General features: G+C 60.6%; 55 protein-coding genes and 2 pseudogenes (1 of these 57 only partly in view). 30 read left to right on the forward strand and 27 right to left on the reverse strand.

The window, feature by feature from the left end; genetic code table 11:
• Entirely contained in the window at positions 1–2,010 is a 2,010-nt protein-coding gene (gene rep / locus DKB71_RS00005; RefSeq protein WP_274073705.1) for a DNA helicase Rep, read from the forward strand.
• Positions 2,011–2,067: 57 nt separating this feature from the next.
• Entirely contained in the window at positions 2,068–2,640 is a 573-nt protein-coding gene (locus DKB71_RS00010; RefSeq protein WP_095052388.1) for a xanthine phosphoribosyltransferase, read from the forward strand.
• 131 nt (positions 2,641–2,771) lie between these two features.
• Here the strand turns inward: DKB71_RS00010 and DKB71_RS00015 are convergent, their stop codons facing one another.
• The 5 genes from DKB71_RS00015 to dadA form a co-directional block, all read right to left on the reverse strand.
• A complete protein-coding gene (locus tag DKB71_RS00015) occupies positions 2,772–4,694 on the reverse strand; it encodes an acetyl-CoA hydrolase/transferase C-terminal domain-containing protein (protein WP_408599312.1) in 1,923 nt (640 codons plus the stop codon).
• 212 nt (positions 4,695–4,906) lie between these two features.
• Positions 4,907–5,320 carry a c-type cytochrome gene (locus DKB71_RS00020; RefSeq protein ID WP_323607408.1) on the reverse strand — a complete coding sequence of 138 codons (414 nt, stop codon included), beginning with the start codon at positions 5,318–5,320 and terminating at the stop codon, positions 4,907–4,909.
• Between the two features lie 182 nt (positions 5,321–5,502).
• A complete protein-coding gene (locus tag DKB71_RS00025; RefSeq protein WP_007947433.1) occupies positions 5,503–6,051 on the reverse strand; it encodes a cupin domain-containing protein in 549 nt (182 codons plus the stop codon).
• A gap of 128 nt (positions 6,052–6,179) precedes the next feature.
• Positions 6,180–7,253, reverse strand: a complete 1,074-nt coding sequence (alr, locus tag DKB71_RS00030) for an alanine racemase (RefSeq protein WP_274073707.1) — start codon at positions 7,251–7,253, stop codon at positions 6,180–6,182.
• Positions 7,254–7,395: 142 nt separating this feature from the next.
• On the reverse strand, positions 7,396–8,700 hold the full coding sequence (gene dadA, locus DKB71_RS00035) for a D-amino acid dehydrogenase (RefSeq protein ID WP_274073708.1): 1,305 nt from the start codon (positions 8,698–8,700) through the stop codon (positions 7,396–7,398).
• Between the two features lie 157 nt (positions 8,701–8,857).
• Here dadA and DKB71_RS00040 point away from each other — a divergent pair, with 157 nt between their 5' ends.
• Positions 8,858–9,346 (forward strand): Lrp/AsnC ligand binding domain-containing protein, encoded by a 489-nt coding sequence (locus tag DKB71_RS00040; protein ID WP_003177284.1) that lies wholly within the window; start codon positions 8,858–8,860, stop codon positions 9,344–9,346.
• A 7-nt stretch (positions 9,347–9,353) separates the two neighbouring features.
• Here the strand turns inward: DKB71_RS00040 and DKB71_RS00045 are convergent, their stop codons facing one another.
• Positions 9,354–9,707, reverse strand: coding sequence for a YkgJ family cysteine cluster protein (locus tag DKB71_RS00045; RefSeq protein ID WP_274073709.1), 354 nt, complete (start codon positions 9,705–9,707; stop codon positions 9,354–9,356).
• Between the two features lie 146 nt (positions 9,708–9,853).
• On the opposite strand from DKB71_RS00045, the gene DKB71_RS00050 reads away from it, so the two are divergent.
• The gene (locus DKB71_RS00050) at positions 9,854–11,167 is read left to right on the forward strand and encodes an NAD(P)/FAD-dependent oxidoreductase (RefSeq protein WP_408599313.1); all 1,314 of its coding nucleotides are present in this window, start codon (positions 9,854–9,856) and stop codon (positions 11,165–11,167) included.
• A 144-nt stretch (positions 11,168–11,311) separates the two neighbouring features.
• Here DKB71_RS00050 and DKB71_RS00055 read toward each other — a convergent pair whose 3' ends face one another.
• Complete coding sequence (locus DKB71_RS00055) at positions 11,312–11,557, reverse strand: DUF1127 domain-containing protein (RefSeq protein ID WP_274073712.1); 246 nt, start codon at positions 11,555–11,557, stop codon at positions 11,312–11,314.
• A 179-nt stretch (positions 11,558–11,736) separates the two neighbouring features.
• Here DKB71_RS00055 and DKB71_RS00060 point away from each other — a divergent pair, with 179 nt between their 5' ends.
• Together DKB71_RS00060 and DKB71_RS00065 are read left to right on the forward strand one after the other, a co-directional pair.
• Positions 11,737–13,170 (forward strand): PLP-dependent aminotransferase family protein, encoded by a 1,434-nt coding sequence (locus DKB71_RS00060; RefSeq protein WP_408599314.1) that lies wholly within the window; start codon positions 11,737–11,739, stop codon positions 13,168–13,170.
• A gap of 60 nt (positions 13,171–13,230) precedes the next feature.
• A complete protein-coding gene (locus tag DKB71_RS00065) occupies positions 13,231–14,799 on the forward strand; it encodes a phospholipase D family protein (RefSeq protein ID WP_408599315.1) in 1,569 nt (522 codons plus the stop codon).
• A gap of 79 nt (positions 14,800–14,878) precedes the next feature.
• Here DKB71_RS00065 and DKB71_RS00070 read toward each other — a convergent pair whose 3' ends face one another.
• Positions 14,879–16,021 (reverse strand): MFS transporter, encoded by a 1,143-nt coding sequence (locus DKB71_RS00070; protein WP_408599316.1) that lies wholly within the window; start codon positions 16,019–16,021, stop codon positions 14,879–14,881.
• Between the two features lie 161 nt (positions 16,022–16,182).
• Entirely contained in the window at positions 16,183–17,676 is a 1,494-nt protein-coding gene (locus tag DKB71_RS00075; RefSeq protein ID WP_408599317.1) for an aldehyde dehydrogenase, read from the reverse strand.
• A 234-nt stretch (positions 17,677–17,910) separates the two neighbouring features.
• On the opposite strand from DKB71_RS00075, the gene DKB71_RS00080 reads away from it, so the two are divergent.
• Positions 17,911–18,273, forward strand: a complete 363-nt coding sequence (locus tag DKB71_RS00080) for a cupin domain-containing protein (RefSeq protein WP_008054608.1) — start codon at positions 17,911–17,913, stop codon at positions 18,271–18,273.
• Positions 18,274–18,435: 162 nt separating this feature from the next.
• On the opposite strand, the gene rpmG is transcribed toward DKB71_RS00080, so the two are convergent.
• The gene (rpmG, locus tag DKB71_RS00085) at positions 18,436–18,591 is read right to left on the reverse strand and encodes a 50S ribosomal protein L33 (protein ID WP_007894709.1); all 156 of its coding nucleotides are present in this window, start codon (positions 18,589–18,591) and stop codon (positions 18,436–18,438) included.
• A gap of 11 nt (positions 18,592–18,602) precedes the next feature.
• Positions 18,603–18,836, reverse strand: a complete 234-nt coding sequence (rpmB, locus tag DKB71_RS00090; protein ID WP_003176907.1) for a 50S ribosomal protein L28 — start codon at positions 18,834–18,836, stop codon at positions 18,603–18,605.
• A gap of 447 nt (positions 18,837–19,283) precedes the next feature.
• Here rpmB and DKB71_RS00095 point away from each other — a divergent pair, with 447 nt between their 5' ends.
• Entirely contained in the window at positions 19,284–20,870 is a 1,587-nt protein-coding gene (locus tag DKB71_RS00095) for an ABC transporter substrate-binding protein (protein WP_408599318.1), read from the forward strand.
• Between the two features lie 137 nt (positions 20,871–21,007).
• Here DKB71_RS00095 and radC read toward each other — a convergent pair.
• Positions 21,008–21,677 (reverse strand): annotated as a pseudogene (radC, locus tag DKB71_RS00100) (DNA repair protein RadC).
• A gap of 135 nt (positions 21,678–21,812) precedes the next feature.
• On the opposite strand from radC, the gene coaBC reads away from it, so the two are divergent.
• The 4 genes and pseudogenes from coaBC to argB all read left to right on the forward strand — a co-directional run bounded on the left by coaBC (position 21,813) and on the right by argB (position 25,985).
• Positions 21,813–23,021, forward strand: coding sequence for a bifunctional phosphopantothenoylcysteine decarboxylase/phosphopantothenate--cysteine ligase CoaBC (gene coaBC / locus DKB71_RS00105; RefSeq protein WP_408599319.1), 1,209 nt, complete (start codon positions 21,813–21,815; stop codon positions 23,019–23,021).
• Positions 23,022–23,026: 5 nt separating this feature from the next.
• Positions 23,027–23,482 carry a dUTP diphosphatase gene (gene dut, locus DKB71_RS00110; protein ID WP_047535088.1) on the forward strand — a complete coding sequence of 152 codons (456 nt, stop codon included), beginning with the start codon at positions 23,027–23,029 and terminating at the stop codon, positions 23,480–23,482.
• Positions 23,483–23,658: 176 nt separating this feature from the next.
• Positions 23,659–25,062: pseudogene (locus DKB71_RS00115) on the forward strand (phosphomannomutase/phosphoglucomutase); the annotation flags it as partial.
• A gap of 17 nt (positions 25,063–25,079) precedes the next feature.
• Complete coding sequence (gene argB, locus DKB71_RS00120; RefSeq protein ID WP_008047078.1) at positions 25,080–25,985, forward strand: acetylglutamate kinase; 906 nt, start codon at positions 25,080–25,082, stop codon at positions 25,983–25,985.
• A gap of 70 nt (positions 25,986–26,055) precedes the next feature.
• Here argB and pyrE read toward each other — a convergent pair whose 3' ends face one another.
• Positions 26,056–26,700: an orotate phosphoribosyltransferase gene (gene pyrE, locus DKB71_RS00125; protein ID WP_007975175.1), complete on the reverse strand. Its 645-nt coding sequence runs from the start codon at positions 26,698–26,700 to the stop codon at positions 26,056–26,058.
• 82 nt (positions 26,701–26,782) lie between these two features.
• On the opposite strand from pyrE, the gene DKB71_RS00130 reads away from it, so the two are divergent.
• A complete protein-coding gene (locus tag DKB71_RS00130; RefSeq protein WP_008062840.1) occupies positions 26,783–27,562 on the forward strand; it encodes an exodeoxyribonuclease III in 780 nt (259 codons plus the stop codon).
• A 72-nt stretch (positions 27,563–27,634) separates the two neighbouring features.
• Here the strand turns inward: DKB71_RS00130 and gltS are convergent, their stop codons facing one another.
• The 3 genes from gltS to rph all read right to left on the reverse strand — a co-directional run bounded on the left by gltS (position 27,635) and on the right by rph (position 30,252).
• A complete protein-coding gene (gltS, locus tag DKB71_RS00135; RefSeq protein ID WP_408599320.1) occupies positions 27,635–28,840 on the reverse strand; it encodes a sodium/glutamate symporter in 1,206 nt (401 codons plus the stop codon).
• Between the two features lie 292 nt (positions 28,841–29,132).
• The gene (locus tag DKB71_RS00140; protein ID WP_274073720.1) at positions 29,133–29,501 is read right to left on the reverse strand and encodes a DUF4870 domain-containing protein; all 369 of its coding nucleotides are present in this window, start codon (positions 29,499–29,501) and stop codon (positions 29,133–29,135) included.
• Positions 29,502–29,529: 28 nt separating this feature from the next.
• Positions 29,530–30,252 carry a ribonuclease PH gene (rph, locus tag DKB71_RS00145; protein ID WP_047535109.1) on the reverse strand — a complete coding sequence of 241 codons (723 nt, stop codon included), beginning with the start codon at positions 30,250–30,252 and terminating at the stop codon, positions 29,530–29,532.
• A gap of 267 nt (positions 30,253–30,519) precedes the next feature.
• On the opposite strand from rph, the gene DKB71_RS00150 reads away from it, so the two are divergent.
• From DKB71_RS00150 to DKB71_RS00175, 6 genes are all read left to right on the forward strand, one after another.
• Positions 30,520–31,383: a YicC/YloC family endoribonuclease gene (locus tag DKB71_RS00150; protein ID WP_323625722.1), complete on the forward strand. Its 864-nt coding sequence runs from the start codon at positions 30,520–30,522 to the stop codon at positions 31,381–31,383.
• A gap of 12 nt (positions 31,384–31,395) precedes the next feature.
• Complete coding sequence (gmk, locus tag DKB71_RS00155; protein ID WP_274073722.1) at positions 31,396–32,016, forward strand: guanylate kinase; 621 nt, start codon at positions 31,396–31,398, stop codon at positions 32,014–32,016.
• A gap of 167 nt (positions 32,017–32,183) precedes the next feature.
• The gene (gene rpoZ / locus DKB71_RS00160; protein ID WP_007921129.1) at positions 32,184–32,447 is read left to right on the forward strand and encodes a DNA-directed RNA polymerase subunit omega; all 264 of its coding nucleotides are present in this window, start codon (positions 32,184–32,186) and stop codon (positions 32,445–32,447) included.
• Between the two features lie 57 nt (positions 32,448–32,504).
• Entirely contained in the window at positions 32,505–34,610 is a 2,106-nt protein-coding gene (gene spoT, locus DKB71_RS00165; protein ID WP_008062824.1) for a bifunctional GTP diphosphokinase/guanosine-3',5'-bis pyrophosphate 3'-pyrophosphohydrolase, read from the forward strand.
• A 25-nt stretch (positions 34,611–34,635) separates the two neighbouring features.
• Complete coding sequence (locus DKB71_RS00170; RefSeq protein ID WP_003229509.1) at positions 34,636–35,016, forward strand: RidA family protein; 381 nt, start codon at positions 34,636–34,638, stop codon at positions 35,014–35,016.
• A 72-nt stretch (positions 35,017–35,088) separates the two neighbouring features.
• The gene (locus DKB71_RS00175) at positions 35,089–35,829 is read left to right on the forward strand and encodes a hypothetical protein (protein ID WP_274073723.1); all 741 of its coding nucleotides are present in this window, start codon (positions 35,089–35,091) and stop codon (positions 35,827–35,829) included.
• A 127-nt stretch (positions 35,830–35,956) separates the two neighbouring features.
• Here DKB71_RS00175 and DKB71_RS00180 read toward each other — a convergent pair whose 3' ends face one another.
• Positions 35,957–36,814, reverse strand: coding sequence for an SDR family oxidoreductase (locus DKB71_RS00180; protein WP_323607398.1), 858 nt, complete (start codon positions 36,812–36,814; stop codon positions 35,957–35,959).
• Between the two features lie 189 nt (positions 36,815–37,003).
• Here DKB71_RS00180 and exbB point away from each other — a divergent pair, with 189 nt between their 5' ends.
• The 6 genes from exbB to DKB71_RS00210 all read left to right on the forward strand — a co-directional run bounded on the left by exbB (position 37,004) and on the right by DKB71_RS00210 (position 43,845).
• On the forward strand, positions 37,004–37,978 hold the full coding sequence (gene exbB / locus DKB71_RS00185; RefSeq protein ID WP_406591641.1) for a tonB-system energizer ExbB: 975 nt from the start codon (positions 37,004–37,006) through the stop codon (positions 37,976–37,978).
• A gap of 6 nt (positions 37,979–37,984) precedes the next feature.
• Positions 37,985–38,413, forward strand: coding sequence for a TonB system transport protein ExbD (gene exbD / locus DKB71_RS00190; RefSeq protein ID WP_008064483.1), 429 nt, complete (start codon positions 37,985–37,987; stop codon positions 38,411–38,413).
• Positions 38,410–39,159, forward strand: a complete 750-nt coding sequence (locus tag DKB71_RS00195) for an energy transducer TonB (protein WP_274073726.1) — start codon at positions 38,410–38,412, stop codon at positions 39,157–39,159. The genes exbD and DKB71_RS00195 overlap by 4 nt, the downstream gene beginning before the upstream one ends.
• 193 nt (positions 39,160–39,352) lie before the next feature.
• Positions 39,353–40,282, forward strand: coding sequence for a hydrogen peroxide-inducible genes activator (locus DKB71_RS00200; RefSeq protein ID WP_274073727.1), 930 nt, complete (start codon positions 39,353–39,355; stop codon positions 40,280–40,282).
• Positions 40,283–40,290: 8 nt separating this feature from the next.
• The gene (gene recG, locus DKB71_RS00205; protein ID WP_408599321.1) at positions 40,291–42,366 is read left to right on the forward strand and encodes an ATP-dependent DNA helicase RecG; all 2,076 of its coding nucleotides are present in this window, start codon (positions 40,291–40,293) and stop codon (positions 42,364–42,366) included.
• A gap of 78 nt (positions 42,367–42,444) precedes the next feature.
• Positions 42,445–43,845, forward strand: coding sequence for an aminoacyl-tRNA deacylase and HDOD domain-containing protein (locus DKB71_RS00210; protein ID WP_408599322.1), 1,401 nt, complete (start codon positions 42,445–42,447; stop codon positions 43,843–43,845).
• Positions 43,846–43,888: 43 nt separating this feature from the next.
• Here DKB71_RS00210 and DKB71_RS00215 read toward each other — a convergent pair whose 3' ends face one another.
• The 5 genes from DKB71_RS00215 to DKB71_RS00235 form a co-directional block, all read right to left on the reverse strand.
• On the reverse strand, positions 43,889–44,269 hold the full coding sequence (locus DKB71_RS00215; RefSeq protein WP_274073730.1) for a helicase: 381 nt from the start codon (positions 44,267–44,269) through the stop codon (positions 43,889–43,891).
• Positions 44,270–44,415: 146 nt separating this feature from the next.
• Positions 44,416–44,790 carry a DUF6124 family protein gene (locus DKB71_RS00220; RefSeq protein ID WP_274073731.1) on the reverse strand — a complete coding sequence of 125 codons (375 nt, stop codon included), beginning with the start codon at positions 44,788–44,790 and terminating at the stop codon, positions 44,416–44,418.
• 425 nt (positions 44,791–45,215) lie between these two features.
• Complete coding sequence (locus tag DKB71_RS00225; RefSeq protein ID WP_003213368.1) at positions 45,216–45,491, reverse strand: HU family DNA-binding protein; 276 nt, start codon at positions 45,489–45,491, stop codon at positions 45,216–45,218.
• A 194-nt stretch (positions 45,492–45,685) separates the two neighbouring features.
• Positions 45,686–46,834, reverse strand: coding sequence for an NAD(P)/FAD-dependent oxidoreductase (locus DKB71_RS00230; RefSeq protein WP_408599323.1), 1,149 nt, complete (start codon positions 46,832–46,834; stop codon positions 45,686–45,688).
• Positions 46,835–46,854: 20 nt separating this feature from the next.
• Entirely contained in the window at positions 46,855–47,022 is a 168-nt protein-coding gene (locus DKB71_RS00235; RefSeq protein WP_003437744.1) for a rubredoxin, read from the reverse strand.
• Positions 47,023–47,221: 199 nt separating this feature from the next.
• On the opposite strand from DKB71_RS00235, the gene DKB71_RS00240 reads away from it, so the two are divergent.
• Both DKB71_RS00240 and ubiA read left to right on the forward strand, forming a co-directional pair.
• Entirely contained in the window at positions 47,222–47,773 is a 552-nt protein-coding gene (locus DKB71_RS00240; protein ID WP_408599324.1) for a chorismate--pyruvate lyase family protein, read from the forward strand.
• Positions 47,773–48,663, forward strand: a complete 891-nt coding sequence (gene ubiA, locus DKB71_RS00245) for a 4-hydroxybenzoate octaprenyltransferase (protein ID WP_408599325.1) — start codon at positions 47,773–47,775, stop codon at positions 48,661–48,663. The genes DKB71_RS00240 and ubiA overlap by 1 nt, the downstream gene beginning before the upstream one ends.
• A 71-nt stretch (positions 48,664–48,734) precedes the next feature.
• Here ubiA and DKB71_RS00250 read toward each other — a convergent pair whose 3' ends face one another.
• A complete protein-coding gene (locus tag DKB71_RS00250) occupies positions 48,735–49,121 on the reverse strand; it encodes a hypothetical protein (RefSeq protein WP_323625730.1) in 387 nt (128 codons plus the stop codon).
• Between the two features lie 152 nt (positions 49,122–49,273).
• On the opposite strand from DKB71_RS00250, the gene phoB reads away from it, so the two are divergent.
• The 3 genes from phoB to DKB71_RS00265 all read left to right on the forward strand — a co-directional run bounded on the left by phoB (position 49,274) and on the right by DKB71_RS00265 (position 52,794).
• Positions 49,274–49,963 (forward strand): phosphate regulon transcriptional regulator PhoB, encoded by a 690-nt coding sequence (gene phoB, locus DKB71_RS00255; RefSeq protein ID WP_020797927.1) that lies wholly within the window; start codon positions 49,274–49,276, stop codon positions 49,961–49,963.
• An 80-nt stretch (positions 49,964–50,043) separates the two neighbouring features.
• Complete coding sequence (gene phoR, locus DKB71_RS00260; RefSeq protein ID WP_274073871.1) at positions 50,044–51,330, forward strand: phosphate regulon sensor histidine kinase PhoR; 1,287 nt, start codon at positions 50,044–50,046, stop codon at positions 51,328–51,330.
• Positions 51,331–51,453: 123 nt separating this feature from the next.
• Positions 51,454–52,794 carry a hemolysin family protein gene (locus tag DKB71_RS00265; protein WP_274073736.1) on the forward strand — a complete coding sequence of 447 codons (1,341 nt, stop codon included), beginning with the start codon at positions 51,454–51,456 and terminating at the stop codon, positions 52,792–52,794.
• A gap of 113 nt (positions 52,795–52,907) precedes the next feature.
• Here the strand turns inward: DKB71_RS00265 and DKB71_RS00270 are convergent, their stop codons facing one another.
• The 4 genes from DKB71_RS00270 to pstB all read right to left on the reverse strand — a co-directional run.
• The gene (locus tag DKB71_RS00270) at positions 52,908–53,804 is read right to left on the reverse strand and encodes a peptidoglycan DD-metalloendopeptidase family protein (protein ID WP_408599326.1); all 897 of its coding nucleotides are present in this window, start codon (positions 53,802–53,804) and stop codon (positions 52,908–52,910) included.
• A 178-nt stretch (positions 53,805–53,982) separates the two neighbouring features.
• Positions 53,983–54,879, reverse strand: a complete 897-nt coding sequence (locus DKB71_RS00275) for a response regulator (RefSeq protein WP_408599327.1) — start codon at positions 54,877–54,879, stop codon at positions 53,983–53,985.
• A gap of 80 nt (positions 54,880–54,959) precedes the next feature.
• On the reverse strand, positions 54,960–55,721 hold the full coding sequence (gene phoU, locus DKB71_RS00280; protein ID WP_008064514.1) for a phosphate signaling complex protein PhoU: 762 nt from the start codon (positions 55,719–55,721) through the stop codon (positions 54,960–54,962).
• Positions 55,722–55,793: 72 nt separating this feature from the next.
• Positions 55,794–55,986, reverse strand: the 3' portion of a protein-coding gene (pstB, locus tag DKB71_RS00285; RefSeq protein WP_008064516.1) for a phosphate ABC transporter ATP-binding protein PstB. Its footprint extends 641 nt past the window's final position; only the last 193 of its 834 coding nucleotides appear in the window; the start codon falls outside the window, past its right edge; the stop codon is at positions 55,794–55,796.

A 55,986-nucleotide genomic window follows, 5' to 3' on the forward strand; every position in this document is an offset into this window, starting at 1 on the left:
ATGTCCCGACTCAATCCCCGGCAGCAAGAAGCCGTGAGCTATGTCGGCGGCCCTCTTTTGGTGCTCGCCGGTGCAGGCTCCGGCAAGACCAGCGTCATCACCCGAAAGATTGCCCACCTGATCCAGAACTGCGGCATCCGCGCCCAGTACATCGTCGCCATGACCTTTACCAACAAGGCCGCGCGCGAGATGAAGGAGCGGGTCGGCACCCTGCTGCGCGCCGGTGAGGGTCGCGGCCTGACGGTCTGCACCTTCCACAACCTGGGCCTGAACATCATCCGCAAGGAACACGTGCGGCTGGGCTACAAACCCGGTTTCTCGATTTTCGACGAGACCGACGTCAAGGCCCTGATGACCGACATCATGCAAAAGGAATACTCGGGCGACGACGGCGTCGACGAGATCAAGAACATGATCGGCGCCTGGAAAAACGACCTGATCCTGCCAGCCCAGGCCCTGGAAAACGCGCGCAACCCCAAGGAACAGACCGCCGCCATCGTCTACACCCACTACCAGCGCACGCTCAAGGCGTTCAACGCGGTAGACTTCGACGACCTGATCCTGCTGCCGGTGAAGCTGTTCGAAGAGCACGCCGACATCCTGGAAAAGTGGCAGAACAAGGTGCGTTACCTGCTGGTGGACGAATACCAGGACACCAACGCCAGCCAGTACCTGCTGGTGAAGATGCTGATCGGCAAGCGCAACCAGTTCACCGTGGTCGGCGACGATGACCAGTCGATCTACGCCTGGCGCGGCGCCCGCCCGGAAAACCTGATGCTGCTCAAGGACGACTACCCGTCCCTGAAAGTGGTGATGCTGGAGCAGAACTACCGCTCCACCAGCCGCATCCTGCGCTGCGCCAACGTGCTGATCTCGAACAACCCCCACGAATTCGAAAAGCAGCTGTGGAGTGAGATGGGCCACGGCGACGAGATCCGCGTGATCCGCTGCCGCAACGAAGACGCCGAAGCCGAGCGCGTGGCCGTGGAAATCCTCAGCCTGCACTTGCGCACCGACCGGCCGTACAGCGATTTCGCGATCCTGTACCGGGGTAACTACCAGGCCAAGTTGATCGAACTGAAGTTGCAGCACCACCAGGTGCCCTATCGCCTGTCCGGCGGCAACAGCTTCTTCGGCCGCCAGGAAGTGAAAGACCTGATGGCCTATTTCCGCCTGATCGTGAACCCGGACGACGACAACGCCTTCCTGCGCGTGATCAACGTCCCACGCCGGGAGATCGGTTCGACTACGTTGGAGAAGCTGGGCAACTACGCCACCGAGCGAAAAATCTCGATGTATGCCGCCACCGACGAAATCGGCCTGGGCGAGCATCTGGACAGCCGCTTCACCGATCGCCTGTCGCGTTTCAAGCGCTTCATGGACAAGGTGCGCGAGCAATGCGCTGGCGAAGACCCGATCTCGGCTCTGCGCAGCATGGTCATGGACATCGACTACGAGAACTGGCTGCGCACCAACAGCTCCAGCGACAAGGCCGCCGATTACCGCATGGGCAACGTGTGGTTCCTGATCGAGGCGCTGAAGAACACCCTGGAGAAAGACGAAGAAGGCGAGATGACCGTCGAAGACGCCATCGGCAAACTCGTCCTGCGCGACATGCTTGAGCGCCAGCAGGAGGAGGAAGATGGCGCCGAAGGTGTGCAGATGATGACCCTGCATGCCTCCAAGGGCCTGGAATTCCCCTACGTGTTCATCATGGGCATGGAAGAGGAAATCCTCCCGCACCGCTCCAGCATCGAAGCCGACACCATCGAAGAGGAGCGGCGCCTGGCCTACGTGGGCATCACCCGCGCGCGCCAGACCCTGGCCTTCACCTTCGCCGCCAAGCGCAAGCAATACGGCGAGATCATCGATTGCGCACCGAGCCGCTTCCTCGACGAGCTGCCGCCGGACGACCTGGCCTGGGAAGGCAACGACGACACCCCGACCGAAGTCAAGGCCGTTCGCGGCAATAGCGCATTGGCGGATATACGCGCGATGTTAAAGCGCTAGAATTGACCACTTTTATTTAGACCTTCGGCGCAAAAGACGCCAAACGAGGACAGCTTCATGGAAGCACTGCACAAGAAAATTCGCGAAGAAGGCATCGTGCTTTCCGATCAGGTCCTGAAAGTCGACGCCTTTCTGAACCACCAGATCGACCCGGCCCTGATGAAGCTGATCGGCGATGAATTCGCCACGCTGTTCAAGGATTCGGGCATCACCAAGATCGTCACCATCGAAGCCTCGGGCATCGCCCCGGCGATCATGACCGGTCTGAACCTCGGTGTGCCGGTGATTTTCGCTCGCAAGCACCAGTCCCTGACCCTGACTGAAAACCTGCTGTCGGCGACCGTTTACTCGTTCACCAAGCAGACCGAAAGCACCGTGGCGATCTCCCCACGCCATCTGACCAGCAGCGACCGCGTGCTGATCATCGATGACTTCCTGGCCAACGGTAAGGCGTCCCAAGCGCTGATCTCGATCATCAAGCAGGCTGGCGCGACCGTGGCTGGCTTGGGGATCGTGATCGAGAAGTCGTTCCAGGGCGGCCGTGCGGAGCTGGATGCGCAGGGGTATCGCGTTGAGTCCCTGGCCCGTGTTCAGTCGCTGAAGGATGGCGTTGTAACCTTCATCGACTAAAGCCGCCACACCGCAAAACCTAATGTGGGAGCGGGCTTGCTCGCGAAGGGGCCGTGTCAGTCAACATCATCGGTGACTGACACGGCCCCTTCGCGAGCAAGCCCGCTCCCACAGTTGTTTTGGGTTGGCTTTTATTGCGCGGTGGCCTTGAGGCCGGTGAGCAAGAGACGCTGAAACAAGTCCTCTTTCAGCCCTTCAGGGTCGGTCAGTTGCATACGTTCCAGATGTTCGGGGAATGACGAAGGCTCCGGCGCATCCAGAGCCGCCTTGCCCAGCTCCAACACTTCACTCAGTTTGAATTTGCTCTTGAGCCAGTTCAACGCCCGCAACAGATCCCGTTCGACCTCGGTGAAATCACAGCCCAGCGGATACTCCGGAAACAGACGTGCATGCCGTGCCTGAATCGCCTGTAAACGCTCAGGTCGGTTATCGGTGAAGCGCGAATCGAGGCGAAAATCCTTCGGTAACTTACCCACCTTCTGTGCCTGTTCGATCAGCCCCGCCTGAAAGCGCGAATCACTGATATTCAGCAATGCCTCGATCACCACCGCATCGGTTTTCCCGCGAAGGTCGGCAATGCCATACTCGGTGACCACGATGTCCCGCAGGTGTCGCGGGATCGTGCAGTGACCGTATTCCCAGACAATGTTGGAACTGACGTCACCGCCCGACTCACGCCAGCTGCGCAGCAGCAACACCGACCGCGCCCCTTCCAGCGCATGGCCCTGGGCCACGAAGTTGTACTGCCCGCCCACACCGCTGAGCACCCGCCCGTCTTCCAGCTGATCCGCTACGCCAGCGCCCAGCAGGGTCATGGTAAATGCCGTGTTGATGAACCGCGCATCGAGCCGCTGCAAGCGTTTGAGCTCTTCCTGCCCGTATAGCTCGTTGATGTAGCTGATACGGGTCATGTTGAATTCGAGCCGCTTGCTCTGCGGCAACTCGCGCAGGCGTTGATAGAAACTGCGCGGCCCGAGGAAAAAACCGCCATGCACCGAAATTCCGTCGGTTTGCGCCGTTTCGTCGAGGGTGCCGGCATTGGCCTGCTGCTGGGTCGGCACATCCGGGTACACCTTGCGCCGCACGATCCCGGCGTCGGCCAGCACCAGCAAGCCGTTGACGAACATTTCACTGCACCCGTACAGGCCCTTGGCGAACGGATCGATGCCGCCTTCGCGCTCGATCAATTGCGCCCATGGGCTGAGATCGATGTCAGCCAGCAAAGCCTTGTAAGCGTCGCTGTCGGCCTGTCGCGCCAGCAACGCGGCGGTCAACGCATCGCCCATGGAGCCGATGCCGATCTGCAAGGTGCCGCCATCGCGTACCAGGGTGCTGGCGTGCAACCCGATGAAATGATCCTGGAAACCCACTGGCATGTTCGGCGTGGAGAACAGCGTGGTGCTGTCCTTCTCGTCGATCAGCAAGTCGAAGGTATCGATACCGACTTCGGCATCACCGGGCATGTAGGGCAAATAGTCATGCACCTGGCCGACCATCAGGATCGTCTCCCCGGCTTCCCGGCGCCTGGCGATCATCGGCAGCAGGTCGAGGGTGATGTCCGGGTTGCAGCTCAGGCTCAAGCGATCGGGATGCTCAGCATGGCTGGCCACCAATTGCGCAACCAGGTTCAAGCCTGCGGCATTGATGTCCCGGGCGGCGTGGCTGTAGTTGCTGCTGACGTAATCCTGCTGGGCCGACGCGCTGTGGAGCAGGCTGCCCGGCTGCATGAAGAACTGCTGGATGTGAATGTTGGCCGGCAGGTTGTCGCGCTGCAGGCCGGCGAGAAAATCCAGCTCTGGATAATCGCCAAAGACCCGTTCGACAAAGGGTTCGAGAAAACGCTTTTGCAATCCGTCGCCCAGCGCTGGACGGCCAAGGCACAGGGCGGTGTAGATCGTCAGTTGCCGCTGCGGCAATTGCGCCACACGTTGATACAGCGCGTTGACGAAAGGGTTGGGTTTGCCCAGGCCCAGGGGCAGGCCCATGTGGATATGCGCCGGCAACCGCGCCAACACCTCATCGACCGCTTGCTCGATAGAACACAGCTGTACCATCCGATCCTCCCGTACATTCCATGAAGTGGGGTTGGACCGAGCTTGCCGGGTCTTTACTGCATTGAACAGTAGGAGCTGCCGAAGGCTGCGATCTTTTGATCTTGTTTTTTAACAATCAAGATCAAAAGATCGCAGCCTGCGGCAGCTCAGGGGAAATCGCAGGCACAAAAAAGCCGCTCGCAAGCGGCTTTTTCGCGAAAGAGGCGGACCGGTTACAGGCCGGACATTTCTTTGATGGCGCCCTTCAGCTCGTCGTCGGAGCAGTCGGCGCAGGTGCCTTTTGGCGGCATCGCGTTGATACCGGTGATGGCTTTGGCCAGGATGCCATCAAGGCCGCCCTGGTGGTCGGCGCGCTCTTTCCACGCGGCCTTGTCACCGATTTTCGGCGCGCCCAGCAAGCCGGTACCGTGACAGGCATTGCAATGCTTGGCAATGACGTCTTTAGGCGCCTTGGCACCGCCACCCCCGCCAGTCGCAGCGGCGACTTCCATGCCCTTGCACTCTTTGCCCTGGACACAGACCTGGCCGACTGGCTCAAGGCGCTTGGCAATTTCGTCGTTCGTCGCAGCTTGAGCGCTGACAGCCCAGAGGGCCAATACGGTTGCTGGTGCGGCCAGCATTTTCATAATTAGATTCACGCGTTCACCCTCAATGGTGGCTAGTCACGCCTACGGCCACGGTTCGCAGGCGGGCGCAAGTATAGCGGTAAGCCCGCGACACTGAAACAACCCCAAAGTCGAAGGGGTCTTGTTGCGCAACGGTCAAACAGCTCGGGTGCCTCGGCCATGCTGGCGGGGCGCCTCTTTCCTTAAAAATTCGCGGGTGTTGCTGCGCTGATTAGTCGCGCCGGCGCATCGAACGGATTACGGAAACGATGCGGCTTGGTACTTTCAAAGTAGTAGCTATCGCCGGCTTCGAGCACAAATGTTTCAAGCCCGACCACCAGTTCCAGCCGCCCTTCCACCAAAATGCCGGTTTCCTCACCCTCATGGGTGAGCATCTCGTCACCGGTGTCGGCGCCAGGCGGGTAGATTTCATTGAGGAAGGCGATAGCACGGCTCGGGTGAGCCCGGCCGACCAGTTTCATGGTCACTGCACCATCGGAAATATCGATCAGCTCGTTGGCTTTGTAGACGATCTGAGTCGGTTTTTCCTGGAGGATTTCTTCGGAAAAGAACTCGACCATGGACATGGGAATCCCGCCCAACACCTTCCTCAGCGAACTGATCGAGGGGCTGACGCTGTTCTTCTCGATCATCGAAATCGTGCTGTTGGTGACGCCCGCGCGTTTGGCGAGCTCACGCTGGGAAAGACCTTTGAGCTTGCGGATTGATTGCAGTCGTTCACCGACGTCCAATGCAGGAGCCTCCAGGGATTCAGGTTGTTGGAATATTGAGCGTTATCATGGCGACAGCGTTCAGTATTTACAACACTTTGACCTGAATCCTGTTCGGCGAGGCGACTTCCGGTGCCTGCCGTTTGGCCTTAGCTCCCGGAATAGAGCATTGGCACCCGGCGCAGGTTGCAGAAGATCTGGTAAGGAATCGTGCCGGCGGCGATGGCCACGTCGCTGGCGAGGATGTTTTTGCCCCACAACTCGACGGTCGAACCGAGGCCGGCTTGCGGCACATCGGTCAAGTCAATGCAGAGCATGTCCATCGACACCCGGCCAATCAACTGGCTGCGTTGCCCGGCGACCAGAACCGGCGTGCCGGTGGGCGCCAACCGTGGATAGCCATCGGCGTAACCCATGGCCACCACGCCCACGCGCATCGGCTTGGGAGTGATGAACCGGGCGCCGTAGCCAATCGGCTCGCCCGCCGGCAATTCACGCACGCTGATCACTTTCGATTCGAGGGTCATCACCGGTTGCAGGCGCGAGGCCACGGCGTTGGCTTCTTCGAAAGGCGTCGCGCCGTAGAGCATGATGCCCGGACGAACCCAATCGCTTGGCACCTGGGGCCAACCGAGCACCGCTGGCGAGTTACGCAGGCTGACTTCGGCCGACAAACCCTGGCGCGCTGCTTCGAATACGGCAACCTGCTCGGCACTGGCCTGGCTGTGCAGCTCATCGGCGCGGGCAAAGTGGCTCATCAACACGATCTTAGCCACGTTGCCGCTGGCCAGCAGGCGTTGATAGCCCGCCTGATAATCCTTCGGATGCAGGCCGACCCGGTGCATGCCCGAATCGAGCTTGAGCCAGACGGTGATCGGCTTGCTCAATGCGGCTTTCTCGATGGCTTCGAGTTGCCACAGCGAATGCACCACGCACCAGAAATCATGCTCGACGATCAGCGACAACTCATCGGCTTCGAAAAAACCTTCCAGCAGCAACACCGGCGCGCGAATGCCCGCCGCGCGCAACTCCAGGGCCTCTTCGATGCAGGCCACGGCAAAGCCGTCGGCCTCGGCTTCCAGCGCCTGGGCGCAACGCACCGCGCCATGGCCATAGGCATCGGCCTTGATCACCGCGAGGGCACGGGCTCCCGTGACTTCACGGGCGATCCGGTAGTTGTGACGCAGGGCTTGAAGGTCGATCAGGGCACGGGCAGGACGCATGGCGGCAGACTTCTGGTCGGTCGTTAAAAAAAACCGGTGCTGCCGACGGCGTAAACCGCCAGTAGCACCGGAAGAGGGATCTTTCTGAGCTGTTTACTGCAAGGTAGTCATGGCAGAGCGGCTACAACCGTGGCGCGAGGCCTCATTGGTGAGCTGGCGCAGGGCTGACATGCTTTGCAGTATCCTGGGTTTTGCTGCCATAACGGGAAATATCGAGGCCTTCGGCGCTGATCTGCGGCTTTCTCTTGGCCATCAGGTCCGCCAGCAAGCGACCGGAACCGCACGCCATGGTCCAGCCGAGGGTGCCGTGACCGGTGTTCAGGAACAGGTTCTTGAACGGGGTCGCACCGACGATCGGCGTGCCGTCCGGCGTGGTCGGACGCAGGCCGGTCCAGAAGCTGGCTTCGGCCAGGTTGCCGCCCTGAGGATAAAGGTCGTTGACGATCATCTCCAGGGTTTCCCGGCGACGCGGGTTCAGCGACAGGTCAAAACCGGCGATCTCCGCCATGCCGCCAACGCGGATGCGGTTGTCGAAACGGGTGATCGCGACCTTGTAGGTCTCGTCGAGAATGGTCGAGGTCGGGGCCATTGCCGGGTTGGTGATCGGCACGGTCAGGGAGTAACCCTTGAGTGGATACACCGGCGCCTTGATGCCGAGCGGCTTGAGCAGTTGCGGCGAGTAGCTGCCGAGCGCCAGTACGTAGCGGTCAGCGGTTTCCAGCTTGCCGTCGATCCACACGCCGTTGATACGGTCACCGGCGAAGTCGAGGCGCTGAATGTCCTGGCCGAAACGGAATTGCACACCGAGGTTGGCGGCCATTTCCGCGAGCTTGGTGGTGAACATCTGGCAGTCACCGGTCTGGTCGTTCGGCAGGCGCAAGGCACCGGCGAGGATGTCGGTGACGCTGGCCAGGGCCGGTTCGACGCGGGCAATGCCTTCGCGGTCGAGCAGTTCGAACGGCACGCCGGACTCTTTCAGCACGGCGATGTCTTTCGCGGCGCCATCAAGCTGGGCCTGGGTGCGGAACAGTTGCGTGGTACCGAGGCTGCGGCCTTCGTAGGCGATGCCGGTTTCAGCGCGCAATTCGTCGAGGCAGTCACGGCTGTATTCGGACAGGCGGACCATGCGCTCCTTGTTCACCGCGTAACGGCTGGCGGTGCAGTTGCGCAGCATCTGTGCCATCCACAGGTACTGATCGATGTCGGCAGTGGCCTTGATCGCCAGGGGTGCATGGCGCTGCAGCAGCCATTTGATCGCCTTGAGCGGCACACCCGGCGCGGCCCACGGCGAGGCATAACCCGGCGAAACCTGCCCGGCGTTGGCGAAACTGGTCTCCATGGCGGCCGCTGGCTGCCGGTCGACCACCACCACTTCAAACCCGGCACGCGCCAGATAATAAGCACTGGTGGTACCGATGACGCCGCTGCCCAAGACCATGACGCGCATTTTCATTTCCCTCATCGCGGCTAACCGCTGACGTTTGTTGTTCAGAGCTTCAGATGTGCGCAGTTTAAAAAAGATTTGCCAGTGCTTTTCACTATATAAGCGCCTATATTTGGCGACAATTCTCGGCAAAAACCCTTTTCACGGAGGCGCATCCCCTATGCGTACCAACACTCAGACCAAACGTGAGCTGGACAAGATCGACCGCAACATCCTGCGGATCCTGCAAGCGGACGGGCGCATATCCTTTACCGAGCTTGGGGAAAAAGTCGGGCTCTCGACCACGCCCTGTACCGAGCGGGTGCGCCGCCTGGAGCGCGAGGGGATCATCATGGGCTACAACGCCCGGCTCAATCCGCAGCACCTCAAGGGCAGCCTGTTGGTGTTCGTCGAGATCAGCCTCGATTACAAGTCCGGCGATACCTTCGAAGAGTTCCGGCGCGCGGTCCTGAAGCTGCCCCACGTGCTGGAGTGCCATTTGGTGTCAGGGGATTTCGACTACCTGGTGAAGGCGCGGATATCCGAGATGGCCTCGTACCGCAAACTGCTGGGCGACATCCTGCTCAAGCTGCCGCATGTGCGCGAATCCAAGAGCTATATCGTGATGGAAGAGGTGAAGGAGAGTTTGAGTTTGCCGATTCCGGATTGAAGATCTTTTAAACCAGCACCTGCCGATTCGAGGCCATGTACTCGAATACCTGCTTCTCCACCCGCGGATGAATCAACTCTACCGGCCCTCGCCCATTGGGGCACGGCAGGGTCTTGGTGGTGCCAAACAACCGGCAGATCAGCGGCCGCTCGTCATACACCGTGCAGCCGTTCGGCCCCAGGTGAACGCAGTTGAGTTCATCCATCGCCGCCTCCTGCTCGGCGCGGCTCTTGCGCGGCAGACGGGACATTTCCTCCGGCGAAGTGGTTACCGGGCCGCAGCAGTCATGGCAACCGGGCACGCACTCGAACGAGGGGATCTGTTGGCGCAGCGTGCGAATTTTCTGACTGTTGCAACTCATCTAATCCACTACCGATCTCGGAACAGGGTCGGATTCTGACGTAAAAGCCCCGATCCAGACAGCACCGGCCGACCAGTGTTGCCCGCCTACGAGGTCCGGCTTATGCTCCGTCAAATTTTCCAGACGCTCGAATCAGGATCACGCACATGAATGGCCGTGCCCAGCCGCCTGCCGCGAATCACCAGCACACCGGCTCTTATTATGCCGCCAGCAGCCTGCCCCAGCCCGACCATCCGGTGCTGACCGGCGAGCTGGTGGCTGACGTTTGCGTGGTCGGTGGCGGGTTCTCCGGGTTGAACACCGCGCTGGAACTGGCAGAACGCGGCCTGAGCGTGGTGCTGCTCGAAGCCCATAAAATCGGCTGGGGCGCCAGCGGCCGCAATGGCGGGCAGTTGATTCGGGGGGTTGGCCATGGCCTGGATCAGTTTGCCAATGTGATCGGTACCGACGGCGTACGTCAAATGAAGCTCATGGGGCTGGAAGCGGTGGAAATCGTCCGACAGAGAGTCGAGCGGTTTCGCATTCCCTGCGACCTGACCTGGGGCTATTGCGACCTTGCCAACAAGCCGCGCGACCTCGAAGGCTTCGCCGAAGACGCCGAAGAACTGCGCAGTCTCGGTTACCGCTATGAAACCCGACTGCTGCAAGCCCATGAAATGCACACGGTGGTGGGCTCCAAACGCTACGTCGGCGGGCTGATCGACATGGGCTCCGGCCATCTGCATCCGCTGAACCTGGCCCTGGGCGAAGCCGCGGCCGCCCGGCAACTGGGGGCCCGACTGTTTGAGCAGTCGGCCGTCACGCGCATCGATTACGGCCCCGAGGTCAAGGTGCACACCGCCAAAGGCTCGGTCCGGGCCAAGACCCTGGTACTGGGCTGCAACGCCTACCTCAATGAACTCAATCCCGAACTCAGCGGCAAAGTGCTGCCCGCCGGCAGCTATATCATCGCCACCGAGCCTTTGAGTGAAGAACAAGCCCACGCCCTGTTGCCGCAGAACATGGCGGTCTGCGATCAACGGGTGGCACTGGATTACTACCGACTCTCGGCGGACCGCCGCTTGCTGTTCGGCGGCGCCTGCCATTACTCGGGGCGAGACCCGAAAGACATTGCGGCCTATATGCGCCCGAAAATGCTGGAGGTCTTCCCGCAACTGGCCAGCGTGCGGATCGATTATCAATGGGGTGGGATGATCGGCATCGGTGCCAACCGCCTACCGCAGATCGGGCGGCTCAAGGACCAGACGAACGTGTATTACGCCCAGGCCTATTCCGGTCATGGGGCGAACGCTACGCACCTGGCGGGCAAGCTGCTGGCCGAGGCCATCAGCGGTCAGCACAGTGGCGGCTTCGACCTGTTTGCCCAGGTGCCCCACATCACCTTCCCCGGCGGCAAGCATCTGCGCTCGCCGTTGCTGGCGTTGGGGATGTTGTGGCATCGGATGAAAGAGTTGGTCTGAACAATTCGAGGCGTCTGTGCCGACGCTTTCGCGAGCAAGCCCGCTCCCACATTTGATATGTGATCGAACACAAAATCCGTATTCACCAAGATCCAATGTGGGAGCGGGCTTGCTCGCGAATCGATTTAAAGAACACCACTTGAGTCAGATCCGCCAGAACGGCTTAAGCCCCTCCTCCCGCGCCTGCTCGCGCGTCAGCCCGACATCCTTGAGCTGTTCCGCCGTCAGCGCCAGCAATGCCTTGCGTGTGTGCAGTCGCTGCCAGAACAGACCCCAGCGGCTCAGGTGGGACGGCGCATTGCGCATGGGCGCATGGCGTGCACCGTCCCTTTGCCCTGCCGTCAGTTCCTGACTGTGTAACGTCAGCCGCACATCGCTCAAGCCGTTCATTTTGATTGCTCCTGTTTACTTGGGTAGCCAGAGCTTTCATGATGCGGTTGCGAGCAAATGCATTACAGATTCAAAAGACCTGTATTAGATCCATACAGATTCGCCGTTTATGCCGCTGAATCCTGAATTTTTGCCCGATCTGTACTGGTCAATCCCCTCTCCCACGCCGAGACTGCACCATGACCCTCTACGTCAACCTCGCCGAATTGCTCGGCACGCGTATCGAACAGGGCTTCTATCGTCCCGGTGACCGCTTGCCCTCGGTGCGGGCGCTGAGCGTCGAACACGGGGTCAGCCTGAGCACGGTGCAGCAAGCCTATCGGGTGCTGGAAGACAACGGTTTGGCCATGCCACGACCGAAGTCCGGGTACTTCGTGCCCGTCAGCCGCGAACTGCCGGACCTGCCGGCGATTGGCCGTCCAGCCCAACGGCCGGTGGATATTTCGCAATGGGACCAGGTGCTGGAACTGATCCGCGCCGTGCCGCGCAAGGACGTGGTGCAACTGGGTCGCGGCATGCCGGACATCACCAGCCCGACCATGAAACCCTTGCTGCGCGATCTGGCGCGCATCAGCCGGCGGCAAGACATGCCGGGCCTGTATTACGACAACATCCACGGTAACCTCGAACTGCGCGAACAGATCGCCCGCCTGATGCTCGACTCAGGCTGCCAGCTGGGGCCTGGCGATCTGGTGGTGACTACCGGTTGCCACGAAGCGCTGTCCACCAGTATTAGGGCGATCTGTGCACCCGGGGACATTGTGGCGGTGGATTCGCCGAGTTTTCACGGTGCCATGCAGACCCTCAAGGGGCTGGGCATGAAAGCCCTGGAGATTCCCACCGACCCGCTTACCGGGATCAGCCTGGATGCCCTGGAACTGGCACTGGAGCAGTGGCCAATCAAGGCCATACAGTTGACCCCCAACTGCAACAACCCGCTGGGCTACATCATGCCGGAGTCGCGCAAACGCTCGTTGTTGACGCTCGCTCAGCGTTTCGACGTGGCGATCATCGAAGACGATGTGTATGGCGAACTGGCCTATTCCTATCCGCGCCCACGCACGATCAAATCCTTCGACGAGGACGGCCGCGTGCTGCTGTGCAGTTCGTTTTCCAAGACCCTGGCTCCAGGCCTGCGCATCGGTTGGGTCGCGCCCGGGCGCTATCTGGAACGGGTGCTGCACATGAAATACATCAGCACCGGCTCGACCGCTCCGCAACCGCAGATCGCCATCGCCGAATTCCTCAAGGGCGGCCATTTCGAACCGCATTTGCGGCGGATGCGCACGCAATACCAGCGAAATCGCGACATGATGATCGACTGGGTCGCCCGCTACTTTCCACCGGGCACTCGCGCCAGTCGACCGCAGGGAAGCTTCATGCTGTGGGTCGAGCTGCCGGAAGGATTCGACACGCTGAAACTCAATCGCGATCTGCACGATCAAGGCGTGCAGATCGCCGTCGGCAGCATCTTTTCCGCATCGGGCAAATACCGCAATTGCCTGCGCATGAACTACGCTGCCAAACCAACGGCACAGATTGAAGAAGCCGTGCGCAAGGTCGGCGCCGCCGCCATCCGATTGCTTGCGCAAACTTGCGAGCTAGGCGACTGACTTTTTTGCTCACACCAGCGTCCATATGCCTACAACTGCCGCCACCCGGAACGATCCCACGTGACAGCCAGACAGTCCCTGCTTGCTCTTGTGTTACTCACTTCGTTCCTCGGCGGCTGCGCCAACTTCGACCTGCAGGTTGAACCGAGCCAGGCGCTACCGGCGAGCGGCTCGGCATTCGGCCGATCGGTCCAGGCCCAGGCCGCCACCCATGAGGGGAAATCGGGCTTTCGCCTGCTGTCCGACAGCACCGAGGCGTTTACCGCCCGCGCCGAGCTGATTCGCAACGCGCAAAGCAGCCTCGACCTGCAGTACTACATCGTGCATGACGGCATCAGCACGCGGATGCTGGTTTCTGAATTGCTCAAGGCCGCAGACCGCGGCGTACGGGTGCGCATCCTGCTCGATGACACCACCAGCGATGGCCTGGACAAGACCATCGCCACGCTGGCGGCGCATGCACAAATCCAGATCCGCGTATTCAACCCGTTGCATCTGGGTCGCAGCACCGGCGTGACGCGCACCATCGGCCGGTTGCTCAATGTGTCGCGGCAACATCGACGCATGCACAATAAACTGTGGCTGGCCGACAACAGCATGGCGATTGTCGGTGGGCGCAACCTGGGGGATGAGTATTTCGATGCCAAGCCCAACCTGAACTTCACCGACATCGACATGCTCAGTGTCGGGCCGGTCGCCGAGCAGTTGGGGCACAGTTTCGACCAGTACTGGAACAGCGCCCTGAGCAAGCCGATCGCTGAATTTGTCTCCAGCAAACCGACTGCCGAGGACCTGCAAAACACCCGCACCCGACTGGAAGAATCCTTGGAGGAATCGCGCAAACAGAACCACGCGCTCTATCAACAGTTGATGAAATTCGCCACGCAGCCGCGCCTGGATATCTGGCGCGAAGAGCTGATCTGGGCCTGGAATCAGGCGCTGTGGGATGCACCGAGCAAGGTGCTGGCCGACGGCGAGCCTGACCCTCAGTTGCTGCTGACGACCCAGTTGGCGCCCGCACTCGATGGCGTCAGCAAAGAGCTGATCATGATCTCGGCCTATTTCGTGCCTGGGCCACCGGGGCTGGTCTACCTGACCGGACGGGCTGACGCCGGTGTAACGGTACGCCTGCTGACCAACTCACTGGAGGCCACTGACGTGCCGGCGGTGCATGGCGGCTATGCACCGTATCGCAAGGCGCTGCTGGAGCACGGCGTGCAACTCTTCGAACTGCGCCGCCAGCCCGGAGACAGCAGCGGTAGCGGACCTCGGCTGTTTTCCAGCAAGTCTTACGGCGATTCCGATTCCAGCCTGCACAGCAAGGCCATGATCTTCGACCAGCAAAAATCCTTCATCGGCTCGTTCAACTTCGACCCGCGCTCGGTACTGTGGAACACCGAGGTCGGGGTGCTGGTGGACAGTCCGGAACTGGCGGCCCACGTTCGCGACCTGGCGTTGCAGGGCATGGCACCGGCCTTGAGTTACCATGTGCAGCTGAAGAATGAACAGGTCGTATGGACCACCGAAGACGACGGCAAAATGCACACCATGACCGAGGAACCGGGCAGCTGGTGGCGGCACTTCAATGCCTGGCTCAGCGATATCGTCGGGCTGGAGCGGATGCTTTAAAAGATCGCAGCCTTCGGCAGCTCCTACAGATGTACGCATTCCCCCTGTAGGAGCTGCCGCAGGCTGCGATCTTTTGATCTTATGCGGGCTGTACCGCGCCAAACGCACCCTGGCGCGACACCAGTATCACCAACCCAAACGCCCCCGCCGCCATCAGCAACGGCAACGCATGCCCGCTGATCCACTGGCTGCCGGCACCGGCGATCAACGGCCCGAGCAGGCAACCGATGCCCCACAGCTGGGCAATGTGCGCATTGGCCCGCACCAGCGCATCGTCGCGATACCGCTCGCCAATCAGGATCAGCGACAAGGTAAACAGCCCGCCAGCACTGGCACCGAACAGCACCCACAGCGGCCAGATCATCAGGGTCTCGATCAGCAACGGGATCGCCAGGCTCGACACCAGCAGCACTACCGCGCAGCCGGTAAACAGCGCACGCCGCGACACGCGATCAGCCAATGCACCGATGGGCAGTTGCAGCAAGGCATCCCCCACCACTACGGTGCTGACCATCGCCAGGGCGATTTCCGTGGTGAAGCCCTGGCGCAGACAGTACACCGGCAGCAGCGTCAGGATCATCGCCTCGAAGGCGGCGAACAGCGACACCGCCCAGGCAATGGCCGGCAGGCCACGGCAGAAGGTCAGCAAATCACCGAAGGTCACGCTGCAGGCCTCGCTGCCGGGCGCACCACTGCGTCCCAGCAACAGGAGCGGCGCCGCCACCAGCAGGCCGACGCCGACCCAGAAACCATAATCGTGTTCGGTACCCAGCACGCCCAACAGGATCGGCCCGGCCAACTGGCTCAACGCGTAACTGCTGCCGTACAGCGCCACCAGCCGTCCACGCCACTCTTCGACTACCAGCTGGTTGATCCAGCTTTCACCGAGGATGAAGACCAGGGTCAGGATCACGCCGATCATCAGGCGCAGGACCAGCCAGATCGGATAACTCGGCAACAATGCCAGCAAACCGATGGACACCGCCCCGGCCCACAGGCACAGGCGCATCAGATTGGCCGTACCCAGACGGGCCGCCAGATGACTGGAAATCTTCGCGCCCAGCAGCACGCCAATGGCCGGCATGGCTGCCATCACGCCGATGGCAAACGAGCCGTAACCCCAGCTTTCCAGGCGGAACGACACCAGCGGCATGCTGACACCCAGGGCCAGGCCGACACTCAAGACAGACGCCAACACGGCGAAATACGTCGCCCAACGCATGTTCCACGCTCCTGTGGATATTTTTATGGCCTGCACAAAACACTGTGGGAGCGGGCTTGCTCGCGAAGAGGCCATCACATTCAACATCAATGTTGACTGTCACACCGCCTTCGCGAGCAAGCCCGCTCCCACAGGGGATCTACGTCGTTAAGAAAACCGACTTATAGCTTGATCCAGGTCGCCTTCAGCTCGGTGTACTTGTCGAACGCATGCAGCGACTTGTCGCGACCGTTGCCGGACTGCTTGAAGCCACCGAATGGCGCCGTCATGTCGCCACCGTCGTACTGGTTGACCCACACGCTACCGGCACGCAGTGCACGGGCGGTCAGGTGAGCCTTGGAGATGTCCTTGGTCCACACTGCCGCGGCGAGGCCGTACGGCGTGTCGTTGGCGATCGCGATGGCCTCTTCGGCGGTATCGAAAGCGATGACCGACAGCACCGGCCCGAAGATTTCTTCCTGGGCGATCTTCATCGCGTTGCTCACGCCATCGAAAATCGTCGGCTCAACGTAGGTGCCACCGGTTTCCTGCAGCGTGCGCTTACCACCGGCAACCAGCTTGGCGCCATCGCTGTGACCCGATTCGATGTACGACAGCACGGTGTTCATCTGCTGGGTGTCCACCAGCGCACCGACGTTGGTCGCCGGGTCCAGCGGGTTGCCCGGCTTCCAGGCTTTCAGCGCTTCGATCACCAGTGGCAGGAACTGGTCCTTGATCGAACGCTCCACCAGCAGGCGCGAACCGGCGGTGCAGACTTCGCCCTGGTTGAACGCAATGGCGCCGGCAGCGGCTTCGGCAGCCTCTTGCAGGTTCGGTGCATCGGCGAACACGATGTTCGGGCTCTTGCCACCGGCTTCGAGCCAGACGCGCTTCATGTTCGACTCGCCGGAGTAGATCAGCAGCTGCTTGGCGATCTTGGTCGAACCGGTGAACACCAGGGTGTCGACATCGTTATGCAGGGCCAGGGCCTTGCCGACGGTGTGACCGTAACCCGGCAGCACGTTGAGCACGCCTTTCGGGATCCCGGCTTCAACGGCCAGGGCTGCGATACGGATGGCGGTCAGCGGGGATTTTTCCGACGGCTTGAGGATCACCGAGTTACCGGTGGACAGCGCCGGGCCGAGCTTCCAGCAAGCCATCATCAGCGGGAAGTTCCACGGCACGATGGCGCCGACAACGCCGACTGGCTCGCGAGTGACCAGGCCCAGTTGATCATGCGGGGTAGCGGCCACTTCATCGTAGATCTTGTCGATGGCCTCGCCGCTCCAGCTCAGGGCTTGCGCCGCGCCAGGAACGTCGATGTACAGGGAGTCGCTGATCGGCTTGCCCATGTCCAGGGTTTCAAGCAGGGCCAGTTCTTCGGCGTGCTTTTTCAGCAGGCCGGCGAAACGGATCATGGTGGCTTTGCGCTTGGTCGGCGCCAGGCGCGACCAGACACCGGAATTGAAGGTGGCGCGGGCGTTTTCAACAGCGCGCTGGGCATCGGCGGCATCACAGCTGGCAATCTTGCCCAGCAGGCGACCATCGACCGGGCTGATGCACTCGAAGGTCTCGGCGGAGACAGCATCGGTGTATTCGCCATTGATGTAGGCGCGGCCTTCGATCTTCAGATCGCGAGCGCGTTGCTCCCAGTCGGCACGAGTCAGGGTGGTCATGCGAGTGTCCTCCTCTTATTGAATACGACACCCGCGTTCTTCGCGGGCGCTGTCAGGAATTCTGCCTGGCCAGCCTGCTTACGGCCCAAGGCAACCACCACCCTAAACCAGCGGCAGGTGAAGTTTCAATATATTTGACATAACGCCGGCAAACGGCCTTGCGATGTTCATTTTAATAAACATAGACTTCGGCATTACCAACCACTCGCACCGCAATGACGGGGGAATACAACAATGAGCATCCAGAACATCGTCGACTTCAGCCAGGCCACCACGGCCGTCGAACGCTATCGCCCAGACCCGGCAAAAGTCCTCAAGGGCGATCCCGAACAAGCAGTGTACAACCACTACAACAGTCCTTGCGGCCAACTGAATGCCGGCGTGTGGGAAGGCGCCGTCGGCCAGTGGCTGGTGAATTTCACCGAGCATGAATACTGCGAAATCGTCCAGGGCGTTTCCGTGCTGCGCGACAACGACGGCAACAGCAAAACCGTGCGCGCGGGCGATCGCTTCGTGATCCCGGCCGGGTTCCGCGGTACCTGGGAAGTGCTGGAGCCGTGCCGCAAGATCTATGTGGCGTTTGAGCAGAAGGCCTGAGGATTTTTGTAGCCAGGGCTCATTTGTCCGGGTCCACAGCGCTCAAATGTGGGAGCGGGCTTGCTCGCGAAGGGGCCCTGACAGGCAACACACAAACCACAGGCAACAAAAAAGGCCCGTATCTCGCGATACGGGCCTTTTTCGTAAGTCGGGAAAAATCAATTACTTGATTTTGCCTTCCTTGTAGATCACGTGCTTGCGAACAACCGGATCAAATTTCTTGATCTCGATTTTGTCCGGGGTAGTGCGCTTGTTCTTGTCGGTAGTGTAGAAGTGACCAGTACCGGCGCTCGAAATCAAACGAATCAATTCACGCATGATTAGCTCCCTTAGATCTTGCCAGCGGCGCGGATTTCGGCCAGCACGACAGTGATGCCACGCTTGTCGATGATACGCATGCCTTTGGCAGATACGCGCAGACGCACGAAACGTTTCTCTTCTTCAACCCAGAAGCGGTGATGCTGCAGGTTCGGCAGGAAACGACGACGGGTTTTGTTATTTGCGTGGGAAATGTTATTCCCAGTCACCGGACCCTTACCGGTAACTTGACAGACTCTCGACATGCCTCAGCCCTCTAAAACCACATGCCCAACCCGGCATGGGTTGGCCGCTTAATCTCTCAGTCATTTGGCGCCAGGCGCCGCGTTTCTTTAAGGGTCTTACCGGCTACACCTACAAACGAAGGAACCGGGCCCCTAGAAAAGAGCGCTGCTTTATACCAGAAAGACTCGAGAGCAACAACATTCGGTGTGCGTTGAGTTGATAAAAAACCCGTTTTTCAGGCGCCAGGCGCCTTGGATCAAGGCTGCCGTCGATTTCTACCGCTCGTCGCAGAGAATCCGCTCGACCGGCAAAATCCAGCTTTTTCCAACCCGTGCTCACCCGAATCGATCGGCTATAGTCCCCTGAAATCGAAAAAGGGGATAGTCATTTGCAATCCAGCCCACTAGGGTAAGCCTTTTCCAGACTGCACTTGCAGATGGGCCTTCGATCTGTAAAGGAACCCGACCATGCGCCTCGCTGCCCTACCGCTGCTGCTTGCCCCGCTCCTGCTGGGCCCACAGGCCTTCGCCGCCGCCCTGAGCGTCTGCACCGAGGCCAGCCCGGAAGGGTTCGATGTGGTGCAATACAACTCGCTGACCACCACCAACGCCTCGGCCGACGTGTTGATGAACCGCCTGGTGGATTTCGACACCGCCAGCGGCAAAGTTGTCGCCAGCCTCGCGGACAGCTGGGAGGTCACCCCTGATGGCCTGAGCTACGTCTTCAAGCTGCACCCGCAGGTTAAATTTCACCGCACCGACTATTTCAGCCCGACGCGCGAATTGACCGCCGAGGACGTGAAGTTCAGCTTCGACCGCATGCTCGACCCGGCCAACCCATGGCACAAAGTCGCCCAGAGCGGCTTTCCCCACGCGCAATCGATGCAATTGCCTGCGCTGATCAAGAAGATCGATGCGCTGGACCCGCTGACCGTTCGCTTTACCCTGGATCACCCGGACTCCACCTTCCTCGCCACCCTGAGCATGGGGTTCGCTTCGATCTACTCGGCTGAGTACGCCGACAAGCTGATGAAGGCCGGCACGCCGGAGAAGCTTAACAGCCAGCCGATCGGCACCGGCCCGTTCGTATTCACGCGCTTCCAGAAGGACGCCACCGTTCGCTACAAGGCCAATGCCGAGTACTTCGGCGGCAAGCCCTCGGTCGACCCGCTGATCTTTGCCATCACCCCTGACGCCAACGTGCGCCTGCAGAAACTGCGCCGCAATGAATGCCAGATCGCCCTGTCGCCCAAACCGCTGGATGTCCAGGCCGCGCTGAAAGAGCCGACCTTGAAAGTCGAAAAAACTGACGCCTTCATGACCGCGTTCGTCGCCATCAACAGTCAGCACCCGCCCTTGGACAAACCTGAAGTGCGCCAGGCGATCAACCTCGCCTTCGACAAGGCCAACTACGTCAAGGCCGTGTTCGAGGACACCGCCGAACCCGCCAACGGCCCCTACCCGCCCAACACCTGGAGCTATGCGAAAGCGTTGCCGGGCTACCCCCATGACATCGAGAAGGCCAAGGCATTGATGGCCAAGGCCGGGCTCAAGGACGGCTTCCAGACCACGATCTGGACCCGCCCGTCCGGCAGCCTGCTGAACCCCAACCCGAGCCTGGGTGCCCAGATGCTTCAGTCCGACCTGGCGGAAATCGGCATTCAGGCGGAAATTCGCGTGATCGAATGGGGCGAGCTGATCCGCCGCGCCAAGGCCGGTGAACACGACCTGCTGTTCATGGGCTGGGCCGGTGACAACGGCGACCCGGACAACTTCCTCACGCCGCAGTTTTCCTGTGCTGCGGTCAAGTCCGGCACCAACTTTGCCCGCTATTGCAACCAGGACCTGGACAAGTTGATCAGCGCCGGCAAAACCACCGGCGAGCAAGGCGTGCGCACCAAACTCTATGAGCAGGCCCAGACGCAGATCCAGCAACAGGCGCTGTGGCTGCCGCTGGCTCATCCGACTGCCTTCGCGCTGACGAACAAGGATGTCGAGGGCTACTCGGTCAGCCCGTTCGGGCGGCAGGACTACTCCAAGGTCAACATCAAGTAATAGCCGCCGCACACAAAACCCTGTGGGAGCGGTCTTGCTCGCGAAGAGGGAGAGTCAGTCGCCATCAATGCTGACTGATACACCGCCTTCGCGAGCAAGCCCGCTCCCACATGAGTTTCGCTCGCCCCGACTATCTCCTACATCCAGCCATACTCGGCCATCGACAACGGATCGCCGTCGCCGATGATGAAATGGTCGAGTACCCGCACATCGATAAGGTCCAGCGCCTTTTGCAGGCGCTTGGTCAGCACCCTGTCGGCCTGGCTGGGGTCAGTGTTGCGGATGGTTGTGGCAGAGGATCAATGCCGCCGCATTGTGAGCTAGCGCACGCTTGACCACTTGCCGCGGATGGACGCTGGTGTTGTCGATCGAGCCACGGAACAGCACCTCAAATCCCAGTACCTGATGCCTGGAGTCGAGAAACAGGCAACCGAACACCTCGTGGGGCTCATGGCGCAGCATCGATTTGAGGTAGTCACGCACCGCCTGCGGGTTTTCCAGCGCCGACTTGTCCCGCACCCGCTCGGCCAGGTGGCGTCTGCTCATTTCTTGAGCAGCCTGCAGCTGCGCAAATTTCGCCGGCCCGAGCCCCAACTGTTTGCTGAACGTTTCCTGATCAGCCTCCAGCAACAAACGCAGGCTGCCAAACTGAGTCAACAGGTGTCGCGCCAGATCCACGGCGCTTTTACCCACCACGCCGGTGCGTAAAAATATCGCCAGCAACTCGGCGTCCGAAAGACTTCCCGAGCCTTGTTCAAGCAACCTCTCCCGCGGCCGTTCCGCCGACGGCCAATCGCGAATACTCATAGCACCTCCCTGTCTGTGGGCGCCGCTGTTCCGTAGCGGTCGCTGTGATATCGTAGCCCATCTTTTTTGCGGGCGATTTCACTCCTGGGGAGGGGGTATCGCAACGCAGTCATCAACGAAATGAAAGGCAGGCCTATGCAGCGGCTGTATCGGAAACGCATTGTTCTGGGCGTCGGCGGCGGTATCGCTGCCTACAAGAGCGCCGACCTGGCTCGCCGCCTGATCGATCAGGGCGCGGAAGTGCGCGTGGTCATGACCCGTGGCGGTGCTGAGTTCATCACGCCACTGACCATGCAGGCCCTGTCCGGGCACCCGGTCCACCTGGACCTGCTGGACCCGGCGGCCGAGGCCGCGATGGGCCACATCGAACTGGCCAAATGGGCCGATCTGGTGCTGATCGCCCCCGCCACCGCCGATCTGATCGCGCGACTGGCCCAAGGCATTGCCGATGACCTGCTGACCACGCTGGTACTGGCGACCGACGCCGTGGTTGCCGTCGCACCGGCGATGAACCAGGCCATGTGGCGCGACCCGGCCACCCAGGCCAACCTGCAAACCCTCGAAAGCCGGGACATCAAGGCCTTCGGGCCAGCCTCCGGCAGCCAGGCCTGCGGTGACGTTGGCCTGGGGCGCATGCTCGAAGCCACGGAACTGGCCCAATGCGCGGCAGACTGCTTCCAGCGCCAGGCCCTGACCGGCAAGCACGTGCTGATCACCGCCGGCCCGACCCAGGAAAACATCGACCCGGTGCGCTACATCACCAACCACAGCTCCGGAAAAATGGGCTTTGCCCTGGCCGAAGCGGCGGTTGAAGCCGGCGCCCGCGTCACCCTGATCACCGGCCCGGTGCATCTGCCAACGCCGGATCGTGTCACGCGCATCGACGTCGTCAGCGCCCGCGACATGCTCGCCGCGTGTGAAGCGGCGATTCCCTGCGACCTGTTTATCGCCTCCGCAGCGGTCGCGGACTACCGCCCGGAAGTCGTCGCGCCACAGAAACTCAAGAAAGATCCTACGAACGGCGACGGCTTGTTGCTACAAATGGTACGCAACCCGGACATCCTCGCCAGCATCGCCACACGCCCCGACCGTCCGTTCAGTGTCGGTTTCGCCGCCGAGACCGAACACCTGCTCGATTACGCTGCCCGCAAGCTGAAAGACAAGAACCTCGATTTGATCGTCGCCAACGACGTCGCCAACCCGAGCATTGGCTTCAACAGCGAAGAAAACGCCTGCAGCGTGATCGACCGTGAGCTTCACGCCACACTCTTCGCCCAGACCAGCAAGAGCAAGATTGCTCGCCAGCTGATCACTTTTATCGCCGAACGTCTGAACCAGGTTTAATTTACATGCACGCTTTGCAAGCCAAGATCCTCGACCCCCGCATCGGTACCGAATTCCCGCTGCCGCAGTACGCCACGCCAGGCTCCGCCGGCCTCGACCTGCGCGCCATGCTGGAGCAGGACATCGTGATCAAGCCGGGTGAAACCGTACTGATCCCCACTGGCCTGTCGGTCTACATCGGCGATCCGAACCTGGCAGCGCTGATCCTGCCGCGCTCCGGCCTGGGCCATAAGCACGGCATCGTCCTGGGCAACCTGGTCGGGCTGATCGACTCCGACTACCAGGGTCCGCTGATGGTCTCGTGCTGGAACCGTGGCCAGACCGATTTCACCATGGCCGTCGGCGAACGCCTGGCGCAACTGGTGCTGGTACCGGTTGTGCAGGCACATTTCGAGATGGTCGAAGAGTTCGTCGAGACCCAGCGTGGTACCGGCGGTTTCGGTCATTCCGGAAGCCACTGACACCTTATCTACACGCCTGAAATCAAGGGATTGATCGGCCAAGAAGCCGCTCGCGTCGCTGGCATGGCCTTTTCGCACCACGAACTCTGCGCGAAAAACGCCGTCATACCTTTCAGTTTGAACCTGCCGGCGAGTCATTCGCCGGCCTGTCCAGCCACTTTCAAGATGGAGCATTACCCCAGATGAGCACCCCAGTGCGCGTTGCCCCCAAGTTCCCCGACAGCATTTTCCGCGCCTATGACATACGCGGCACAGTCCCGGAATTTCTCAACGCCGAAACGGCTTACTGGCTCGGTCGCGCCATCGGTGCCCAGAGCCTGGCCCAGGATGAACCGAACGTTTCCGTTGGCCGTGACGGTCGCCTGTCCGGCCCGGAGCTGGTTGAACAACTGATCCAGGGCCTGGCCGACAGCGGTTGCCACGTCAGTGACGTCGGCCTGGTGCCGACCCCGGCGCTGTACTACGCGGCCAATGTGCTGGCGGGCAAGTCCGGCGTGATGCTCACCGGCAGCCACAACCCATCGAATTACAACGGTTTCAAGATTGTCATTGCCGGCGATACCCTGGCCAATGAACAGATCCAGGCCCTCCATGACCGCCTCAAGACCAACGACCTGACCAGCGGCAAGGGCAGCATCACCCAGGTCGAGATCCTCGACCGCTACACCACCGAAATCGTCCAGGACATCAAGCTGGCCCGCCGCCTGAAAGTCGTGGTGGACTGCGGCAACGGCGCGGCCGGCGTGATCGCCCCGCAATTGATCGAAGCGCTGAACTGCGAAGTCATCCCGTTGTTCTGTGAAGTCGATGGCAACTTCCCCAACCATCACCCGGACCCGGGTAAGCCTGAAAACCTCGTCGACCTGATCGCCAAGGTCAAGGAAACCAACGCCGATATCGGCTTGGCTTTCGACGGCGACGGCGACCGCGTCGGCGTAGTGACCAACACCGGCAGCATCGTCTTCCCGGATCGCCTGCTGATGCTCTTCGCCCGCGACGTGGTAGCGCGCAACCCGAATGCGGAAATCATCTTCGACGTCAAATGCACCCGCCGCCTGATCCCGCTGATCAAGGAATACGGTGGTCGTCCGCTGATGTGGAAGACCGGTCATTCGTTGATCAAGAAGAAAATGAAACAATCCGGCGCCCTGTTGGCCGGCGAAATGAGCGGGCACATCTTCTTCAAGGAGCGCTGGTTCGGTTTCGACGACGGCATCTACAGCGCCGCACGGCTGCTGGAAATCCTCAGCAAGGAAAAATCCACGGCGGAGGAGCTGTTCGCGACCTTCCCGAACGATATTTCTACGCCAGAGATCAATATCCATGTGACCGAAGAGAGCAAATTCAGCATCATTGATGCATTGCACGACGCGAAGTGGGGCGAAGGCGCCGACCTGACCACTATCGACGGCGTGCGAGTCGACTATGCCAAAGGCTGGGGCCTGGTTCGCGCCTCCAACACCACACCGGTGCTGGTCCTGCGTTTCGAGGCCGATGACGAGGCTGAATTGCAACGCATCAAGGACGTTTTCCACGCCCAGTTGAAGCGTGTTGCACCTGATCTCCAACTACCGTTCTGATTCACCCGGAGCCCTGAATGACCCTCGAACGCGAAGCCGCCGCCAACACCGCCAAGGTCCTGTCCGAAGCGCTGCCTTACATTCGCCGCTATGTCGGCAAGACACTGGTGATCAAATACGGCGGCAACGCGATGGAAAGCGAGGAGCTCAAGACCGGCTTCGCCCGCGACATCGTGTTGATGAAGGCCGTGGGTATCAACCCGGTCGTGGTTCACGGCGGCGGCCCGCAAATCGGTGATCTGCTCAAGCGCCTGTCGATCGAGAGCCACTTTGTCGACGGCATGCGCGTGACCGATGCCGCGACCATGGACGTGGTCGAGATGGTCCTCGGTGGCCAGGTCAACAAGGACATCGTCAACCTGATCAACCGTCACGGCGGCAGCGCCATCGGCCTGACCGGCAAGGACGCCGAGCTGATTCGTGCGAAGAAGCTCACCGTCACCCGCCAGACGCCGGAGATGACCACCCCGGAAATCATCGATATCGGCCATGTCGGCGAAGTAGTCGGTATCAATACCGATCTGCTGAACCTGCTGGTCAAAGGTGATTTCATCCCGGTGATCGCGCCAATCGGCGTGGGCGCCAATGGCGAGTCGTACAACATCAACGCCGACCTGGTGGCCGGCAAGGTGGCCGAGGCGCTGAAAGCCGAGAAACTGATGTTGCTGACCAATATCGCGGGCCTGATGGACAAATCGGGCACGGTCCTGACCGGCCTGACCACCCAGCAGGTCGACGACCTGATCGCCGACGGCACGATCTATGGCGGCATGCTGCCAAAGATCCGTTGTGCACTGGAAGCGGTCCAGGGCGGCGTGGGCAGCTCGCTGATCATTGACGGTCGTGTGCCTAACGCGATCCTGCTGGAAATCTTCACCGACACCGGTGTGGGCACCTTGATCAGCAATCGCAAGCGTCCATAAGCAGCACCCACAAAAAAGACCCCGTTCGGCTTGGCTGAACGGGGTCTTTTTTTGCCTGCGGGGGACCGTGTTACACGCCGAATTGGGCGCGGTAGGCTTCTACGGCTGGCAGGTGTTGCTTGAGCTGCGGATCGTCGGCCAGGAATTCCAGTACCTGGTTCAGCGAAACGATGCTGATCACCGGAATACCGAAATCACGCTCCACTTCCTGGATCGCTGACAATTCACCGTTGCCACGCTCCTGGCGGTTCAGGGCGATCAGCACGCCGGCCGCCTTGGCGCCGTCCTGGGAAGCGATGATCTGCATCACTTCGCGGATCGCGGTGCCGGCCGTGATCACGTCGTCGATGATCAGCACTTCGCCGGTCAGCGGTGCGCCGACCAGGCTGCCGCCTTCACCGTGGGCCTTGGCTTCCTTGCGATTGAAGCACCATGGCAGGTCACGGTTGTGATGCTCGGCCAGTGCAACGGCGGTGGTTGCCGCCAGCGGGATGCCTTTGTAGGCCGGGCCGAACAGGACATCGAAGGCAATGCCGCTTTCGGCAATGGCTGCGGCGTAGAAACGACCCAGCTGCGCCAGGGCCGAACCCGAATTGAACAGGCCCGCATTGAAGAAGTAAGGACTGGTGCGCCCGGACTTCAGGGTGAACTCACCGAAGCGCAAAACGCCGCGATCGATGGCAAAACGAATGAAATCGCGCTGATACGCTTGCATGAAAAAAACCCCAAATACCACGGATTTAGCTAATTAGGTTGACGCCGTGTATCATACACGCACGCGATTTTTGGGGCCATTTATGCGGATCATCAGTGTGAACGTCAATGGTATTCAGGCTGCAGTCGAGCGAGGTTTGCTCAGTTGGCTGCAGGCACAGAATGCCGACGTCATCTGCCTGCAGGACACCCGTGCCTCCGCCTTTGAACTGGACGATCCAGCCTTCCAACTGGATGGATACTTCCTTTATGCCTGCGACGCCGAAGTTCCCGCCCAAGGCGGCGTGGCTTTGTACTCGCGGTTGCAACCGAAGGCTGTCATCAGCGGTCTCGGTTTCGAGACGGCGGACCGCTACGGGCGCTACCTGCAAGCAGATTTCGACAAAGTCAGTATTGCAACCCTGTTGCTTCCTTCCGGGATGAACGGCGATGAGGACTTGAACCAGAAGTTCAAGCTCATGGACGACTTCGCCAAATACCTGGACAAGCAGCGGCGCAAACGCCGCGAGTACATTTATTGTGGCTCGCTGTACGTGGCGCAACAGAAACTGGACATCAAGAACTGGCGTGACAGCCAGCAATCTCCGGGCTTCCTGGCGCCTGAACGGGCCTGGATGGACGAGATTGTCGGCAACATGGGTTATGTCGACGCCCTGCGCGAAGTCAGCCGTGAAGGTGACCAGTACAGCTGGTGGCCGGATAACGAACAGGCCGAAATGCTCAACCTCGGCTGGCGCTTCGATTACCAGATCCTGACCCCGGGCCTGCGCCGCTTCGTACGCAGTGCGCGCCTGCCACGTCAGCCACGGTTCTCGCAACACGCGCCGTTGATCGTGGACTACGACTGGACGCTGACTATCTGAGTCTGGCCGGTAAAGGAAAATGCCCGTATCGCAAGATACGGGCATTTTTTATGGCCGGATGTAACCTGAACTTCAGGCAGCGGCAAATAACGGCAGAGCAAGGTACATCTTTATTACAATTACATTAATGATGTCGATGAAGAAAGCACCCACCATTGGCACCACCAGGAACGCTATTTGAGATGGTCCGTAGCGCTGTGTCACCGCTTGCATGTTGGCGATAGCAGTTGGCGTAGCCCCCAGTCCGAAACCGCAATGCCCTGCCGCCAATACGGCCGCATCGTAGTTACTGCCCATGACCCTGAACGTCACGAATATCGCAAACAGTGCCATGACCAAAGTTTGCACGGCCAAGATAATGAAGAACGGCAAAGCAAGTGCCGCCAAGTCCCACAACTTGAGCGACATCAAGGCGATCGCCAGAAACAGTGACAGGCTGACATTCCCCAGCACCGAAACTTCACGCTCAAACACCTGATACAAACCAAGCGCTGAAAGCCCGTTGCGTAAAAGTACGCCCACAAACAATACGCAAACGAAAGTCGGCAATTCAAACGCGGTTTCGTGTAGCAGGCCATTGAGAAGGGAGCCTGCCAGCAAGCTGACCGAAATCAGTGCGAGTGTCTCGATAAACGAAAAGGCCGTGATCGAGCGCTCTTTATTCGGCTGCTCGAAGCCCTTTGGCAGCCGTGGCTTATCTTGCTCAAGGCCAGGTGCCTGAACCCTGTTGATGAGCAGGCGAGCAACAGGCCCACCAATCAAACCTCCCAGCACCAAGCCAAAGGTCGCAGAGGCCATCGCCAGTTCAGAAGCGGACGCCAGTCCGAACTTCTCACTGAACGTCGCTCCCCACGCAGCACCCGTACCGTGGCCGCCGGCCAAGGTAACCGAGCCTGTCAGCAAGCCCATCAAAGGATCGAGCCCCAGAGTCGTTGCGAGTCCGATGCCCATGGCATTCTGGACCACCAGTAGTCCGGTGACCGCCAGCAGGAAAATCCCCACTACGCGTCCGCCCTTCTTCAGGCTGGCGAAGTCTGCACTCAAGCCAATGGTGGCAAAAAACGCCAACATCAACGGAGTTTGCAGCGAGGTATCAAATCTAACTTGAACATCAAGGCCTCGCAAAAACAAAAGAACCAGGGCCACCACCAGGCCGCCAGCTACAGGTTCCGGGATATTATAAGTGCGTAAAAAACCGAAACGTGCAACGAGACCGCGCCCCAGTAACAGAACTAAAGAGGCGGCGACAAGCGTTCCATAAAAATCGAGCTCAATCATTAATGGTTTCCTTGAATTACATTCATGGGCGAACTTTTTACCTGGACACGCCGCATGAACAGGTTGATTCATCTCAACACTGATTTGTTTTAGATTCAGGGACCCTCAATGGTCTGAATGTATCGAAATATTTCTTAGTGAATATAACTTAGTGCGGACTTTAACAATCGCCAAGTCTCATTGCCAAGCACATGGCCCGTATTGAACCATTGCAGTTTGTGACTAAATTGAGTTCAAAAAAAATACCCCGACAGGACGGGGCATTCATTTTAAATCGAGATTCTTTTCTGGGTTACTTGATCAACCGCCAGGTGAACGGATACCGATAAGGCACCCCTTCATTGGCTTTTACGCCGCCAATGATGGTCAAGACCAGCGCCCCGATCGCCACCAGCCCAAACAGGAAAAACCCGATAATCACCAGCATCAGCAGCAGGCAAATGGCGGAGGCAATGGCGACGGTGATCTGAAAGTTCAGCGCCTCCTTGCCCTGTGCGTCGATGAACGGGTCCATCTCGCGCTTCATCTGCCACAGGACCAGCGGGCCGAGCAGCGTGCCGAACGGAATCCAGATGCCCAGCAAGGCGGACAAGTGACAAAACATTGCCCACTGCCGAACTTCTTTGCTCGGTGCGGGAAGCAACTGTTGCTCGTCACCCATGGCGTCCTCCTTGTCCGTGGCTATTCGATCAGTCAGCCAGTGCAGCCTTTTGCAGATCGAAGATTTCGTTCATGCCTTTTTTCGCCAGTTCCAGCATGGCGTTCAGCTCTTCAGGCTGGAACGGCGCGCCTTCGGCAGTGCCCTGGACTTCGATGAAGCCGCCAGTGCTGGTCATCACCACGTTCAGGTCGGTCTCGGCAGCCGAGTCTTCCAGGTAGTCGAGGTCGAGCACAGGTTCGCCTTGATACATGCCCACCGACACCGCACCGATCATTTGCTTGAGCGGGTCGCCACCTTTGAGGCCGCCACGCTTCTTGATCACTTTCAAGGCATCGACCAGGGCAACCATGGCGCCGGTGATGGACGCGGTGCGTGTACCGCCGTCAGCCTGGATCACGTCGCAGTCGACGTACAGGGTGACGTCGCCCAGCTTGGACATGTCCAGCGCAGCGCGCAGGGAACGGCCGATCAGGCGCTGGATTTCCAGGGTACGCCCGCCTTGCTTGCCGCGGCTGGCTTCACGCTGGTTACGCTCGCCAGTGGCGCGCGGCAGCATGCCGTACTCGGCCGTCAACCAGCCCTGGCCCTGGCCCTTGAGGAACCGCGGCACGCCGTTCTCGACGCTAACGGTGCAGATGACCTTGGTGTCGCCGAACTCGACCAGCACGGATCCCTCGGCGTGTTTGGTGTAGTTGCGGGTAATGCGGATCGAGCGGAGCTGATCGGCAGCGCGACCACTTGGACGTTTCATAAGGGATACCTGTACGGGGACGGAAAACTGCGGAGCATTATAGAGCCGCCAGCTCCGACTGGGCACTTCTAAAAAAATCCTCGGACCAGCGAAGGCTCTGCACGGCCCGCAACCGACGACGAGCAGGCCTTTGTAACACCCTGTGTTTGGGCGCATCCACGCCACTGCGCTACAATCCTGCGCCTTTGCTGCCCGTCAGCTTAAATTCATTGATATCGGATCGGCGGAACGTCAGTTGCGCGCCGATCTGCATTGCGAGGTCCCTCCATGGTGCACAGCATGACCGCCTTTGCCCGCGTCGAGAAAGCCGGGGTCCAGGGCACCCTGAGCTGGGAACTGCGCTCGGTCAACAGCCGTTACCTCGAACCCCACCTGCGCCTGCCGGAATCCTTTCGCGACCTTGAAGGCGCCGTCCGTGAAGCCTTGCGCCAGGGCGTATCGCGGGGCAAGCTCGAATGCACCCTGCGCTTTACCGAAGAAAACACCGGCAAAGCGTTGCAAGTGGATCAGGCACGCGCGGCGCAACTGGTTGCAGCCGCCGAGACGATCGCCAGCCTGATCAAGAATCCGGCGGCGCTGAACCCGCTCGAAGTCCTGGCGTGGCCCGGCGTACTGGTGGGCGATGCAAGCGACCCGCAAGCGCTGAACGCCGAGGCATTGGCACTGTTCAACCAGGGCCTCAAGGAACTCAAGGCCGGCCGCGAGCGCGAAGGCGCGGAGCTGGCGCGACTGATCAACGAGCGCCTGTCGTCCATCGAAGAAGACGTGGTGACCCTGCGCGAGCTCGTTCCGCAAATGCTCGCCACCCAGCGCCAGAAAGTGCTCGACCGTTTCGCCGACATGAAGGCCGAGATGGACCCGCAGCGCCTGGAGCAGGAAATGGTCATGCTCGCGCAGAAAAGCGACGTCGCCGAAGAACTGGATCGCCTGAGCACTCACATCATCGAAGTTCGTCGGGTGCTCAAGTCCGGCGGTGCCGCCGGGCGGCGCCTGGACTTCCTGATGCAGGAGCTCAACCGCGAAGCCAACACACTGGGCTCCAAAGCCTTCGACCCGCGCAGCACCCAGGCTGCGGTCAACCTCAAGGTGTTGATCGAGCAGATGCGCGAACAAGTGCAGAATATTGAGTAAGGCAACCCCGACATGACCCACAGCACTGGCACCCTGTACATCATTTCCGCCCCTTCCGGCGCGGGCAAGAGCAGCCTGGTCAAGGCCCTGACCGACGCCGATCCGGAGATCCGCGTCTCGGTCTCCCACACCACCCGCACCATGCGTCCCGGTGAAGTGAATGGCGTGAACTATCACTTCGTCGACCGCAGCGAGTTCGTGAAGATGATCGAGCACGGCGATTTCCTCGAGCGCGCCGAAGTATTCGGCAATCTCTACGGCACTTCGCAAAGCCACCTGCAACAGACCCTGGATGAAGGCCACGACCTGATTCTGGAAATCGACTGGCAAGGCGCCGAGCAGGTGCGCAAGCTGATGCCCCAGGCCCGCTCGATCTTCATTCTTCCGCCGTCATTGCAGGCCCTGCACCAGCGCCTGACCAACCGTGGCCAGGACAGTGACGAGATCATTGACGGCCGGATGCGCGAAGCCGTCAGCGAAATGAGCCACTACGTCGACTACGACTACCTGGTCATCAACGACGATTTCGCCCACGCGCTGCACGATCTGAAGGCGATTTTCCGCGCCAATCAGCTGCAGCAGAAACGCCAGCAGCAACGTTTTGGCAAATTGCTGGCTGAATTGCTCGGCTAAAGAGGGCTTCCCAAAACAGCTGCAAGGGCTTTACATTGGCACTTGCAGCGCGTTGAAGGGCTTGGTCAAAAAATCAGCGCTTCCCTAATCGCTGGTGATTTTTTAAACTGTTGAGTCCGCTTGCCCATCCGGGCAGCGCGCATATTGCATTTGCTACGAGGAAGACCATGGCCCGCGTAACCGTTGAAGACTGCCTAGAACACGTGGATAACCGCTTTGAGCTGGTCATGCTCTCTACCAAGCGTGCCCGTCAACTGGCCACCGGCGGCAAAGAGCCGAAAGTAGCATGGGAAAACGACAAGCCTACCGTCGTCGCCCTGCGTGAAATCGCTGAAGGCCTGATCGACTACGCAGCTATCGCCGAAGCCGAAATCGTTGAAGATGAACCGCTTTTCGCTGCATTCGAGGACGAGTCCAACGAGGCCGTCTAAGCCTATGCCTGGTCGACGTAGCACGGCGCGGGATAAAAGCTTACGGCAGGAGACATCATGCCGAGCATAGACGCCCTCGCCGATCGCTTATCGACCTACCTCGGCAAAGACCAGGTCAACCTGGTCCGCCGAGCGTATTTCTACGCCGAACAAGCCCACGACGGCCAACGCCGCCGTAGCGGCGAGGCGTACGTCACGCATCCCCTTGCGGTGGCGAATATTCTTGCCGACATGCACATGGACCATCAGAGCCTGATGGCGGCCATGCTGCATGACGTGATCGAAGACACCGGCATTGCCAAGGAAGCGCTGCAAGCGCAATTTGGCGAAACCGTGGCCGAACTGGTCGACGGGGTCAGCAAACTGACCCAGATGAACTTCGAGACCAAGGCCGAAGCCCAGGCTGAAAACTTCCAGAAAATGGCCATGGCCATGGCCCGCGACATTCGCGTGATCCTGGTCAAGCTGGCTGACCGCCTGCACAACATGCGCACGCTGGAAGTGCTGTCTGGCGAAAAGCGCCGGCGCATCGCCAAGGAAACCCTGGAAATCTATGCGCCCATCGCCAACCGGCTGGGCATGCACGCCATCCGCATAGAATTCGAAGACCTCGGCTTCAAGGCCATGCACCCGATGCGTTCCGCGCGGATCTACCAGGCAGTCAAGCGCGCCAGGGGTAACCGCAAGGAAATCGTCAACAAGATCGAAGAATCCCTCAGCCACTGCCTGGCCATCGATGGCATCCAGGGCGAGGTCAGCGGTCGCCAGAAACACCTCTACGGTATCTACAAGAAGATGCGCGGCAAGCGCCGGGCCTTCAACGAGATCATGGACGTGTATGCGTTCCGGATCATCGTCGACAAGGTCGATACCTGCTACCGCGTACTGGGCGCTGTACATAATTTGTACAAACCATTACCGGGGCGCTTCAAGGATTACATCGCGATCCCCAAGGCCAACGGCTATCAGTCGCTGCACACCACGCTGTTCGGCATGCATGGCGTACCGATCGAGATCCAGATCCGCACCCGTGAAATGGAAGAGATGGCCAACAACGGCATAGCTGCCCACTGGCTGTACAAATCCAGCGGCGACGAGCAGCCAAAAGGCACCCACGCCCGTGCGCGCCAGTGGGTCAAAGGCGTGCTGGAAATGCAGCAACGTGCCGGCAACTCGCTGGAATTCATCGAGAGCGTGAAGATCGACCTGTTCCCGGACGAGGTCTATGTGTTCACGCCCAAAGGCCGGATCATGGAGCTGCCCAAGGGCTCCACGGCGGTCGACTTTGCCTATGCGGTGCACACCGACGTCGGCAACAGCTGCATTGCCTGCCGGATCAACCGTCGCCTCGCGCCGCTGTCCGAACCGCTGCAAAGCGGTTCCACGGTCGAGATCGTCAGCGCTCCGGGCGCACGGCCGAACCCGGCGTGGCTCAACTTCGTGGTCACCGGCAAGGCGCGCACGCACATTCGCCATGCGCTGAAACTGCAGCGCCGTTCCGAGTCCATCAGCCTGGGCGAACGCCTGCTGAACAAGGTGCTCAACGGTTTCGACAGCTCGCTGGAAAAAATCCCGGCAGAGCGCGTCAAGGCGATGCTCGCCGAGTACCGCCTGGAACTGATCGAAGATTTGCTCGAAGACATCGGCCTGGGCAATCGCATGGCCTATGTGGTGGCTCGGCGCCTGCTGGGCGAAGGCGAGCAGTTGCCAAGTCCGGAAGGCCCGCTGGCGATTCGTGGCACCGAAGGCCTGGTCCTCAGCTACGCCAAGTGCTGCACGCCGATCCCGGGCGACCCGATTGTCGGCCACCTGTCCGCCGGCAAAGGCATGGTCGTGCACCTGGACAACTGCCGCAACATCAGCGAAATCCGCCACAACCCGGAAAAATGCATCCAGCTCTCGTGGGCCAAGGATGTCACCGGCGAATTCAACGTCGAACTGCGCGTCGAGCTGGAACACCAGCGCGGCCTGATCGCCCTGCTGGCCAGCAGCGTCAACGCGGCCGACGGCAACATCGAGAAAATCAGCATGGATGAACGCGATGGTCGCATCAGCGTGGTCCAACTGGTGGTCAGCGTACACGACCGTGTGCACCTGGCCCGCGTGATCAAGAAACTGCGCGCCCTGACCGGGGTGATTCGCATCACCCGCATGCGCGCCTAAGCCATCCCCTTACAAGGAGTCATTCATGACCAAGACTGTTATCACCAGCGACAAGGCCCCGGCCGCCATCGGCACTTACTCCCAGGCGATCAAGGCTGGCAACACCGTCTACATGTCGGGCCAGATTCCCCTGGACCCGAAAACCATGGAACTGGTCGAAGGCTTCGAAGCCCAGACCGTCCAGGTGTTCGAGAACCTCAAGGCCGTGGCTGAAGCCGCTGGCGGTTCGTTCAAGGACATCGTCAAACTGAACATCTTCCTCACCGACCTGAGCCACTTCGCCAAGGTCAACGAGATCATGGGCAAGTACTTCGACCAGCCTTACCCTGCCCGCGCCGCCATCGGCGTAGCCGCCCTGCCAAAGGGTTCGCAGGTTGAAATGGATGCCATCCTGGTCATCGAGTAATACGTCCGGCGCAGCCCTCTGAAGGCTGCGCCGCTGCCGTATGTATAAAAAGCGTTTTGAAAGGATTCCACCATGCGCGCTGCGCTAGCCCTCTCGCTGGTCGCCCTGTTCTTGGGCGGTTGTGCCAGCAACCCTGCCGACCGTGATATCAGTGGCACCTGGATCAACCAGGCGGCAATCGATGCTGCGGCCAAAGGCGGCCCCCTGCGTGAAGCCCTCCAGGCCTATGGTCCGAACCTGGAGTGGGACGTCAACACCAAGGCCAGCCAGGCCCGCTACACCAATGGTTTTGAAAATGTCGAAGGCAAGTTGCTGGGCGAGCAGTCCGGCGCCTGGAAAGTCGACTTTTATGGCAGCTCTGCCAGCGAGCTCAAGCGAGACGGCAAGCAGCTGAGCCAGGCCGCCAGCGACAACGAACCCGAGCAGGTCTTCGACCGCGCGCCGATTCCGGTTCCGGATGGTGCACCGATGGGCGCCAGCTTCGAACGCGCACTGTACACGGCGTACATGGGCGGTAGCTGGAAGGTCGTCAGCGGCCCCGGCGAAGGCAATAGCGTGCAATTCCAGGCCGACGGCCAGGTCATCGGGCTGCCGGAAGCCGATCGTTATGCTTTGTGCCTGGCGGGTGACTGTGCGTCGATGAGCGGTGGCAACGACAACATGTGGTTGCAACTCAATGGCCAGGGAAACCCCTGGATCTTTGCCCGCAAAGGCAAGGAACTGGAAATTTTCCAGGCCGTGAATGCCGCCCAGGCAGACGAAATGCCCCAGTACACGCCGGGTAACCGCAAGTGGTTGCTCGAGAAGCAATAAGCAACACATAACTCCTGCAGGAGCGAGCTTGCTCGCGAAGAGGCCATAACATTCAACAATTTGTTGCCTGTTAGGCCGCTTTCGCGAGCAAGCTCTCTCTCCTACGAGGATTTGTGGCGTTTACAAATCAGCAACGCCCTTCAATGATCGCTGCATAACCTTCGCGGAAACTCGGATACTTCGGCACCCAACCCAACGCCCTCGCCCGCGCATTGCTGCAACGCTTGCTCCCCGTACGGCGCACAGTGGCGTCCTCCGCCCATTCGGTCACCCCCAGATATTCACGCAGCCAGCCCACCACATCCGCCAGCGCTGCGGGCGCGTCGTCAACGCCTATATAAACGTCATCCAGTGCCACGCCACGCCGATCCGCCTCGAGCAGACAGGCCATCAGCCCGGCCGCGTCATCGGCATGAATTCGATTGGCGTAAAGCGGTGGATCGACCGCCACGCGATACCCCCGGCGAACCTGAGTCAGCAACCACTCGCGACCCGGGCCGTAGATTCCGGTCAGTCGCACGATACTGGCCGGGATGCCGCTGTTGAGCGCAATCTGCTCGGCTTCAAGCATCACACGCCCTGAATAACCCGCCGCCACGGCTGGCGACGTCTCGTCAATCCACTCGCCCTGCTGCTGGCCGTAGACACTGCTGCTGGACACGAACAGCAGGCGATTAGGCACCTGCCCATAGTCGCCCAGCCACTCCAGCACATGCTGCAGGCCCTGGACATAGGCGGCGCGGTAACCGGCCTCATCGTGATCGGTGGCGGCCGCGCAATACACCAGGTAATCCACCGCACCGACCGGCCAGGTCGCTGGACATTCTTTGTCGAACAAGTCGCCGGCCACCCCGACAACGCCGTCGGGCAGGCGCGAAACGTCACGGCGCAGACCATGGACCTCCCACCCGCCAGCCAGCAATTGCGTGGCCAGGCGACTGCCGACATCACCGCAACCGGCGATCAAAACAGAGGGTGCGGACATAAGAAAACTCTCCTCAAAAAGGGACAAACCAGCGCTGGCAATGGACGAGCGGCTAGCAATACAGGAAAAAAAGAGACGCTATTACTTCTGTTAACAAGAATTAATTGCAATAATGCGGACCACTTTGTTCTCGGCCTCACGAGGCCTGGAAGAACATTAACTGTCTTTTCCTCTCAGGTCCGGCCCAGCATGACACGTAATCAACTCTCCGCTTCGCCAACCAAACGACCTCGCGCCTGGAGCGCGGTGGCCGCCCTGCTACTCAGCCTGATGCTGGCGCCAACCGCCACCTTTGCTGACGCACAAGCCCCCGCCACCCCGGCTGCGGCCGCCGTACCTGCTCCGACCGACCACGCCGCTCCGGCAGTCACGCCGGCCGCGACCGATCCTGCCCAGGCGGTACCGGCAGATGCTATCGGTGAAGACGCTCCCGAAGTCCTCGAAGCCGACAACACCCTGGGCATGGCTCATGACCTGTCGCCGTGGGGCATGTACCAGAACGCCGACATCATCGTGAAAATCGTGATGATCGGCCTGGCCATCGCATCGATCATCACCTGGACCATCTGGATCGCCAAAGGCTTTGAGCTGATGGGTGCCAAGCGTCGTCTGCGCACTGAAATCGTGCACCTGAAAAAAGCCGCCACGCTCAAGGAAGCCGCCGCATCGGCGACCAAACCAGGCACCCTGGCCAACCTGCTGGTTCATGACGCCCTGGAAGAAATGCATCTGTCGGCCAGCAGCCGCGAGAAAGAAGGCATCAAGGAACGCGTCAGCTTCCGTCTTGAGCGCCTGGTGGCGGCCTGCGGTCGCAACATGAGCAGCGGCACTGGCGTGCTCGCCACCATCGGTTCCACCGCGCCGTTCGTCGGGCTGTTCGGTACCGTATGGGGCATCATGAACAGCTTCATCGGCATCGCCAAGACCCAGACCACCAACCTCGCCGTCGTCGCCCCCGGCATCGCCGAAGCCCTGCTGGCGACCGCACTGGGCCTGGTTGCAGCGATCCCTGCGGTGGTGATCTACAACGTGTTCGCCCGCTCCATCGCCGGTTACAAGGCGCAGGTATCCGATGCGTCGGCAGAAGTCCTGCTGCTGGTCAGCCGCGACCTCGACCACCAGCCCGAGCGCAGCTCGCATCCGCACATGGTGAAAGTGGGGTAATCGGCCATGGGCCTGCATTTGAAAGAAGGGGCAGACGACGATCTGTCCGAAAACCACGAAATCAACGTCACGCCGTTTATCGACGTGATGCTGGTGTTGCTGATCATCTTCATGGTGGCAGCCCCGCTGGCCACCGTGGACATCAAGGTCGACCTGCCCGCATCCACCGCCAAACCGGCGCCGCGGCCGGAGAAACCGGTGTTCCTCAGCGTCAAGGCCGACCAGCGCCTGTTCCTGGGCGAAGACGAAGTGAAGGCTGAAGCACTGGGCGCCACGCTCGACGCAAGGACCCAGGGCAAGAAAGATACGACGATCTTCTTCCAGGCCGACAAAGGCGTGGATTATGGCGACCTGATGAGCGTGATGGATAATCTGCGTGCCGCCGGTTACCTGAAGGTGGGCCTGGTCGGACTTGAGACGGCAGCCAAGAAATGATCACTACGCGCCATAAGCTGACGCGTTACAGCGGTAGCCTGGCGATCGTGCTGGGCGTTCACGCGCTGGCGATCGCGCTGGCTGTGAACTGGACCGCCCACCCGCCTATCGAATTGCCGCCCCAGGCAATGATGGTCGAGCTGGCGCCGGTTCCCGCCCCGCCACCGCCTGCACCGCCGAAGGTCGTCACGCCACCGCAGCCACCCGCTCCGGTTGAAGAACTGCCGATACCCAAGCTTGCCGAAGCGCCGAAGGCCGAGATTGCCGTGCCCAAGCCGGCCAAACCCAAGCCGAAACCGCAACCGCCCAAGCCGGTAGAGAAAAAGCCCGAGCCGCCGAAGGAAAAACCGTCGGAAGCCAAGCCGAGCGAGGCGCCACCGACCCCGGCTCCGACGGAGAAATCCGCCCAGCCTGCGCCGGGTCCGTCCCCTGCTCAACTGGCCGCCAAAGCGAGCTGGCAAGGCACCCTGCTCGCCCACCTGGCCAAGTACAAGAAGTACCCGGCCAGTGCACAGGCTCGGGGCAAGGAAGGCATGAACCGGCTGCGCTTTGTGGTGGATGGGGAAGGCAACGTGCTGTCGTTTGAGCTGGTGGGTGCCTCCGGCACCGCGGACCTGGACCGGGCGACCCTGGAAATGATCCGCCGCGCGCAACCGCTGCCCAAGCCACCGGCAGACATGCTGACCAATGGCTCCATCGAAATTGTTGCGCCTTTTGTTTATTCGCTGGAGAAGCGTCGGCGGTAAAAGCAACAAATCAAAAGATCGCAGCCTTCGGCAGCTCCTACAGGGATCGCAGTAACCCGTGTAGGAGCTGCCGCAGGCTGCGATCTTTTTTGCCTTTTGCATCGCCCTGTGTCACGCGGCACACGCAGTCTGATAACGTGCGTCTATCGATTGCAGCCGGTATGCTTGGCCTGCAACTTCATGGACGCTTGCTATGACCCTCACAGAATTACGCTACATCGTTACCCTCGCCCAAGAACAGCACTTCGGCCATGCCGCCGAGCGTTGTCACGTCAGCCAGCCAACCCTGTCGGTGGGCGTGAAAAAGCTTGAAGACGAACTCGGTGTGCTGATTTTCGAGCGCAGCAAAAGCGCCGTGCGCTTGACCCCGGTCGGCGAAGGGATCGTCGCCCAGGCGCAAAAAGTGCTTGAACAGGCCCAAGGCATCCGCGAACTGGCCCAGGCCGGCAAGAACCAGCTGACGGCACCACTGAAGGTCGGTGCGATCTATACCGTCGGCCCGTACCTGTTTCCGCACCTGATTCCGCAACTGCACCGGGTTGCCCCGCAGATGCCGTTGTACATCGAAGAAAACTTCACCCACGTGCTGCGCGACAAACTGCGCAACGGCGAGCTCGACGCGATCATCATCGCCCTGCCGTTCAACGAAGCCGACGTGCTGACCTTGCAGCTCTATGACGAGCCGTTCTATGTCCTGATGCCGGCCCAGCACCCGTGGACGCAGAAAGAAACCATCGACGCCAGCCTGCTCAACGACAAGAGCCTGCTGCTGCTCGGCGAAGGCCATTGCTTCCGCGATCAGGTGCTCGAAGCCTGCCCGACCCTGACCAAGGGCAACGACGGCGCCAAGCACACCACGGTGGAGTCCAGCTCACTGGAAACCATCCGCCACATGGTGGCTTCCGGCCTCGGCATTTCGATCCTGCCGCTGTCGGCAGTCGATAGCCATCACTACGCCCCCGGTGTGATCGAAGTTCGCCCGCTGTCGCCACCAGCGCCCTATCGCACCGTGGCCATCGCCTGGCGTGCGAGCTTCCCGCGGCCAAAGGCCATTGAAATCCTCGCTGATTCCATTCGCCTGTGCTCGGTGGCCAAACCCGCAGCACCGGTAACAGCGGGTTAAGCAACGCCATGACCGAGTTGTCGCAAGTGTCGGTGACGGCACTCAAGGGTGTTGGCGAAGCCATGGCCGAAAAACTGGCCAAGGTCGGCCTGGAAAATCTCCAGGACGTTCTGTTTCACCTGCCGCTGCGTTATCAGGATCGCACCCGCGTGGTGCCGATCGGCCATTTGCGACCGGGACAGGACGCCGTCGTCGAAGGCACCGTCAGCGGCGCCGACGTGGTCATGGGCCGGCGCCGCAGCCTCGTCGTGCGCATGCAGGACGGCACCGGCGGCCTGAGCCTGCGCTTCTACCATTTCAGCAATGCACAGAAAGAAGGCCTCAAGCGCGGCACGCGCATTCGCTGCTACGGTGAAGTGCGGCCCGGCGCCTCGGGGCTGGAAATCTACCACCCGGAATACCGCGCCATCACCGGGGACGAACCGCCGCCCGTGGATGAAACCCTGACCCCGGTGTACCCGCTCACCGAAGGCCTGACCCAACAGCGCCTGCGCCAGCTGTGCATGCAAACCCTGACCCTGCTGGGCCCCAGCAGCCTGCCCGACTGGCTGCCAAAGGAGCTGGCCCGGGATTACCAACTGGCGCCGCTGGCCGATGCAATCCGCTACCTGCATAACCCGCCTGCCGATGCCGATGTGGACGAACTCGCCCTGGGTCATCACTGGGCCCAGCATCGCCTGGCCTTCGAAGAACTGCTGACCCATCAACTGTCCCAGCAACGGCTGCGCGAGAGCATGCGTTCGCTGCGCGCACCGGCGATGCCCAAGGCCACCCGGCTGCCGGGCAAGTACCTGGCCAACCTCGGCTTCAGCCCCACAGGCGCACAGCAGCGGGTCGGCAACGAAATTGCCTACGACCTCAGTCAGCACGAGCCGATGCTGCGCCTGATTCAAGGTGACGTCGGCGCCGGTAAAACGGTGGTCGCCGCCCTTGCCGCCCTGCAGGCCCTGGAGGCGGGTTATCAGGTCGCGCTGATGGCACCGACCGAGATTCTCGCCGAACAGCACTACATCACCTTCAAGCGCTGGCTCGAACCGCTGGGTATCGAAGTCGCCTGGCTGGCCGGTAAGCTCAAGGGCAAGAACCGTGTGAGCGCGCTGGAGCAGATCGCCAACGGCACACCCATGGTGGTAGGCACCCACGCGCTGTTCCAGGACGAAGTGCAGTTCCAGAACCTGGCGCTGGTGATCATCGATGAACAGCACCGTTTCGGCGTGCAACAACGCCTGGCGTTGCGGCAGAAAGGGGTCGGCGGGCGCATGTGCCCGCATCAGTTGATCATGACTGCCACACCGATCCCTCGCACCCTGGCCATGAGCGCCTACGCCGACCTCGACACCTCGATCCTCGATGAGTTGCCACCTGGCCGAACCCCGGTGAACACCGTACTGATCACCGATACACGGCGCGTCGAAGTCATCGAACGGGTACGGGGTGCGTGCGCCGAAGGGCGTCAGGCCTACTGGGTATGCACGCTGATCGAAGAATCGGAAGAGTTGACCTGCCAGGCCGCGCAAACCACCTACGAAGACCTCACCGCCGCCCTCGGCGAGTTGAAGGTGGGGCTGATTCACGGCCGTATGAAGCCCGCGGAAAAAGCCGAAGTGATGGCCCAGTTCAAGGCGTGCAACCTGCAGCTGCTGGTCGCCACCACCGTGATCGAAGTCGGCGTCGACGTGCCCAATGCCAGCCTGATGATTATCGAAAACCCCGAACGCCTGGGCCTGGCGCAACTCCACCAGTTACGCGGCCGCGTCGGACGGGGCAGCGCGGCCAGTCATTGCGTGCTGCTCTATCATCCGCCGTTGTCACAGATCGGCCGCCAGCGGCTGGGTATCATGCGCGAAACCAACGACGGCTTCGTGATCGCCGAAAAGGATCTCGAGCTGCGCGGCCCCGGCGAAATGCTCGGCACCCGGCAAACCGGCCTGCTCCAATTCAAGGTCGCCGACCTGATGCGCGACGCCGATCTGCTGCCCGCCGTACGCGACGCCGCCCAGGCCTTGCTGGAACGCTGGCCTGAGCATGTCAGCCCATTACTCGACCGCTGGTTGCGCCATGGGCAGCAATACGGCCAAGTGTGAGCACCGTCTCAGTTTCCAGGCCATGGCTTTGAGCAAGCTGGTTATACTCCTGAAATTGTTTTGAACCGGATACAGACCATGACCGAAGTTGCCCTCGCACCTGATACTCCGCACGCTCCGTCGGTCATTCGTCTGCTGCTGGACAAAATGGGCATCGCCTTCGAAGAAGTGCTCGACCATCACGGCCTGAATGCCGCGCGCAAAGTCCAGGCCGTGCTGCTCGATGACAGTGTCGGCGCGCTGATGGTGCTGTATCCGCAGAGCCAATTGCTCGACCTCAATCGCCTGACCGAACTCACCGGCCGGCGGCTCACGGCCGTGTCGACCGAACGCCTGGAAAAAATGCTCGGCAAGCACCACCTGAGCCTGCTGCCGGGCTTGCCATCGCTGACCAGCTCGCCCTGCCTGTACGAAGAAAGCCTGTTGCGCGAGCCCATGGTGTTAGTCAACTCGGGGGAGCCGGGCGTACTGCTGGAGATCAGCAGTGAAGCCTTCCGGTCCATGCTGACCAAGGCCAGCGCCGCCAACTTCGGCGAGAACCTGAGCAGCATCCGCCCCAACCTCGATCGCCCCGACGATGACCGCGAGGAAATCTCCCAGGCCGTCCAGGCGTTCACCGCGCGCCGCATCCAGCAACGACTGGAAGCGACCATCGAGATTCCACCGCTGGCCGAAACGGCGCAGAAGATCATCAAGCTGCGCGTCGATCCCAACGCCACCATCGACGACATTACCGGCGTGGTCGAAACCGACCCGGCGCTGGCCGCACAAGTGGTGAGCTGGGCTGCATCGCCGTACTACGCCTCACCGGGCAAGATCCGTTCGGTGGAAGACGCGATCGTCCGGGTACTGGGTTTCGACCTGGTGATCAACCTGGCGCTGGGCCTGGCCCTGGGCAAAACCCTGAGCCTGCCCAAGGACCGCCCGCAACACAGCACACCCTACTGGCAGCAATCGATCTACACGGCCGCGGTCATCGAAGGCCTGACCCGCGCCATGCCCCGCGCCCAGCGCCCGGAAGCGGGCCTGACCTACCTGGCGGGCCTGCTGCACAACTTCGGCTACCTGTTGCTGGCCCACGTGTTCCCGCCGCACTTCTCGCTGATCTGCCGGCACATGGAGGTCAACCCGCACCTGTGCCACAGCTTTGTGGAACAACACCTGCTGGGCATCAGCCGTGAACAGATCGGCTCATGGCTGATGCGCTACTGGGACATGCCGGAAGAGCTCACCACCGCGCTGCGCTTCCAGCACGACCCGACCTACGACGGCACCTTCGCCGAGTACCCGAACCTGGTGTGCCTCGCCGTGCGCCTGCTGCGCAGCCGAGGCATCGGCTCCGGACCGGACGAAGACATCCCCGACGCCCTGCTGGAGCGCCTCGGCCTGAGCCGCGCCAAGGCTGAAGACGTCGTCAGCAAGGTGCTTGAAGCCGAAGTGATGCTGCGCGAACTCGCGTCGCAATTCAGCCAGGGGTGAAGTACCTCATCGGAACGCCACCCCTTTAGGAGCGAGCTTGCTCCTACACCTTCTTCGGCTTCTTCGGCTTCAAATACTTGGTCAACCCCTGGAACCAGATCACCAGCGCCGGGTTGCCCTTGATCTGAATCGACTTGTCCTGGATCCCCGTCATGAACGCCAACTGCTTGTTCTTCGCCTGCATCGTGGCAAAGCCGTACGCCGCGTCCTTGAAGGCAATCGCAAACGCCGGCTCATCGTGCACACCCGCCTTGCTGGTAATGCGCTGATCCTTCACCCGGAAGTGCCGCGCTACTTTCCCGTCCAGGGTCTGCAGCTGAAACACCAACGCCTTGTCACCCAGCTGCTGCTGGAACGCAGGATTGGAGCGACTGGCCCGGCTCATCAATAGACCCATCATCCACAGCAGAAAACGAAATTTCATGTGCACAGCCTCAAAAGAAAAATGAACGGCCGGCGCAGTGTAGCGATTAAAAGCCAGAATGCCACCTTCGCGATACGTTAGGAGGAGATGCCAGGTTTTTTGACGCCGATGACTACCAAGTCACTGACGACAGCTCCTTTTAGGGCTCAAACAGGTTGCGACGGGGCAACATTATCCAGCACCCGATTGACCGCCAACTCACCGAGCATGATCACCTGCTGCAGCGCCAACATCGTGCTGCGGTGCGCGCCCTCCAGCATCGCGGCGATTTCACTCGCCATCACATTCGCCGAGGCCAACGACTCACAGGCGTGGGCCAATAGCGTTTCGTTGTCGATGTCCGGTGCCACGACAAAGATCGTGCTGGGCGTATGGGCGCCGGTCATGACCAGGGCATTGGGTTTCAGGTAATGGTCCAGGGCGCGATTGGCAGCCTGGTGCAACTTTCTGGAAGTCGCGGACATGTACGGGGTAGTGCTTTCGGTTTCCGATCCGGCGGGTAAATCATTGACCTTGGGCATGGTGAATCTCCGAGGAATATTGGAGTGACCACGCTAACCTTCGCGCTTCCGAAGGCCAACCTTAAAAAAGCGTCGGATGCTTCCTCAATTTTGTAAGCAATTTCATCATTTTCGAACCGTGTTTAAGGATTTGAAACTCGCCGTTTGTAAGCCCCCCACCTCGCGCGTGCACTCTCCTGTAGGAGCTGCCGCAGGCTGCGATCCTTTGATTTTTCCCTCTCGCAAACCTTTCGGAAATTTCCTTCAAACTTAAGGATCCTGGGATTGGTGGCGGCCGCGTATCGCTTGCAGTTTGATGGTGCCTGACACACCGCCTTCGCTGGCAAGCCAGCTCCTACAAAGGCCGGAGTCGAGACAAAAAAAATAGGCACCCAACCTTGTTGGCGTGCCCATTTTTTCAGCAGCCCCGCAAAGGGGCATGCGAATTACGGATTAACACTATCCTTCAACGACTTACCCGGCTTGAACGCAACAGTGTTGCTGGCCTTGATTTTAACCGGCTCACCGGTTTGCGGGTTTTTGCCGGTGCGGGCACCGCGGTGGCGTTGCAGGAAGGTGCCGAAACCTACCAGCGTCACGCTGTCCTTGCGGTGCAGGGCGCCGGTGATTTCTTCGAGAACGGCATTGAGGACGCGGTTGGCCTGCTCTTTGGTGAGATCTGCTTTTTCAGCAATGGCTGCGGCGAGTTCTGGTTTACGCATATGAGTGAAGCCCCTTTGACGGTTTGTTGTTGTTATGTCCGTGCTGCTCTCTGCGGAGCAGCGCCCAAAGCGCCGCAGGTGCTCTACTCTGCGGCAGACGGGAGTGAGGATGGCACGCAGCGAGGAGCCGCGCCAGTGTCGGCGCGGCCAATGTTTGAGCAAAAGGGGGGTTATTCCGACAGAACGACCGGTATTTACGCCAGCAGTGCCGGAAGCTCTTTGTTGAGGGCCAGTTTTTCCATCACGGCCGCGCCTGTCAGGGCATATCCGAGCAGTTTGCCGTTGCTATCGCGGCATAAAACCTTGATGTCGGCGCCCTGCCCTTCGACCGTCCAGGCGCCCTCCGAACCCCGTGGTGGTGGCGATACCACCAAGGGGCAGACCGGGGTTTTCACCGTAATGGGCATCGGACCATAGTTGACCACCGTCGGGTTACCGGCGAGGGTCTGGGCCAGCGCTCTCGCACAACTCATCAGGGGCATCACGTACAACAGATTCAGCCCATCGACCTCGGCGCAGTCACCCAAGGCGTAGATGTTGGCGTGGGAGGTTTGCAGGTGCCGGTCGATTATCACACCACGATTGACCTGCAAACCGGCAGCCGCGGCCAGGTCGATGCGCGGACGCAGGCCAATGGCCGAGACCACCACGTCGCACGGAATGACCTGACCGTCGGAAAGATGGGCTTCCAGGCCGCCAGCAACCCGCTGCAGGCGATTGAGTACCGGGCCGAGGTGGAAGCGTGCGCCCAGGCTTTCCAGCCCGGCCTGGACCGCTGCGGCCGCCGCCGGGTGCAACAGGGTCGGCATGACCTGCTCGCACGGCGCCACCAGTTGCACCTCGTAGCCACCCAGGGTCAGGTCGTTGGCGAATTCGCAGCCGATCAGGCCGGCGCCCAGCAACAATACCCGTCGCTTGCCGGCCGCTGCCGCGCGAAAGCGCGCGTAGTCTTCCAGGTCGTTGATCGGGAATACGCAATCCGCTGCGTCGCCTTCGATGGGCACGCGCACGGTTTCGGCGCCCCAGGCCAACACCAGGTCACGGTAGATCACTGCTTCCTCGCCGATCCACAGACGCTTGTGGCCCGGGTCGATGCCACTGATGCGGGTATGGGTACGCACTTCGGCCTTCAACTGCTCGGCCATCGCGCCCGGTTCGGCCATGCTCAGGCCGTCGGCATCCTTGTTCTTGCCGAATCCAGTGGAGAGCATGGGCTTGGAGTAGGAGCGCCCGTCATCGGCGGTAATCAGCAGCAGCGGGGTTTCGCTGTCGAGTTTGCGAAACTCGCGGGCGACGTTGTAGCCAGCCAGCCCGGTACCAATGATGACGACAGGTGCGTTCATTCCTTACTCCTCTAATTGTCTCAGTTGATTTCGATCATTTCGAAATCCATTTTGCCGACGCCGCAATCCGGGCACAGCCAGTCTTCCGGCACGTCTTGCCACAGGGTGCCCGGCGCGATGCCGTCATCGGGCCAACCGTCGGCTTCGTTATAGATCAGGCCGCAGACGATACATTGCCACTTTTTCATTCAGGTACTTCCTCAAATTCAGGCTTTTACTGGCGCGAACGGACGATGGATAAAGTGCTGCTGTCCGGCTCAGGGCGTTTTGTACTGATGGGGCCGGACAGATGCAAGCGTGTTCGGCGCAATGGACGCCCGGATCACTCAAACTTATCAGCTGACATGTTAAGCTCGCCGCCTCATTTGCTGCCAATAATGACTCACTGTGCCGCACTCAAAACCCCCATTCTGGGTGACCAGAAGCCAACTCGCTCCCCTCCCCGACATGTCTACCCTCGACTGGTTGTTCGACGAAGGATCACTGACCCGTCGCCTGACCCGTTTGTCGAATGACGGCTTCAGCGTCACGCCGCTGTTCGAAGGCTGGCAGCCTCTGCGTGCTGACGAATGTGCCGCCCTGGACCTGGCTGAAGACAGTGAGGGCTGGGTGCGCGAGGTGTATCTGCGTGGTCATGGCGAGGCTTGGGTGTTTGCCCGCAGCGTCGCGGCACGCAGTGCGCTACAGGGCGACGGCTTGCACATGGACGAGCTGGGCAGTCGCTCCCTGGGCGAATTGCTGTTTTGCGATCACGCCTTCCAGCGCCGGGCCATCGAGGTTTGTCACTATCCTCAGGCGTGGCTGCCGACGGACGTGCGAGCGCCTGGGCTGTGGGGCCGTCGCTCGCGCTTCGACCGTGGCGCCTTGAGTGTGCTGGTGGCCGAGATCTTCCTGCCGACCCTGTGGAGCGCCGCCGGCGCCGATCCGGAGAATTGCTGATGTACCAGAGCCTGCTCAAGTCCTTGAACCGCTTGAATCCCCGGGCCTGGGACTTCATTCAGCTGACGCGCATGGACAAGCCGATCGGCATCTACCTGCTGCTGTGGCCGACGTTGTGGGCACTGTGGATTGCCGGCAAGGGCTCGCCCTCCCTGGCCAATATCGTGATTTTCGTCCTCGGCGTGGTGCTGACCCGTGCGGGCGGCTGCGTGATCAATGATTGGGCGGACCGCAAGGTCGACGGCCATGTGAAACGCACCGAGCAGCGACCGCTGGTGAGCGGCAAGATCAGTTCCCGGGAAGCCCTGGTGTTCTTTGCGCTGCTGATGGGCGTGAGTTTCCTGTTGGTGCTGTGCACCAATGCCGCCACCATCTGGTTGTCACTCGGCGGCCTGGCGTTGGCGTTCAGCTACCCATTCATGAAGCGCTACACCTATTACCCACAGGTGGTGCTGGGGGCGGCGTTCTCCTGGGGCATGCCGATGGCGTTCACCGCTGAAACCGGCGAACTGCCGGCGGCAGCCTGGCTGCTGTACATCGCCAACCTGATGTGGACGGTGGGTTATGACACCTACTACGCGATGACCGACCGCGACGATGACTTGAAGATCGGCGTGAAATCCACGGCAATCCTGTTTGGCGAGGCCGACCGGGTGATCATCCTGACCTTGCAGGGGTTGGCGTTGGGTTGCCTGTTGCTGGCCGGTTCGAAATTCGAGCTGGGGGGCTGGTTCCACCTCGGTCTGGCGGTGGCGGCGGGCTGTTTTGCCTGGGAGTTCTGGTACACCCGTGGCAAAGACCGGATGCGTTGTTTCAAGGCGTTCTTGCACAACCATTGGGCCGGGTTGGCGATTTTTGTCGGGATTGTGCTGGATTACGGGTTGCGTTGAGGATGTTAAAAGATCGCAGCCTTCGGCAGCTCCTACAGGGGCTGCGATCTTTTTGCGAATTACGGCACCGGTTATTTTTGCGACTCATGCATGACGTGCCAGACGTCCTTCATCTTGTCGCCCTTCATGTCTCCCGGCTTTTCATCTTTCACGAACGTATACATCGGCTTGCCGTCGTAAGCGTATTGACTGGTACCGTCATCGCGCTTGATGACGCTCCACTTGCCAGACGCCGTGGCACCCGCCGGAGCCATCAATGGCGGCCAGTTCTTGGCGCACTCGTCGTTACACATCGACTTGCCGCCCGAGTCTTTGTCGAACGTGTACAGGGTCATGCCCTTATGGTCGACCATCATCCCATCTTTCATCATCGCCGGGTCGGCGGCGAAGGCCATGGTCGGCAGCGTTAGCGCAGCAGTCACCAGCAAAGCCTTCCAGGATTGAGCAATGTGTTTCATGGAAACCTTCCGTTTGTGGTTGTCAGGATTCGGACTTAGAGCTTAGTCCAGGTTCATGACAATCGCCGGGGGACTAAAATACTGTCACACGACTGCAATAATTCCGTTATCTAATGCGGCGCAAGACAGTTAAATGACAAGAGGATTAACGCATGGTTGGCAGGAGCATTCTGATCGTCGACGACGAAGCACCCATTCGCGAAATGATCGCCGTTGCGTTGGAAATGGCCGGCTATGACTGCATGGAGGCGGAGAACTCCCAGCAGGCCCACGCCATTATCGTCGACCGCAAGCCGGACCTGATCCTGCTCGACTGGATGCTGCCTGGCACGTCCGGCATCGAGCTGGCCCGCCGCCTCAAGCGCGACGAGCTGACCGGGGACATCCCGATCATCATGCTCACCGCCAAGGGCGAAGAGGACAACAAGATCCAGGGCCTGGAAGTCGGCGCCGATGACTACATCACCAAACCCTTTTCCCCCCGCGAGCTGGTCGCGCGCCTCAAGGCCGTGCTGCGCCGAGCCGGCCCTAGCGATGGCGAAGCGCCAATCGAAGTCGGCGGCCTGCTGCTGGACCCGATCGGCCACCGCGTGACCATCGACGGCAAACCGGCGGAAATGGGGCCGACCGAATACCGTCTGCTGCAATTCTTCATGACCCACCAGGAACGCGCCTACACCCGTGGCCAGTTGCTGGACCAGGTCTGGGGCGGCAACGTGTATGTCGAGGAGCGCACCGTCGACGTGCACATCCGGCGCCTGCGCAAAGCCCTCGGCGATGCCTACGAAAACCTGGTACAAACCGTGCGCGGCACCGGTTATCGTTTTTCTACCAAAGCCTGATCCGGACGTTCACCGCCCGACAAGCTGACAAGGACGCGCTTCAAGTGAACCAAAACTGGCATGGCACCCTGATTCGCCACATGCTGCTGCTGGTCACCGCCTGCCTGGTGATCGGCCTGATCACCGGCTACTATGGCTGGAGCCTCGCCGCGGGACTTGGCGTTTACCTGGCCTGGACCCTCAAGCAACTGCTGCGCCTGCACGAATGGCTGCGCCTGCACAAACCCGATGAAGCGCCACCCGATGGCTACGGCCTGTGGGGCGAAGTATTCGACAGCATCTACCACCTGCAACGTCGCGACCAACGCGTTCGCGGACGCCTGCAAGCGGTCATCGACCGGGTCCAGGAGTCCACCGCCGCCTTGAAGGACGCGGTGGTCATGCTCGACAGCGATGGCAACCTGGAATGGTGGAACCGCGCCGCTGAAACCCTGCTGGGCTTAAAGACGCCGCAGGACAGCGGTCAGCCAGTAACCAACCTGGTACGTCATCCGCGCTTCAAGGAATACTTCGAGCAGGACAGCTACGCCGAACCGCTGGAAATCCCGTCGCCGACCAACGACCGCATGCGTATCCAGCTGTACATCACCCGCTACGGCAACAATGAACACCTGATGCTGGTGCGCGACGTGACGCGTATCCATCAGCTGGAGCAGATGCGCAAAGACTTCATCGCCAACGTTTCCCACGAACTGCGCACGCCGCTGACGGTGATCTGTGGCTATCTGGAAACCCTGCTCGACAACGTCGAGGAAGTGAACCCGCGCTGGACCCGTGCCCTGCAACAAATGCAGCAGCAAGGCGGGCGCATGCAGACCTTGCTCAACGACCTGCTGTTGCTGGCCAAACTGGAAGCCACCGATTACCCGTCGGACAACCAGCCGGTGGCCATCGACGGCTTGCTGCAATCGATCAAGGGTGACGCCCAGCAGCTGTCCGGCCAGAAAAACCAGAAAATCACCCTGGAAGCCGACCCGACGATCCTGCTCAAGGGCAGTGAAGCGGAATTGCGCAGCGCGTTTTCCAACCTGGTGTTCAACGCGGTGAAATACACCCAGGCCGAAGGCAACATCCGCATTCGCTGGTGGGGCGACGAGCAAGGCGCGCACCTGAGCGTGCAGGACTCCGGGATCGGCATCGACAGCAAACACCTGCCGCGCCTGACCGAACGTTTCTACCGCGTCGACTCCAGTCGCAACTCCAACACCGGCGGCACCGGGCTGGGCCTGGCGATCGTCAAGCACGTGCTGTTGCGCCACCGCGCGCGGATGGAAATCAGCAGTGTGCCGGGGCACGGCAGCACGTTTACCTGCCACTTTGCGCCCGCCCAGGTCAGCAGATCACGGGTTATCAGCACCACTGACTGATACCGGCCAGCACGCGCCACTAGGCAATCGCACGGTCAGCCGCTACATTGGCTGACTTGTGCCTGCCTTTCAGGTGCACTTTTTTCTTTCCTTTCGATTACACGGAACCCGCAAAACTCCATCATGGACCCTTCCCCTGGCTTGACCCTCGCAACAATATTCGCCGACTTCGGCATGATTCTTTTTGCTCTGATCCTGGTGTTGCTCAACGGCTTTTTCGTTGCGGCGGAATTTGCCATGGTCAAATTGCGCTCGACCCGGGTCGAAGCCATCGCTGAACAACACGGCTGGCGCGGGCACATCCTGCGCACCGTGCACAGTCAGCTCGATGCCTACCTGTCGGCGTGTCAATTGGGTATCACCCTCGCCTCCCTCGGCCTCGGCTGGGTCGGTGAGCCGGCGTTCGCGCATATTCTCGAGCCGGTGCTCGAAACGGTCGGCGTACAGTCGCCGGAAGTGGTCAAGGGCGTGTCGTTCTTCACCGCGTTCTTCATCATTTCGTACCTGCACATCGTGGTCGGCGAGCTCGCCCCGAAATCCTGGGCCATCCGCAAACCCGAATTGCTGTCGCTGTGGACCGCGGTGCCGCTGTACCTGTTCTACTGGGCCATGTACCCGGCCATTTACCTGCTCAACGCCAGCGCCAACCAGATCCTGCGCATCGCAGGGCAAGGCGAACCCGGCCCGCATCACGAGCACCATTACAGCCGCGAAGAACTGAAACTGATCCTGCACTCCAGCCGTGGCCAGGACCCGAGCGACCAGGGCATGCGCGTACTGGCCTCGGCCGTGGAAATGGGTGAACTGGAAGTGGTCGACTGGGCCAACTCCCGCGAAGACTTGGTGACCCTGGAGTTCAATGCACCGCTCAAGGAAATCCTGGCGATGTTCCGTCGCCACAAGTTCAGCCGTTACCCGGTGTATGACAGCGAGCGCCAGGAGTTCGTCGGCCTGCTGCACATCAAGGACCTGCTGCTTGAACTGGCGGCCCTGGACCACATTCCCGAGTCGTTCAACCTGGCCGAACTGACCCGTCCGCTGGAGCGCGTGTCGCGGCACATGCCGTTGTCGCAATTGCTGGAGCAGTTCCGCAAGGGCGGCTCGCACTTCGCCGTGGTCGAGGAAGCCGATGGCAACATCATCGGTTACCTGACCATGGAAGACGTGCTGGAAGTGCTGGTAGGCGATATCCAGGACGAACATCGCAAGGCCGAGCGCGGCATCCTCGCCTATCAACCGGGCAAGCTGCTGGTACGGGGTGATACGCCACTGTTCAAGGTCGAGCGGCTGCTGGGCATCGATCTGGACCACGTTGAAGCCGAAACCCTCGCAGGTTTGGTCTACGAAAGCCTCAAGCGCGTACCGGAAGAGGAAGAAGTGCTGGAAGTCGAAGGCCTGCGCATCATCATCAAGAAGATGAAAGGGCCGAAGATTGTGCTGGCCAAGGTGTTGATGCTCGATTGATGGGCTGATCTGGATTCGCGGCGCGCCCTTCGCGAGCAAGCCCGCTCCCACAGGTTATGCGCAGATCCTGTAGGAGCTGGCTTGCCAGCGAAGGCGTCACGTCAGACTATCCATCACCGCTTGCCCAACGCAAAGTTGGGCAGCGCGCCCATCGGTTGCTTGAACTGATACGGGATCGATACCAGCCCCATCCCGGTATTGCGCTGCACCACGAAGTGCAGATGCGGCCCACTGCTGTTGCCGGTATTGCCCGACAGCGCCAGCGGGCTGCCCACCCCCACCCGCTGCCCTTCGCGAACGCTGACCGAACCTTTTTGCAGGTGCAGGTACACGCCCATGGTCCCGTCATCGTGCAGCACCCGCACGAAATTGCCCGACGGATCGGTGCCACGCCCGGTCTGCCCGTTTTCGGTCTTCACCACCATCCCGCCCCGCGCGGCAATGATCGGCGTGCCCTCCGGCATGGCGATGTCAATGGCATAGCGATTCCTCGGGCCGAAGTGGCTGTACTGGCCTTCGGCGCCTTGGCTCACGCGAAACGGCCCGCCACGCCAGGGGTACGGATATCGGTAGGCCACGGCAGCGCCTGCGGGGTCACCCAGGGAATATTCGAACTTTGGCAGATACGCGAGTGGCTGTCCGGCCTTGGTCGGCGTGAGCTGCGCAAGGCGAATGCTGCTACGCAAAGGCATCACCCGACGAATGGGACGACTCGGCGCACCGCTGACGTTCTTCAAACCGGTGAAACTCAATTCGATTTCTACCGGCGCATACAGGTCATTGCGCACGTAGACGCTGTCCACACCGTCCTTTTTCATGATCACGAGGTATACCTGACGCTCGAGGTTTTCGACCATGCGATCGCGGAACGTGAACACGCTGGAGCCTTTGGTGGGGCGGTCGCTGTAGGAGACCACGCCATCGGCGTCGGTGGACTTGTAGATGGTCACTGCCATGGCCGAAGTCGAGGCGATGAAAAGACCACAGAAAAACAGCAGGCGCGCGAACATGGGCGGGATTCTGTCGAGTCAGGTTTGGGTTTGAGCCTAGCAGGCGCAATGGACCTGTGAAGTCGGCAGATGTTCAGATGGATGTACGGTGATTTCGAGGGCCTCTTCGCGAGCAAGCCCGCTCCCACATTTTGAAATGCATTCCAATGTGGGAGCGGGCTTGCTCGCGATGGCGGTCTTAAGCGCCAGGAATAAAGTGTTTCTGCGCGGTACCACGAGCAATCAGGCGGGAGATGTAGTCCAGTTTCTGCGCGTCCTGATCGACGAAGCGGAAGGTGAGTTGCAGCCAGTCGCTGTCGGGCTTTGGCTCGTGGGCCACCACGGCGTGCAGATAACCGTTGAGCCGCGCCACTTCGGCACTCTCGCCCTGCTCCAGATCCAGTACGGCGCTGTCGAGCACCTGCGGCAGGCTGTCGGTGCGCTTGACCACCAGCAGCGCTTCCTTGAGGCTCAGCGCCTTGATCACGCACGGCTGGATGCCGTTGGGCAGCCGTAGCTGACCCTGGCCACGCCCGCCGCCGCCAGCAGCAACCACTGGAGCCTTGACCGGCGGGCTGTTGAGCAAGCCTGGGGACGGTACAGCGGCCGCCGGTGCGCTCACGGCAGGCTTGGCGCCGGTCAATGCGTTCAGGGTGTCGGTACCGAATGCCGAGATCGTTTTGGTCGCCGCCACGCTCGTCAAGATGTCGAGTTTGCCGACCTTGTGCAGCGCCTGCTTGACCTTGGTGATCAGTTGCTCGTTGGTGAACGGCTTGCTGACGTAACCGGAAACGCCGGCCTGGATCGCCTGGACGACGTTTTCCTTGTCGCCGCGGCTGGTCACCATCACGAATGGCATGCCTTTGAGGCTGTCTTGCCCGCGACACCATGTCAGCAGTTCCAGGCCCGACATCTCCGGCATTTCCCAGTCGCACAGCACCAGGTCAAATGCTTCCCTGGCCAGCAGCGACTGAGCCTTGCGGCCGTTGACCGCGTCTTCGATGCGCATGCCCGGAAAATAGTTGCGCAGGCATTTCTTCACCAGGTCACGAATGAACGCAGCATCGTCCACGACCAACACACTGACCTTACTCATCCACAACCCCTTTAAAAAATCCCGGTGAACCCCAAACGAAAACGCCCGGCCAATAGGCCGGGCGCTTTAGTTGGGCAATCTTACTTATCGTCAGATTTGCCCGGAACATTAGCGGTTTCGCCGCTGGTCCCTTCAACTTCTTCCTTCATGCGCTTGAGGCCCAGGTGACGAACGTCAGTGCCGCGCACCAGATAAATCACCAGTTCCGAGATATTGCGCGCGTGGTCGCCGATACGCTCCAGCGAACGCAGGACCCAGATGATGCTCAAGACCCGCGAGATAGAGCGCGGGTCTTCCATCATGTAGGTTGCCAGCTCACGCAGGGCGGTCTTGTATTCGCGGTCGATGATCTTGTCGTACTGCGCCACCGACAACGCCAGGTCGGCGTCGAAACGGGCAAAGGCATCCAGCGCATCACGGACCATGTTGCGCACCTGGTCGCCGATGTGGCGCACCTCGACGTAACCGCGCGGTGCTTCGCCTTCTTCGCACAGCTGGATGGCGCGACGGGCGATCTTGGTCGCTTCGTCACCGATGCGCTCCAGGTCGATCACCGACTTGGAGATGCTGATGATCAGGCGCAAGTCAGACGCCGCCGGCTGGCGACGGGCCAGGATGCGCAGGCATTCTTCGTCGATGTTGCGTTCCATCTGGTTGATCTGGTCGTCGATCTCGCGCACCTGCTGGGCCAGGCCGGAGTCGGCCTCGATCAGCGCGGTGACCGCGTCGTTGACCTGCTTTTCGACCAGCCCGCCCATGGCCAGGAGGTGGCTGCGCACTTCCTCCAGTTCGGCGTTGAACTGCGCGGAAATGTGGTGGGTAAGGCCTTCTTTGCTAATCATGTTGGCGTCCTTGGAGCGTCCGGTAAGGTGCGGTGGGCCGCAGCGTCAGTTCAGTGAGCAACCACAGCTTTCCTAGCCGTAACGACCGGTGATGTAGTCTTCGGTCTGCTTCTTCGCCGGATTGGTGAACAGAGTATCGGTGTCGCCGAATTCCACCAGTTTGCCCATGTACATGAACGCCGTGTAGTCGGAAACCCGCGCGGCCTGTTGCATGTTGTGGGTCACGATGACGATGGTGAACTTCGATTTCAGTTCGTAGATCAGC

It is taken from the genome of Pseudomonas sp. PLMAX (assembly GCF_046042685.1).
GTDB classification, from domain to species: domain Bacteria; phylum Pseudomonadota; class Gammaproteobacteria; order Pseudomonadales; family Pseudomonadaceae; genus Aquipseudomonas; species Aquipseudomonas putida_AE.

Excerpts from the sequence above, each read along its gene's own strand:
- rep (WP_274073705.1), top strand. The coding sequence starts at position 1 with ATGTCCCGACTCAATCCCCGGCAGCAAGAAGCCGTGAGCTATGTCGGC.
- DKB71_RS00010 (WP_095052388.1), top strand. The coding sequence starts at position 2,068 with ATGGAAGCACTGCACAAGAAAATTCGCGAAGAAGGCATCGTGCTTTCC.
- DKB71_RS00015 (WP_408599312.1), bottom strand. The coding sequence starts at position 4,694 with ATGGTACAGCTGTGTTCTATCGAGCAAGCGGTCGATGAGGTGTTGGCG.
- DKB71_RS00020 (WP_323607408.1), bottom strand. The coding sequence starts at position 5,320 with ATGAAAATGCTGGCCGCACCAGCAACCGTATTGGCCCTCTGGGCTGTC.
- alr (WP_274073707.1), bottom strand. The coding sequence starts at position 7,253 with ATGCGTCCTGCCCGTGCCCTGATCGACCTTCAAGCCCTGCGTCACAAC.
- dadA (WP_274073708.1), bottom strand. The coding sequence starts at position 8,700 with ATGCGCGTCATGGTCTTGGGCAGCGGCGTCATCGGTACCACCAGTGCT.
- DKB71_RS00040 (WP_003177284.1), top strand. The coding sequence starts at position 8,858 with ATGCGTACCAACACTCAGACCAAACGTGAGCTGGACAAGATCGACCGC.
- DKB71_RS00045 (WP_274073709.1), bottom strand. The coding sequence starts at position 9,707 with ATGAGTTGCAACAGTCAGAAAATTCGCACGCTGCGCCAACAGATCCCC.
- DKB71_RS00050 (WP_408599313.1), top strand. The coding sequence starts at position 9,854 with ATGAATGGCCGTGCCCAGCCGCCTGCCGCGAATCACCAGCACACCGGC.
- DKB71_RS00055 (WP_274073712.1), bottom strand. The coding sequence starts at position 11,557 with ATGAACGGCTTGAGCGATGTGCGGCTGACGTTACACAGTCAGGAACTG.
- DKB71_RS00060 (WP_408599314.1), top strand. The coding sequence starts at position 11,737 with ATGACCCTCTACGTCAACCTCGCCGAATTGCTCGGCACGCGTATCGAA.
- DKB71_RS00070 (WP_408599316.1), bottom strand. The coding sequence starts at position 16,021 with ATGCGTTGGGCGACGTATTTCGCCGTGTTGGCGTCTGTCTTGAGTGTC.
- DKB71_RS00075 (WP_408599317.1), bottom strand. The coding sequence starts at position 17,676 with ATGACCACCCTGACTCGTGCCGACTGGGAGCAACGCGCTCGCGATCTG.
- DKB71_RS00080 (WP_008054608.1), top strand. The coding sequence starts at position 17,911 with ATGAGCATCCAGAACATCGTCGACTTCAGCCAGGCCACCACGGCCGTC.
- rpmG (WP_007894709.1), bottom strand. The coding sequence starts at position 18,591 with ATGCGTGAATTGATTCGTTTGATTTCGAGCGCCGGTACTGGTCACTTC.
- rpmB (WP_003176907.1), bottom strand. The coding sequence starts at position 18,836 with ATGTCGAGAGTCTGTCAAGTTACCGGTAAGGGTCCGGTGACTGGGAAT.
- DKB71_RS00095 (WP_408599318.1), top strand. The coding sequence starts at position 19,284 with ATGCGCCTCGCTGCCCTACCGCTGCTGCTTGCCCCGCTCCTGCTGGGC.
- coaBC (WP_408599319.1), top strand. The coding sequence starts at position 21,813 with ATGCAGCGGCTGTATCGGAAACGCATTGTTCTGGGCGTCGGCGGCGGT.
- dut (WP_047535088.1), top strand. The coding sequence starts at position 23,027 with ATGCACGCTTTGCAAGCCAAGATCCTCGACCCCCGCATCGGTACCGAA.
- argB (WP_008047078.1), top strand. The coding sequence starts at position 25,080 with ATGACCCTCGAACGCGAAGCCGCCGCCAACACCGCCAAGGTCCTGTCC.
- pyrE (WP_007975175.1), bottom strand. The coding sequence starts at position 26,700 with ATGCAAGCGTATCAGCGCGATTTCATTCGTTTTGCCATCGATCGCGGC.
- DKB71_RS00130 (WP_008062840.1), top strand. The coding sequence starts at position 26,783 with ATGCGGATCATCAGTGTGAACGTCAATGGTATTCAGGCTGCAGTCGAG.
- gltS (WP_408599320.1), bottom strand. The coding sequence starts at position 28,840 with ATGATTGAGCTCGATTTTTATGGAACGCTTGTCGCCGCCTCTTTAGTT.
- DKB71_RS00140 (WP_274073720.1), bottom strand. The coding sequence starts at position 29,501 with ATGGGTGACGAGCAACAGTTGCTTCCCGCACCGAGCAAAGAAGTTCGG.
- rph (WP_047535109.1), bottom strand. The coding sequence starts at position 30,252 with ATGAAACGTCCAAGTGGTCGCGCTGCCGATCAGCTCCGCTCGATCCGC.
- DKB71_RS00150 (WP_323625722.1), top strand. The coding sequence starts at position 30,520 with ATGGTGCACAGCATGACCGCCTTTGCCCGCGTCGAGAAAGCCGGGGTC.
- gmk (WP_274073722.1), top strand. The coding sequence starts at position 31,396 with ATGACCCACAGCACTGGCACCCTGTACATCATTTCCGCCCCTTCCGGC.
- rpoZ (WP_007921129.1), top strand. The coding sequence starts at position 32,184 with ATGGCCCGCGTAACCGTTGAAGACTGCCTAGAACACGTGGATAACCGC.
- spoT (WP_008062824.1), top strand. The coding sequence starts at position 32,505 with ATGCCGAGCATAGACGCCCTCGCCGATCGCTTATCGACCTACCTCGGC.
- DKB71_RS00170 (WP_003229509.1), top strand. The coding sequence starts at position 34,636 with ATGACCAAGACTGTTATCACCAGCGACAAGGCCCCGGCCGCCATCGGC.
- DKB71_RS00175 (WP_274073723.1), top strand. The coding sequence starts at position 35,089 with ATGCGCGCTGCGCTAGCCCTCTCGCTGGTCGCCCTGTTCTTGGGCGGT.
- DKB71_RS00180 (WP_323607398.1), bottom strand. The coding sequence starts at position 36,814 with ATGTCCGCACCCTCTGTTTTGATCGCCGGTTGCGGTGATGTCGGCAGT.
- exbB (WP_406591641.1), top strand. The coding sequence starts at position 37,004 with ATGACACGTAATCAACTCTCCGCTTCGCCAACCAAACGACCTCGCGCC.
- exbD (WP_008064483.1), top strand. The coding sequence starts at position 37,985 with ATGGGCCTGCATTTGAAAGAAGGGGCAGACGACGATCTGTCCGAAAAC.
- DKB71_RS00195 (WP_274073726.1), top strand. The coding sequence starts at position 38,410 with ATGATCACTACGCGCCATAAGCTGACGCGTTACAGCGGTAGCCTGGCG.
- DKB71_RS00200 (WP_274073727.1), top strand. The coding sequence starts at position 39,353 with ATGACCCTCACAGAATTACGCTACATCGTTACCCTCGCCCAAGAACAG.
- recG (WP_408599321.1), top strand. The coding sequence starts at position 40,291 with ATGACCGAGTTGTCGCAAGTGTCGGTGACGGCACTCAAGGGTGTTGGC.
- DKB71_RS00210 (WP_408599322.1), top strand. The coding sequence starts at position 42,445 with ATGACCGAAGTTGCCCTCGCACCTGATACTCCGCACGCTCCGTCGGTC.
- DKB71_RS00215 (WP_274073730.1), bottom strand. The coding sequence starts at position 44,269 with ATGAAATTTCGTTTTCTGCTGTGGATGATGGGTCTATTGATGAGCCGG.
- DKB71_RS00220 (WP_274073731.1), bottom strand. The coding sequence starts at position 44,790 with ATGCCCAAGGTCAATGATTTACCCGCCGGATCGGAAACCGAAAGCACT.
- DKB71_RS00225 (WP_003213368.1), bottom strand. The coding sequence starts at position 45,491 with ATGCGTAAACCAGAACTCGCCGCAGCCATTGCTGAAAAAGCAGATCTC.
- DKB71_RS00230 (WP_408599323.1), bottom strand. The coding sequence starts at position 46,834 with ATGAACGCACCTGTCGTCATCATTGGTACCGGGCTGGCTGGCTACAAC.
- DKB71_RS00235 (WP_003437744.1), bottom strand. The coding sequence starts at position 47,022 with ATGAAAAAGTGGCAATGTATCGTCTGCGGCCTGATCTATAACGAAGCC.
- ubiA (WP_408599325.1), top strand. The coding sequence starts at position 47,773 with ATGTACCAGAGCCTGCTCAAGTCCTTGAACCGCTTGAATCCCCGGGCC.
- DKB71_RS00250 (WP_323625730.1), bottom strand. The coding sequence starts at position 49,121 with ATGAAACACATTGCTCAATCCTGGAAGGCTTTGCTGGTGACTGCTGCG.
- phoB (WP_020797927.1), top strand. The coding sequence starts at position 49,274 with ATGGTTGGCAGGAGCATTCTGATCGTCGACGACGAAGCACCCATTCGC.
- phoR (WP_274073871.1), top strand. The coding sequence starts at position 50,044 with ATGCTGCTGCTGGTCACCGCCTGCCTGGTGATCGGCCTGATCACCGGC.
- DKB71_RS00265 (WP_274073736.1), top strand. The coding sequence starts at position 51,454 with ATGGACCCTTCCCCTGGCTTGACCCTCGCAACAATATTCGCCGACTTC.
- DKB71_RS00270 (WP_408599326.1), bottom strand. The coding sequence starts at position 53,804 with ATGTTCGCGCGCCTGCTGTTTTTCTGTGGTCTTTTCATCGCCTCGACT.
- DKB71_RS00275 (WP_408599327.1), bottom strand. The coding sequence starts at position 54,879 with ATGAGTAAGGTCAGTGTGTTGGTCGTGGACGATGCTGCGTTCATTCGT.
- phoU (WP_008064514.1), bottom strand. The coding sequence starts at position 55,721 with ATGATTAGCAAAGAAGGCCTTACCCACCACATTTCCGCGCAGTTCAAC.